At 70.8% G+C, this 55920-nt stretch carries 47 protein-coding genes (1 of these 47 only partly in view); 22 read left to right on the top strand and 25 right to left on the bottom strand.

The features are described from left to right. Both EOD42_RS24690 and purQ read left to right on the top strand, forming a co-directional pair. On the top strand, nucleotides 1–62 hold the end of the coding sequence (locus tag EOD42_RS24690) for a hypothetical protein (protein ID WP_127790274.1). 292 nt of this gene lie to the left of the window's left edge; 62 of the gene's 354 nt are visible here — the last part of the coding sequence; its start codon lies off the left edge, out of view; it ends in the stop codon at nucleotides 60–62. A gap of 5 nt (nucleotides 63–67) precedes the next feature. Further along, nucleotides 68–745: a phosphoribosylformylglycinamidine synthase subunit PurQ gene (gene purQ, locus EOD42_RS24685; protein ID WP_127790273.1), complete on the top strand. Its 678-nt coding sequence runs from the start codon at nucleotides 68–70 to the stop codon at nucleotides 743–745. Nucleotides 746–1009: 264 nt separating this feature from the next. Here the strand turns inward: purQ and ybaK are convergent, their stop codons facing one another. Continuing rightward, entirely contained in the window at nucleotides 1010–1483 is a 474-nt protein-coding gene (gene ybaK, locus EOD42_RS24680) for a Cys-tRNA(Pro) deacylase (protein ID WP_127790272.1), read from the bottom strand. 43 nt (nucleotides 1484–1526) lie between these two features. Between ybaK and EOD42_RS24675 the strand changes: the two genes are divergently transcribed. Together EOD42_RS24675 and EOD42_RS24670 are read left to right on the top strand one after the other, a co-directional pair. Further along, nucleotides 1527–2009 (top strand): MaoC family dehydratase, encoded by a 483-nt coding sequence (locus EOD42_RS24675; RefSeq protein ID WP_127790271.1) that lies wholly within the window; start codon nucleotides 1527–1529, stop codon nucleotides 2007–2009. Between the two features lie 31 nt (nucleotides 2010–2040). After that, a complete protein-coding gene (locus EOD42_RS24670; RefSeq protein ID WP_127790270.1) occupies nucleotides 2041–3846 on the top strand; it encodes an ABC-F family ATP-binding cassette domain-containing protein in 1806 nt (601 codons plus the stop codon). 12 nt (nucleotides 3847–3858) lie between these two features. On the opposite strand, the gene EOD42_RS24665 is transcribed toward EOD42_RS24670, so the two are convergent. Genes EOD42_RS24665 through ribA form a run of 6 tightly spaced genes read right to left on the bottom strand, consistent with a single transcriptional unit; the run spans nucleotide 3859 to nucleotide 8635 of the window. After that, nucleotides 3859–4230, bottom strand: a complete 372-nt coding sequence (locus tag EOD42_RS24665) for a hypothetical protein (RefSeq protein WP_127790269.1) — start codon at nucleotides 4228–4230, stop codon at nucleotides 3859–3861. A 44-nt stretch (nucleotides 4231–4274) separates the two neighbouring features. Next, complete coding sequence (gene truA / locus EOD42_RS24660) at nucleotides 4275–5036, bottom strand: tRNA pseudouridine(38-40) synthase TruA (RefSeq protein ID WP_127790268.1); 762 nt, start codon at nucleotides 5034–5036, stop codon at nucleotides 4275–4277. Further along, nucleotides 5036–5926: a methionyl-tRNA formyltransferase gene (gene fmt / locus EOD42_RS24655; RefSeq protein WP_127790267.1), complete on the bottom strand. Its 891-nt coding sequence runs from the start codon at nucleotides 5924–5926 to the stop codon at nucleotides 5036–5038. Before fmt ends, truA begins: the two co-directional genes overlap by 1 nt. A gap of 14 nt (nucleotides 5927–5940) precedes the next feature. Next, nucleotides 5941–6732, bottom strand: a complete 792-nt coding sequence (locus tag EOD42_RS24650) for an ABC transporter permease (protein ID WP_127790266.1) — start codon at nucleotides 6730–6732, stop codon at nucleotides 5941–5943. After that, a complete protein-coding gene (locus EOD42_RS24645) occupies nucleotides 6729–7463 on the bottom strand; it encodes an ABC transporter ATP-binding protein (protein WP_456308133.1) in 735 nt (244 codons plus the stop codon). Before EOD42_RS24645 ends, EOD42_RS24650 begins: the two co-directional genes overlap by 4 nt. Continuing rightward, entirely contained in the window at nucleotides 7460–8635 is a 1176-nt protein-coding gene (gene ribA, locus EOD42_RS24640; RefSeq protein WP_127790265.1) for a GTP cyclohydrolase II, read from the bottom strand. Before ribA ends, EOD42_RS24645 begins: the two co-directional genes overlap by 4 nt. Before the next feature lie 300 nt (nucleotides 8636–8935). Here ribA and EOD42_RS24635 point away from each other — a divergent pair, with 300 nt between their 5' ends. Then, nucleotides 8936–9652 (top strand): response regulator transcription factor, encoded by a 717-nt coding sequence (locus EOD42_RS24635; RefSeq protein ID WP_127790264.1) that lies wholly within the window; start codon nucleotides 8936–8938, stop codon nucleotides 9650–9652. Between the two features lie 30 nt (nucleotides 9653–9682). Here EOD42_RS24635 and EOD42_RS24630 read toward each other — a convergent pair whose 3' ends face one another. Together EOD42_RS24630 and EOD42_RS24625 are read right to left on the bottom strand one after the other, a co-directional pair. After that, nucleotides 9683–10681, bottom strand: a complete 999-nt coding sequence (locus tag EOD42_RS24630; protein ID WP_127790263.1) for a Bug family tripartite tricarboxylate transporter substrate binding protein — start codon at nucleotides 10679–10681, stop codon at nucleotides 9683–9685. 16 nt (nucleotides 10682–10697) lie between these two features. After that, nucleotides 10698–11717: a Bug family tripartite tricarboxylate transporter substrate binding protein gene (locus EOD42_RS24625; protein ID WP_127790262.1), complete on the bottom strand. Its 1020-nt coding sequence runs from the start codon at nucleotides 11715–11717 to the stop codon at nucleotides 10698–10700. A gap of 141 nt (nucleotides 11718–11858) precedes the next feature. Here EOD42_RS24625 and EOD42_RS24620 point away from each other — a divergent pair, with 141 nt between their 5' ends. Next, entirely contained in the window at nucleotides 11859–13628 is a 1770-nt protein-coding gene (locus EOD42_RS24620; protein WP_127790261.1) for a glucan ABC transporter ATP-binding protein/ permease, read from the top strand. A gap of 266 nt (nucleotides 13629–13894) precedes the next feature. Here EOD42_RS24620 and EOD42_RS24615 read toward each other — a convergent pair whose 3' ends face one another. Both EOD42_RS24615 and EOD42_RS24610 read right to left on the bottom strand, forming a co-directional pair. Further along, complete coding sequence (locus EOD42_RS24615) at nucleotides 13895–15262, bottom strand: amidohydrolase family protein (protein ID WP_127790260.1); 1368 nt, start codon at nucleotides 15260–15262, stop codon at nucleotides 13895–13897. 51 nt (nucleotides 15263–15313) lie between these two features. Next, the gene (locus EOD42_RS24610) at nucleotides 15314–16711 is read right to left on the bottom strand and encodes a malonyl-CoA decarboxylase (RefSeq protein ID WP_127790259.1); all 1398 of its coding nucleotides are present in this window, start codon (nucleotides 16709–16711) and stop codon (nucleotides 15314–15316) included. 119 nt (nucleotides 16712–16830) lie between these two features. Here EOD42_RS24610 and EOD42_RS24605 point away from each other — a divergent pair, with 119 nt between their 5' ends. The 3 genes from EOD42_RS24605 to parA are packed head-to-tail and all read left to right on the top strand — an operon-like array spanning nucleotide 16831 to nucleotide 19132. Further along, nucleotides 16831–18129 (top strand): sulfite oxidase, encoded by a 1299-nt coding sequence (locus EOD42_RS24605; protein ID WP_127790258.1) that lies wholly within the window; start codon nucleotides 16831–16833, stop codon nucleotides 18127–18129. A 23-nt stretch (nucleotides 18130–18152) separates the two neighbouring features. Beyond that, nucleotides 18153–18455, top strand: a complete 303-nt coding sequence (locus tag EOD42_RS24600; protein ID WP_127790257.1) for a hypothetical protein — start codon at nucleotides 18153–18155, stop codon at nucleotides 18453–18455. Between the two features lie 47 nt (nucleotides 18456–18502). Beyond that, the gene (gene parA, locus EOD42_RS24595; protein WP_127790256.1) at nucleotides 18503–19132 is read left to right on the top strand and encodes a ParA family partition ATPase; all 630 of its coding nucleotides are present in this window, start codon (nucleotides 18503–18505) and stop codon (nucleotides 19130–19132) included. Between the two features lie 7 nt (nucleotides 19133–19139). Here the strand turns inward: parA and EOD42_RS24590 are convergent, their stop codons facing one another. After that, nucleotides 19140–19877: a S1 family peptidase gene (locus tag EOD42_RS24590; protein ID WP_164868115.1), complete on the bottom strand. Its 738-nt coding sequence runs from the start codon at nucleotides 19875–19877 to the stop codon at nucleotides 19140–19142. Between the two features lie 136 nt (nucleotides 19878–20013). Between EOD42_RS24590 and EOD42_RS24585 the strand changes: the two genes are divergently transcribed. Together EOD42_RS24585 and EOD42_RS24580 are read left to right on the top strand one after the other, a co-directional pair. After that, nucleotides 20014–20748 (top strand): ImuA family protein, encoded by a 735-nt coding sequence (locus tag EOD42_RS24585; protein ID WP_127790254.1) that lies wholly within the window; start codon nucleotides 20014–20016, stop codon nucleotides 20746–20748. Continuing rightward, the gene (locus EOD42_RS24580; RefSeq protein WP_127790253.1) at nucleotides 20745–22040 is read left to right on the top strand and encodes a DNA polymerase Y subunit UmuC family protein; all 1296 of its coding nucleotides are present in this window, start codon (nucleotides 20745–20747) and stop codon (nucleotides 22038–22040) included. The genes EOD42_RS24585 and EOD42_RS24580 overlap by 4 nt, the downstream gene beginning before the upstream one ends. Nucleotide 22041: 1 nt before the next feature. Here the strand turns inward: EOD42_RS24580 and EOD42_RS24575 are convergent, their stop codons facing one another. From EOD42_RS24575 to ileS, 8 genes are all read right to left on the bottom strand, one after another. Continuing rightward, nucleotides 22042–25755: a translocation/assembly module TamB domain-containing protein gene (locus tag EOD42_RS24575; RefSeq protein ID WP_127790252.1), complete on the bottom strand. Its 3714-nt coding sequence runs from the start codon at nucleotides 25753–25755 to the stop codon at nucleotides 22042–22044. Beyond that, on the bottom strand, nucleotides 25755–27536 hold the full coding sequence (locus EOD42_RS24570) for an autotransporter assembly complex protein TamA (protein WP_127790251.1): 1782 nt from the start codon (nucleotides 27534–27536) through the stop codon (nucleotides 25755–25757). Before EOD42_RS24570 ends, EOD42_RS24575 begins: the two co-directional genes overlap by 1 nt. Further along, nucleotides 27533–29944 carry a PAS domain-containing protein gene (locus tag EOD42_RS24565; protein ID WP_127790250.1) on the bottom strand — a complete coding sequence of 804 codons (2412 nt, stop codon included), beginning with the start codon at nucleotides 29942–29944 and terminating at the stop codon, nucleotides 27533–27535. The genes EOD42_RS24570 and EOD42_RS24565 overlap by 4 nt, the downstream gene beginning before the upstream one ends. A gap of 125 nt (nucleotides 29945–30069) precedes the next feature. Continuing rightward, nucleotides 30070–30681 (bottom strand): fasciclin domain-containing protein, encoded by a 612-nt coding sequence (locus tag EOD42_RS24560; RefSeq protein ID WP_127790249.1) that lies wholly within the window; start codon nucleotides 30679–30681, stop codon nucleotides 30070–30072. A gap of 69 nt (nucleotides 30682–30750) precedes the next feature. Continuing rightward, a complete protein-coding gene (gene parE / locus EOD42_RS24555) occupies nucleotides 30751–32724 on the bottom strand; it encodes a DNA topoisomerase IV subunit B (protein WP_127790248.1) in 1974 nt (657 codons plus the stop codon). A gap of 125 nt (nucleotides 32725–32849) precedes the next feature. Beyond that, nucleotides 32850–33410: a DUF3035 domain-containing protein gene (locus EOD42_RS24550; RefSeq protein ID WP_127790247.1), complete on the bottom strand. Its 561-nt coding sequence runs from the start codon at nucleotides 33408–33410 to the stop codon at nucleotides 32850–32852. Continuing rightward, nucleotides 33407–33907, bottom strand: coding sequence for a signal peptidase II (gene lspA / locus EOD42_RS24545; RefSeq protein ID WP_127790246.1), 501 nt, complete (start codon nucleotides 33905–33907; stop codon nucleotides 33407–33409). The genes EOD42_RS24550 and lspA overlap by 4 nt, the downstream gene beginning before the upstream one ends. Beyond that, nucleotides 33904–36714 (bottom strand): isoleucine--tRNA ligase, encoded by a 2811-nt coding sequence (gene ileS, locus EOD42_RS24540; protein ID WP_127790245.1) that lies wholly within the window; start codon nucleotides 36712–36714, stop codon nucleotides 33904–33906. The genes lspA and ileS overlap by 4 nt, the downstream gene beginning before the upstream one ends. A gap of 235 nt (nucleotides 36715–36949) precedes the next feature. Between ileS and EOD42_RS24535 the strand changes: the two genes are divergently transcribed. The 5 genes from EOD42_RS24535 (at nucleotide 36950) to EOD42_RS24515 (ending at nucleotide 42492) form a co-directional block, all read left to right on the top strand. Further along, nucleotides 36950–37222, top strand: a complete 273-nt coding sequence (locus EOD42_RS24535; RefSeq protein WP_127790244.1) for a FeoA family protein — start codon at nucleotides 36950–36952, stop codon at nucleotides 37220–37222. Continuing rightward, nucleotides 37215–39122 (top strand): ferrous iron transport protein B, encoded by a 1908-nt coding sequence (feoB, locus tag EOD42_RS24530; protein ID WP_127790243.1) that lies wholly within the window; start codon nucleotides 37215–37217, stop codon nucleotides 39120–39122. The genes EOD42_RS24535 and feoB overlap by 8 nt, the downstream gene beginning before the upstream one ends. Nucleotides 39123–39213: 91 nt before the next feature. Then, on the top strand, nucleotides 39214–39990 hold the full coding sequence (locus EOD42_RS24525; RefSeq protein ID WP_127790242.1) for an IclR family transcriptional regulator: 777 nt from the start codon (nucleotides 39214–39216) through the stop codon (nucleotides 39988–39990). A 10-nt stretch (nucleotides 39991–40000) separates the two neighbouring features. Next, nucleotides 40001–41653 carry a thiamine pyrophosphate-binding protein gene (locus EOD42_RS24520; protein WP_127790241.1) on the top strand — a complete coding sequence of 551 codons (1653 nt, stop codon included), beginning with the start codon at nucleotides 40001–40003 and terminating at the stop codon, nucleotides 41651–41653. A gap of 44 nt (nucleotides 41654–41697) precedes the next feature. Then, nucleotides 41698–42492 (top strand): YoaK family protein, encoded by a 795-nt coding sequence (locus tag EOD42_RS24515; RefSeq protein WP_127790240.1) that lies wholly within the window; start codon nucleotides 41698–41700, stop codon nucleotides 42490–42492. Between the two features lie 6 nt (nucleotides 42493–42498). On the opposite strand, the gene infC is transcribed toward EOD42_RS24515, so the two are convergent. Both infC and thrS read right to left on the bottom strand, forming a co-directional pair. Then, entirely contained in the window at nucleotides 42499–43029 is a 531-nt protein-coding gene (infC, locus tag EOD42_RS24510) for a translation initiation factor IF-3 (protein ID WP_127790239.1), read from the bottom strand. Between the two features lie 130 nt (nucleotides 43030–43159). Continuing rightward, nucleotides 43160–45094 carry a threonine--tRNA ligase gene (gene thrS / locus EOD42_RS24505; protein WP_127790238.1) on the bottom strand — a complete coding sequence of 645 codons (1935 nt, stop codon included), beginning with the start codon at nucleotides 45092–45094 and terminating at the stop codon, nucleotides 43160–43162. A 95-nt stretch (nucleotides 45095–45189) separates the two neighbouring features. Between thrS and EOD42_RS24500 the strand changes: the two genes are divergently transcribed. Then, nucleotides 45190–45783: an NYN domain-containing protein gene (locus tag EOD42_RS24500; protein ID WP_127790237.1), complete on the top strand. Its 594-nt coding sequence runs from the start codon at nucleotides 45190–45192 to the stop codon at nucleotides 45781–45783. 255 nt (nucleotides 45784–46038) lie between these two features. Here the strand turns inward: EOD42_RS24500 and ggt are convergent, their stop codons facing one another. The 3 genes from ggt to tpiA are packed head-to-tail and all read right to left on the bottom strand — an operon-like array spanning nucleotide 46039 to nucleotide 48821. Further along, a complete protein-coding gene (gene ggt / locus EOD42_RS24495) occupies nucleotides 46039–47745 on the bottom strand; it encodes a gamma-glutamyltransferase (RefSeq protein ID WP_127790236.1) in 1707 nt (568 codons plus the stop codon). A gap of 2 nt (nucleotides 47746–47747) precedes the next feature. Further along, the gene (gene secG / locus EOD42_RS24490; protein WP_127790235.1) at nucleotides 47748–48065 is read right to left on the bottom strand and encodes a preprotein translocase subunit SecG; all 318 of its coding nucleotides are present in this window, start codon (nucleotides 48063–48065) and stop codon (nucleotides 47748–47750) included. A 9-nt stretch (nucleotides 48066–48074) separates the two neighbouring features. After that, nucleotides 48075–48821, bottom strand: coding sequence for a triose-phosphate isomerase (gene tpiA, locus EOD42_RS24485; protein WP_206020460.1), 747 nt, complete (start codon nucleotides 48819–48821; stop codon nucleotides 48075–48077). 132 nt (nucleotides 48822–48953) lie between these two features. Here tpiA and EOD42_RS24480 point away from each other — a divergent pair, with 132 nt between their 5' ends. The 5 genes from EOD42_RS24480 to EOD42_RS24460 all read left to right on the top strand — a co-directional run bounded on the left by EOD42_RS24480 (nucleotide 48954) and on the right by EOD42_RS24460 (nucleotide 55692). Further along, complete coding sequence (locus EOD42_RS24480; RefSeq protein WP_164868114.1) at nucleotides 48954–50870, top strand: peptidylprolyl isomerase; 1917 nt, start codon at nucleotides 48954–48956, stop codon at nucleotides 50868–50870. A 10-nt stretch (nucleotides 50871–50880) separates the two neighbouring features. Continuing rightward, on the top strand, nucleotides 50881–52362 hold the full coding sequence (trpE, locus tag EOD42_RS24475; RefSeq protein WP_127790232.1) for an anthranilate synthase component I: 1482 nt from the start codon (nucleotides 50881–50883) through the stop codon (nucleotides 52360–52362). 130 nt (nucleotides 52363–52492) lie between these two features. After that, entirely contained in the window at nucleotides 52493–53383 is an 891-nt protein-coding gene (locus EOD42_RS24470) for a DUF4189 domain-containing protein (RefSeq protein WP_127790231.1), read from the top strand. A 13-nt stretch (nucleotides 53384–53396) separates the two neighbouring features. Further along, the gene (locus tag EOD42_RS24465; protein WP_164868113.1) at nucleotides 53397–54446 is read left to right on the top strand and encodes a transporter substrate-binding domain-containing protein; all 1050 of its coding nucleotides are present in this window, start codon (nucleotides 53397–53399) and stop codon (nucleotides 54444–54446) included. Nucleotides 54447–54753: 307 nt separating this feature from the next. Further along, nucleotides 54754–55692: a tripartite tricarboxylate transporter substrate-binding protein gene (locus EOD42_RS24460; RefSeq protein WP_240655283.1), complete on the top strand. Its 939-nt coding sequence runs from the start codon at nucleotides 54754–54756 to the stop codon at nucleotides 55690–55692. The last annotated feature ends 228 nt before the right edge of the window (nucleotides 55693–55920 follow it).

The raw sequence follows: 55920 nt of genomic DNA, 5'->3' as shown, positions 1-55920 counted from the left end.
TCCGCCATCTGTTGCCGGGCCGCGAGGCCGGTCGCCCCACACTCCCAGCCGATCAGGAATAATCCCCATGAAGGCCGCCATCATCGTCTTCCCCGGCACCAACCGCGAGCGCGACATGGCGATCGCGCTGGAACGCGTGACCGGCCGCAAGCCCGCCATGCTGTGGCATCGCGACACCGCGCTGCCCCAGGGCCTGGACCTGGTGGTGCTGCCCGGCGGCTTCTCCTACGGCGACTATCTGCGCTGCGGCGCCATGGCCGCGCAGAGCCCGCTGATGGCCGAAGTGAAGGGTTTCGCCGCTCGCGGCGGGCATGTGCTGGGCGTGTGCAACGGCTTCCAGATGCTCTGCGAGGCCGGACTGCTGCCCGGCGCGCTGCTGAAGAACGCCTCGCTGCGCTTCCTGGCGATGGACTGCACGATGAAGGTCGAGCGCGCCGACACCGCCTATACCCGCGGCTACCAGCAGGGCCAGGAATTCCGCGCCACCATGGCCCACGGCGACGGCAACTACTTCTGCGACGACGAGACCCTGGCCCGCCTGGAAGGCGAACGCCTCGTCTCCCTGCGCTACACCGGCGAAAACCGGAACGGCAGCATCAACAGCATCGCCGGCATCCTGTCGCCCAACCTGCGCGTGATGGGCATGATGCCGCACCCGGAAAACTGCGTGGACCCGCTGGTCGGCGGCGAAGACGGGCTGCCGATGTTCCAGGGCCTGGCCGACAGCTTCCTGACGGCAGCCTGAGGGCGCGCTTCGGGGGCCTTGCCCCCGGACCCCCGCGCAGGGGCGCCGCCCCTGCACCCCGCCAGGAGCCTGTGGCCCCTGGACCCCCGTGAGTATTCTGAAAGTGTGAGGAAGAGGCTCGGAGCGCCCATCGGCTCGGCGCGACTACGCTGCCCCTTCCTCACACTTTCAGCCCCCGGTTTCCGAAGGCCTTTCGGCCTTTGGCGGGTTCCAAGGGCAGAGCCCTTGGTCAGGGTCCGGGGGTGAAGCCCCCGGGACGAGCCCTCACGCCACCAGCGGAACCGCCGCCGCGCCTGTGAGTGTCGCCGCGTCGTTTGGTGTCAGTTCCAGCAGCAGGCCGCGTTGGCCGCCGTTGATCAGCACGGTGGCGTGGGTCATGGCGCTGGCCTCGATGGCGGTGGGCACGCGTTTCTTCTGGCCGAAGGGGCTGATGCCCCCGACGACGAAGCCCGTCAGGCGTTCGGCCACGGGTGGTTTCATCATCTGGGCGGATTTGCCGCCGAAGGCCGCGGCGACGCGTTTCATCGACAGTTCCTGGTCTGAGGGGATGACGACGCAGCCCGGCTTGCCGTCGACTTCCACCATCAGGGTTTTCAGCACCCGGCGTGGGTCTTCGCCCAGCGCCTCGGCGGCCTGCAGCCCCACGCGCTCGGAACCGGGGTCATAGTCATAGGGGCGCAGGGTGAAGGCGATGCCGGCCTGGGCCAGCGCCTGGGTGGCGCGGGTGGTCTTTGACATGGGCGGAAGATAGCCTCGGCGAAACAACCGGGAAACGCCGCTGATGAGCAGTTTTGACCCTAGCCAGCACCGCATGGTGGCGCAGCAGCGCTGGTTTGAGGATTTCACGATGGGCGAGCGGTTTCCGCTGCCGAGCCGCACCATGACGGAGGCGATCTTCCTGGCCTTCCAGGCGGCCAGCGGCGACAACCATCCCGTGCATTATGACGTGGAATACTGCCGCCGCCACGGCATGCCGCACATGTTGGCGCATGGCTTCCAGGTGGCGATCCAGACGGCGGCGGGGGCCGGCATCTTTCCGCATCTGGTGGAGGATTCGCTGAAGGCGTTCCTGGAGCAGTCCAGCCGTTTCCTGGCGCCGGTCTTCGTGGGGGACACGCTGTACCCCTGCCTGACGGTGGATGAGCTGTCGCCCAACCGCAGTACCGGCGTGGTGGGGCTGGCCAGCACCATCCACAACCAGAAGGGCGAGCTGGTGCTGGAGGGGCGGCATCGCTACCTGATCCGGAAGCGCGCGGCGACTTGACGCGGGGCGCCGGGGGCGTCATCCGCGCCCCATGGCCGCTCCTCCGCTTCTCATCCTCGACAGCATCAGTTTCACGCTGGGCGGCGCGCCGCTGCTGAACGGGGCCTCGCTGTCGGTCTCACCTGGAGAGCGCCTGGCGCTGGTCGGGCGCAACGGCAGCGGCAAGTCCACGCTGCTGCGCATCGCGGCGGGCGAATTGCAGGCCGAGACCGGCACTCGCTTCCTGCAGCCCGGCGCAACCCTGCGCTATCTGCCGCAGGAGCCCGACCTGTCGGGCCATGCCACGGTGCTGGATTATGTGATGGCGGGCCTCGGCCCGGCAGATGAGCCCTATCGCGCCCGCAACCTGCTGGAGGGGCTGGGCCTGACGGGGGACGAGACGCCCGGCAACCTTTCGGGCGGTGAGACGCGACGTGCGGCATTGGCCCGGGCGCTGGCGCCCGCGCCCGACATCCTGCTGCTGGACGAACCCACCAACCACCTGGACCTGCCGGCCATCGAATGGCTTGAGGGCGAGCTGGCCTCCATGCGTGGCGCGCTGGTGCTCATCAGCCATGACAGGCGCTTTCTGTCCGGGCTTTCCAAGGCCACGCTGTGGCTCGACCGCGGCATCACGCGCCGGGCCGATCGCGGCTTCGGCGAGTTCGAGGCCTGGCGAGAGCAGGTGCTGGAGGAGGAGGAGCGCGAGGCCCACAAGCTGGACCGCCAGATCGTCCGCGAGGAGCACTGGATGCGCTATGGCGTGACGGCCCGGCGCAAGCGCAATGTCCGCCGCGTGGCGGAGCTTGCGGCACTGCGCGAGGCGCGCCGCAGCCGCGTGCGCCCCACGGGAACCGCCACCATGCAGGCCGCCGAGGCCACGGGTTCCGGCACGCTGGTGATCTCGGCCGAGGATGTGACCAAGGCCTGGGGCGAGCGCACGGTGGTGCGGGATTTCTCGACCCGGATCATCAAGGGCGACCGGGTCGGCATCGTGGGCGCCAATGGCGCGGGCAAGACCACGCTGCTGAACATCCTGACCGGGGCGCTGGCGCCGGACAGCGGCACCATCAAGCTCGGCACCAATCTGGAAATGGCCACGCTGGAGCAGATGCGCGGCAGCCTGGACCCTGACCGCAGCCTGGCCGACACGCTGACCGACGGGCGCGGCGACCAGGTCTGGGTCGGCGGGCAGCCGCGCCATGTGATGGGCTATATGCAGGACTTCCTGTTCCAGCCGCAGCAGGCGCGCACGCCGGTGGGCAAGCTCTCGGGCGGGGAGCGCGGGCGGCTGCTGCTGGCGCGCGCGCTCGCCATGCCCAGCAACCTGCTGGTGCTGGACGAGCCGACCAACGACCTGGACCTGGAGACGCTGGACCTGCTGCAGGACCTGCTGGCCGATTACGGCGGCACGGTGCTGCTGGTCAGCCATGACCGTGACTTCCTGGACCGCGTCTGCACCAGCGTGATCATGAGCGAGGGCGACGGGCGCTGGCAGGAATATGCCGGCGGCTATTCCGACATGCTGAACCAGCGCGGAGAGGGTGTGACGGCGCGCACGGTGGCGGCGCCCGTGAAGGCCAAGGCGGCCGCCGAGCCGCGCCCGGACAGCGCGCCCTCGAAGAAGATGTCCTTCAAGGACCAGCACGCGCTGGCCAGCCTGCCCGGCCAGATGGAGAAGCTGGGCCAGGAGATCGCGGTGCTGGAGAAGTGGCTCGCCGATCCGGGGCTGTTCTCCCGCGACCCCAAGGGTTTCCAGCAGCGCAGCGACGCCCTGGCCCAGCGCCAGCAGGCGCTGGCCGAGGCCGAAGAGGAGTGGCTGCGCCTGGAGATGCTGAAGGAGGAGCTGGGGGGCTGAGCCCCCCGGCCGTCACATCGCGACGATGCCGCTGTTGGTCACCCGGATCTCGGAGGCGCGGCACACATTCACCTGCCGGATCTCGGCGCTGCCGCCGCCCGCCCAGGTGATGCGGAAATCATAGGCACCAGGGTTGGCCGCCACGTAGTTGGCATAGCGGCCGGGCGGCAGCACGTTGGCGCCCAGCTGGTCCGCGCCCCAATTGGCCAGCGTGGAGTGGCTGAAGAACAGCTGCATCACGGTGCGCGAGGAAGCATTCACCACGCGGAAAGCGGTATTGCAGCCCTGCACGGGCACGGCCACCACGGTGGTGGGCTGGGGCGTGCAGCCGGCGGCGGCAAGGGCGAGCAGCGGCAGGGCTGCCAGGAGACGGCGGCGAAACATGGCCAATTCCTCAACTATTGGTAAGTTGAGAATAGATCGCAGAATCAGTGCCAGTCCAGCGCCTCGGGGTAATCCACCCGCATGAAGCACAGCCCGTCGGGCGGGGCGGTTTCACCTGCCTTGCGGCGGTCCTGGCCGTCCAGCACCTCGCGCGGCCAGCTTTCAGGGCGGCGGCCCAGCCCCACCGGCGCCAGCGTGCCGACCAGGTTGCGCACCTGATGGTGCAGGAAGCTGCGGGCCTCGGCCTCGATATGCACTTCCTCACCCACGCGGAACACGTCCAGCCGGTCCAGCGTGCGCAGCGGGGATTTCGCCTGGCAGGCAGCGGCGCGGAAGGCCGAGAAATCATGGCGGCCCAGCAGGGCCTGCGCGGCGCGGTGCATCGCCTTCTCATCCAGCGCGAAGGGCAGGTGCCACACCCGTCCCGCATCCAGCGCCGGGCGCGCCGGACGGTTCAGGATGCGGTAGCGATAGGCCCGGCGCAGCGCCGAGAAACGCGGCGACCAGCCCTCAGGCGCATAGGCCGCGGCGCGCACCACGACAGGGGCGGGCAGCATGTGGAAGTTCAGCGCAAGGCGCATCTTGTCGGGCCGCAGGTCGGTGCTGACCTCGACCTCCGCGACCTGGCCCAGCCCGTGTACGCCGGCATCCGTGCGGCCGGCGGCGACGGAGACCGGCACCACCCCGCCATTCAGCTTCGCGGCGGCTTCCTCCAGGCTCTGCTGGACGGAGGCACCATTGGGCTGGCGCTGCCAGCCATGGAAGGCGCTGCCGTCATATTCCAGCAGCAGCGCATAGCGCGGCACTACAGCCGCTCCGGCAGGGAGTAGCCGCGCAGCAGGGCGCCGGCCTCCATGGCCGCGCGACCGGGGCGTTGCAGGCGCCTGAGGCGCAGCGCGCCCTCGCCGCAGGCCACCAGGTCCGGCGCCAGCAGCCTGCCGGGCGTGCCTGAGCCGGCCTCCGCGATCGCGTCATGCACGCGGATGGTCTCCCCGCCCGCCTGGAAATAGGCACCGGGCCAGGGTGTCATGGCGCGCACGCGGCGTTCCAGCGCGGCGGCGGGCTCGGCCCAGTGCAACTCGCCGTCGGCCTTGGTCAGCTTGGCGGCATAGGTCGCACCTTCCTCGGGCTGCGGCACCTCGGGCGGGTTCTCGGCCAGCGCGCGCAGGATCATCCGCGCACCCATGGCCGACAGCGCGTCATGCAACTCGGGGGTGGTGATGCGCGGGTGCAGGGGCATCGCTTCCTTCAGCAGCATGGGGCCGGTGTCGAGCCCTTCCTCCATGCGCATGATGGTGATGCCGGATTCGGCGTCGCCCGCCAGCACGGCGGCATGGATGGGTGCCGCCCCGCGCCAGCGCGGCAGCAGCGAGGCATGGATGTTGAGGCACCCGCGCCGGGGCGCATCCAGCATCGGGCGCGGCAGGATCAGCCCATAGGCCGCCACCACCGCCACATCGGCATCCAGCGCGGCGAAGGCCTCATGCTCGGCCACATCCTTGCGGACGCGGCTGGGCGTGCGGACGGGAATGCCCAGCTCCAGCGCCGCCTGATGCACGGGGCAGGGGGTTTCCTTCTGGCCGCGATTGGCCGGGCGGGGCGGCTGGGCATAGACCGCCACCACCTCGTGCTCGGCGGCCAGGGCCCGCAGCGCGGGGACGGAGAAATCGGGGCTGCCCATGAAGACGATACGCATGGGCCGGGTTTTCCCTACTCGCCGATATTGAGCAAGGCCCCCCGGTCACGCGAGGCCTCCAGCTGGCTCAGGAACACCCATCCCATGAGCGCCAGCCAGGCGGCATCCAGCGCGAAGGCGGCCAGCATGTGCCCGGCGTCGAAGCGGTTTTCCAGCAGGGCGGCGCGCATGCCCTCGAACACATGCGACGCCGGCAGGGCATAGGCCACCGGCTGCAGCCAGGAAGGCAGCACCGACACCGGATAGAACACGGCGGCAAAGGGCGTGATGCCGAACAGCACCGACCAGGCCAGCGCCTCCGCCCCCTGGCCATAGCGCAGGATCAGCGAGGTGACGCCGAGCGCCACCGCCCAGCCCATGATGACCAGCGCCGCGAAGAAGCCCACCACGGCCGGCCCCAGCTTCAGGATGTTGAAACCGTAGAGGAAGAAGGCCAGCAGCATGGCCGGCAGCACCGCCACCAGCGTGCGCGCCAGCGCCAGCCCCATCAGCGCCAGCACCAATTCGCGCGGCCGCAGGGGCGAGACGAAGATATGCCCCAGGTTGCGGGACCACATCTCCTCCAGGAAGGACAGCGAGAACCCCATCTGGCTGCGCAGCGCCGCTTCCCACAGCAGCACGCCGCCCAGCAGAACACCCGCCGCCGCCGAGGCCACATTGTTCTGCACCCCCGCCAGATAGGCGGTGATGAAGCCCCAGACGACCATCTGCAGCACGGGCCAGTACATCAGCTCGATCAGGCGCGGGACGGAGCGGCGGTAGAGGGCCAGGTGCCGGTACATCAGCCCCCAGATGCGGCGCATCATGCGGGCGCCCTCGCGATGTCCAGGAACACTTCCTCCAGATTGCCGCGTCCATAGCGGGCGATCAGGTCATCCGGCGAACCCTGGTCCACCACCACGCCCTTGCGCAGCATCATCACATGGCCGCAGAGGCGCTCGACCTCCGCCATGTTGTGGCTGGCGAGCAGGATGGCGCAGCCGGTGGCCTCGCGATACCGCTCCAGCCAGGAACGGATCTGGTCGGCGGTGTCGGGGTCCAGGCTCGCGGTGGGTTCGTCCAGCAGCAGCAGCTCCGGCCGGTTGATCAGGGATTTCGCGAGCGCCACCCGCGTCTTCTGGCCGGCGGAAAGCTCCCCCGCCGGGCGGTCCAGCAGGTCCGCCAGGTGCAGTTCCTCGGCCAGTTCCCCGATACGTTCCTCCAGCCGCGCCACGCCGTAGAGGTGGCCGTAGACGCGCAGGTTTTCCGCCACCGACAGGCGATGCGGCAGCGCGATGTAGGGCGATGAGAAATTCATCCGCGCGAGGGCCGTGAAACGGTCGCGCTCCATGTCATGGCCCAGGGCCAGCACCTTGCCGGATGTGGGTTTCAGCAGGCCCAGCAGCATGGCGATGGTGGTGGTCTTGCCCGCGCCATTGCCGCCCAGCAGCCCCCAGGTGGCGCCGCGCGGCATGGTGAAGGTCAGGCCGTCCACCGCGGGCGGGCGGTCGGGCTTGTACCGCTTGACCAGCGCCTCGACTTCGAGCGCCGGCATCATTCCTTGATGCTGAGCAGATGCCCGAAGCGCGCGGCCTTGGTGGCCAGATAGGCATCGTTCACGCCATTGGCGGCGAACTGATGTTGCTCGCGCCCCACCACCTCGATGCCGCAGGCGGCCAGGCTCGCCATCTTGTCGGGGTTGTTGGTCAGCAGCCGCACGCGCGGGATCCCCAGCTGGCGCAGCATCTCGGCCGCGACCAGGAAGTTGCGCTCATCCGCGCCATAGCCCAGCGCGCGGTTGGCATCGAGCGTGTCGAGCCCCTGGTCCTGCAGGGTATAGGCGCGCAGCTTGTTCACCAGCCCGATGCCGCGCCCTTCCTGCGCCAGATACAGCAGCACGCCGTTGCCGACCTCCGCCATCTTGCGCAGCGCGCCGCGCAGCTGCGGGCCGCAGTCGCAGCGCAGGGACCCCAGAAGGTCGCCGGTGAAGCACTCACTGTGGGCACGCACCAGCGGCGCGCCGCCCTCGGCGGCCATCTGTTCCGGCTTGCCGACCAGGATGGCCAGATGCTCGATCCCGCCATCGGCCGCGCGGAAGGCGACGATGCGCGCCTCGGGCACATCCTCCAGCGGCACCCGGGCCTCGGCGACCGGGGCCAGGGTGGTGGCGGCGCTGGGCGGATAGGCGGCCAGGTCCTCGGCGTGCAGCACGGCGATACCCTGGCGGGCCGCGGCTTCCGCGTCATGTGCCGGGGCGGCGACCAGGGCCGGCAGCAGCCGCCCCAGCTTGGCCAGGGCCAGCGCCTGGGTCGCGAGCGCCGGCAGGGCCGCGCGTTCGGGCGATTCGGGCAGCAGCAGCTCGGCCGTCGGGTCCGCGAGGGCGCGCAGGCGTTCCGGCGCCAGCAGCGCTTCCGGCAGGCGGAGGGCGGCCGCGGCTTCCTCGGGGGCGGAGAGGGCGACGGGGCGGGCGAAGACGGCGGCCGCCCGCGTGGCGGCCAGCAGCAGCACGGGGGATGCGTCGCCCACGGCGCGCAGCTCCCGCAGGCCCTCGGCGCCCACCGTCTCGGCGGCCGCCACCACCAGGCAGCTGCCCGGCGCATGCAGCATCACGGGCGTGCCGCGCCGCAGGTCGGCCACCGCCCGATGCACCGCGCGCATGGCCAGCGCTTCCGGCGAGGGACGGCTGTCCGCCTCCGGTGCGTTGGGGTGGGCGGTACTGAAAAGCGACATGCGAGAGGGATCCATTCCAGAGAGCAAGGAAGCGCCTGGATTGTGGCGTGGCAAGGGCATGCTGGTCATGTAGTCACGAACCTCCCGGCTTCCATGGTTGGTTTTCTTAACGCGCTACCCTGTATGGTGGATGTGTGCGGCTGCGAAATCTCCTATTCGACGGATCAGACGATAGGTGCTAAGTCCGTGAGTGAGGGTTCTGGTCCGCGAGCGGGCGTGATCGGAATCCCCCTTCCGGGCGGGGTGAAAGCCGCGCCCGGGCTGCTTCGCCAACCCACCCGCCCGCGTCGAGGAACACCCATGGCCTCTCCCCGTTCGGTGCTGATCGTGGATGACGATCCCGCAGTCCGAGAGACCCTGATGGACCAGCTGGGGCTGGAGGGCGAATTCGCCCCGGCCGTGGCCTCCAGCGCCGCCGAGGCCGAAACCGCCCTGGCGGCGGAAGGTGCGCGATTCGATGCTATTCTGCTCGATATCGGCCTTCCTGACGGCGATGGTCGGGAATTTTGCGCCACTTTGCGCCAGAAGGGCATCGTAGTGCCCATCATCATGCTGACCGGTGCCGATGGCGAACAGGATGTCGTGCGCGGCCTGGACAGCGGCGCCAACGACTATATCGCCAAGCCGTTCCGCCTGAATGAGCTGCTGGCCCGTCTGCGCGCCCAGCTGCGCGTCTATGACAGCTCCGAGCATGCGGTGTTCACCATCGGGCCCTACACCTTCCGCCCGGCGATGAAGCAGCTGCTGGAAGCGCAGAAGAACAGGAAAATCCGCCTAACCGAGAAAGAGGCGGCGATCCTGAAATTCCTTTACCGCGCGGCCGGCAAGCCGGTGCCGCGCCAGACGCTGCTGAACGAGGTCTGGGGCTACAACAGCGCGGTCACGACCCACACGCTGGAAACCCACATCTACCGGCTGCGCCAGAAGATCGAGCCGGAGACCGGCGACAGCCGCCTGCTGCTGACCGAGGGTGGCGGCTATCGCCTGGCCACCCCGGCGGAACTGGCGCGCGCCTGATAAAAAGGAAGGGGCGCGCGCCCCTTCCCCTCAGCCTTCCAGCGTCACGCGGGCGCGGCGCACCACATCCGTCCACTTCTGCAGCTCCGCCGCCATATAGCGGGTGAAGCCTTCGGGGCTGGTGCCGCCATCGGGCGTCAGATCAGGCTTCATGCCGCCCAGATCGGCCAGCTTCGACCACACGCCGTTGTCCTTCACCGCCGCGTCGATCTCCGCCCCGTAACGCTGGACCGCGGCAGCGGGCATGCGCGCGGGGCCCTGCAGGCCGAACCAGGCCACCGCTTCCACGGCGGGGAAGCCGGCCTCGGCGGTGGTGGGCACATTCGGCAGGGCGGGGCTGCGGGTCGCGCTCGTGACCGCCAGCGGCCGCAGCCGGCCCTCGCGCAGGTGGTTCACGACGGAGGGCAGGTTGTCCACCGCCATCTGCACGCGCCCGGCCAGCACCTCCTGCAGCATGGGGCCCGACCCGCGGAACGGCACATGGGTGATGTCGATCTCCGCCACCATCTTCAGCAGCTCCGCCGTCATGTGCAGGGAGGTGCCGAGGCCCGAGGAACCGTAGTTGAGCTGGCCCGGACGGGCGCGCGCATAGGCCACCAGCTCCTGCAGGGAGTTCACCGGCAGGGACGGGTTCACGAAGATGGCGTTGGGCACCCGCAGCAGCAGGCCGAGCGCCACCAGATCCTCCGGCTTGATCGGCATGCGGTTGCCGTAGAGCGGGAAATTGATCGCGCCGCCGCCGATCGTCTGCATCAGCAGGGTATGGCCATCGGTCTCGCCCTTCGCCACCACCTCATTGGCGATGTTGCCGCCGGCGCCCGGGCGGTTCTCCACCACCACGGACTGGCCCAGCCTATGGCTCAGGAACTCGGCCAGGATGCGGGCCGCGATGTCGGTCGTGCCGCCCGGGGAGAAGCCCACGATGATCCGCACCGGGCGCGTCGGCGACCAGCGTTCCTGCGCGGATGCGGCAAAGGGGGTGGCGAGCAGGGCCGGGGCTGCCAGCAGCAGGCGACGAGTGGTGGTCATGTGGTATTCCTCCTGGTCAGTCGGCGGTGATCTGCGCCGCGTTCACGATCTCGCGCCACTGCGCGACCTCGGATTGGATGAAACGGGTGAAGTCCTCGGGCGTGCCGCCCATGGCGGAGACGCCCTGCGGCGCCAGGCGTGCCTGGACATCGGGCGCGGCCAGCATTGCGTTGCATTCGGCGTTGAGGCGCGCGATGGCGGCGGCCGGCGTGCCGCGCGGCACCTGCAGCCCGTACCAGGCTGTGCTGACCACGCCCGGCACGGTGGCCGCCATGGTGGGCACGCCGGGCAGCACGGGGCTCGGCTCCGCCCCGCTGACCGCCAGCGCCCGCAGCGTGCCGGAGCGCAGCAGCTCGATGGCCGTGGGAAGGTTACCGAAGGCGATGGAGATGCGCCCGGCCACCAGCTCGTTCAGCATCAGCCCGCCGCCGCGATAGGGAACGTGCAGGATGTCGATGCCGGCGCGATAGGCCAGCATGGCGCCGATGAGATGCAGGGTGGTGCCGGCGCCGCTGCTGCCATAGGTCAGCCGCCCGGGTGCCTCCCGCGCGGCGGCCACGAACTCACCCAGGCTGGCCCAGGGCGCGCCGGGCGGAACGCTCGCCACATTGGGCAGGGCATAGAGCGCGATCACCTCTGTCAGCAGATCCGCCGTGCGGGGCAGGTGCCGGTAGACAAGCTGGTTGGTGGCGGCCGTGCCGATGCTGGTGAAGAACAGGGTGTGCCCGTCCGGCTCCGCCTTGGTGGCCATGTCGGCGGCCAGGCTGCCGGCGGCGCCGCCGCGATTGTCCACCACCACCGGCTGGCCGAAGGCAGCGCCCAGGCGCTCCGCCGTGAGGCGCGCCATCAGGTCGGTGGTGCCCCCGGGCGGGAAGGGGACGATGAGCCGGAGCGAGCGCGTCGGCGCCCAGCCTGAACCGGTGCCGCCCTGGGCCAGGGCCGGCGCCGGAAGCAGCGCGGCCGCCATCAGCCCGCGGCGGCCGACGGCATGGAACGAATTCGCAACGATATCCGCCTGGCGTGTTCGCCCGGACATGAACGCTCCCTCATCTTATTTTTCTGCAACGAATGTGGCAAAGCGGGGCCCATGCTTCAAGCCACCGGATGTCTTGGCCCGGCGGTGAACCCACTTGCATCCTCAGGCGTTTCATTCCGAGACATCCGGCACGGAGGCAGAATGCAATTCATCAGGCTCTATGGCCGTGTGTTGGGGTTGCTGGCGGCGGACCGCTGGGTTGCCTGGGGGCTCGCGCTCTCGGCACTGGCGCTGGCCGGCCTGCAATTCCTGGAACCCGTGCTGTTCGGGCGGGTGGTGGACCTCCTCTCACGCTCCAGCAGCCTGGGTGAGCAGGCGCTTTGGGCAGAGGCCGCGACGCTTCTGCTGGTCTGGGGTTCCGTGGGGCTGGCCGGCATCGGCGCGAATGTGGCCGTCAGCCTGCTGGCGGACCGCATGGCGCACCGCAACCGGCTGCGGATGATGAACCGCTACTTCAGCCACGTCCTGTCGCTGCCGCTCGCCTTCCATGGCGACGTGCAGTCGGGGCGGTTGATGAAGGTGATGCTCGTCGGCTCCGACAACCTGTTCGGCATGTGGCTGTCCTTCTTCCGGGAGCACCTGATCACCTTCATCAGCGCGCTGGTGCTGCTGCCGCTGACGCTGGTGCTGAACTGGCGGCTGGGGCTGATCCTGATCGTGCTGGTGGTGGTGTTCACCCTCGTCACCGCCTTCGTCATCCGCAAGACGCAGGCCGCCCAGATGCAGGTGGAACGCTTCCACACGCGGCTGGCGGGCAATGCGCAGGATGCGCTGTCCAACGTGATGGTGGTGCAGAGCTTCACCCGGCTGCGCAGCGAGGCCAAGCAGTTCTCCGACATCATGCGCCAGGTGCTGGACCACCAGTTCCCGGTGCTGAACTGGTGGGCGGTGGTCAGCGTGATGACGCGCGCCTGCTCCACCCTGACCGTCATCGGCATCTTCGTGCTGGGCACCGTGCTGCATGTGCGCGGCCAGGCGACGGTCGGTGACATCGTCAGCTTCATGGGCTTCGCCACGCTGCTCATCTCCCGCATGGAGGGGGCGGTCGCCTTCATCTCGCACCTGCTGTTCCAGGCGCCGGCGCTGGAGGAATTCTTCCAGGTGATCGACACCCGCAGCACGGTCCCCGAGAAGCCCGACGCGCTGGACCTGCCGCGTTCCACCGGCCATGTGCGCTTCGACCATGTGGGCTTCGCCTATCCGGGCGGGTCGCGCATCCTGGCCGACATCGACTTCGACGCGCCCCCGGGCAGCACCATCGCGCTGGTCGGCCAGACCGGCGCCGGCAAATCCACCGCCATGTCCCTGCTGCAGCGCCTGTGGGACCCGGTGGAGGGTGCGGTCACGCTCGACGGCCACGACCTCCGGGACATCACCCTGGAAAGCCTGCGCCGCAACATCGGCGTGGTGTTCCAGGAAAGCATGCTGTTCAACCGCACCATCCGGGAAAACCTGCTGGTCGGCCGGCCGGAGGCGAGCCAGGAGGAAATCGAGCGCGCCTGCCGCCTGGCCGAGGCGCACGACTTCATCACCCGCCAGCCCCAGGGCTATGACACCATGGTGGGTGAGCGCGGCGCCTCGCTTTCCGGCGGTCAGCGCCAGCGCCTGGCCATCGCCCGCGCCCTGCTGAAGGACCCGCCGGTGCTGATCCTGGATGAGGCCACCAGCGCCCTCGACGCCGCGACAGAAGCGCGCGTACAGGTCGCACTGCGCAACCTGATGGAAGGCCGCACCACCTTCATCATCGCCCACCGCCTGTCCACGGTGCGCGAGGCCAACACCATCATGGTGTTCGAGAACGGCAAGGTGATGGAACGCGGCACCTTCGAGGAACTGGTCGCGGCCGACGGCCGCTTCGCGGCCCTGGTCAAGACCCAGCTGATGGGCGCCCAGGTGCCGGTGGCGGGGTAGGGCGCGCTCCGGGGGCCTTGCCCCCGATCCCCCAGCCAGGGGCTTTGCCCCCGGCACCCCCACCAAAGGCCGAAAGGCCTTTGGAAACCGGGAGCTGAAAGTGTGGGGAAGGGGCGCCGAGCGCGCTCCGGTCCCATGCGCGTTCTGAGCCCCTTCCCCACACTTTCAGATAACTCATGGGTTCCAAGGGTCGTTACGACCCTTGGCGGGTGTCCAGAGGGCGGAGCCCTTTGGTGGGGTCCGGGGCAAAGCCCCGGGGATCTCCCTTACCCCGCAAATGCCGCCTGTGCTTCCGGCAGGGCCCAGATCTTTTCCACGGCGGCGGCGCCGGCGCGGGTCAGGGCGGCTTCGTCGAAGCCTGGCAGGTTGCCGTTTTCCAGGATCATGCGGCCGTCGACCATCACCAGGTCGATGTTGGCGCGGTTGGCCAGCCACACCAGGGCGCGGCGCGGGTCGTGCATGGGTTGCAGGTGGGGGTGGGTCATGTCGACGGCGGTGATGTCGGCGAGCGCGCCGGGGACCAGACGGCCGAGGTCGGGGCGGTGGATGGCGTCGGCGGCGTGGCGGGTGATGGCGTCGATCAGTTCGGGCGCGGTGGCGACGGTGGCGCTGTGTTCCGTCACCTTGCTGATGATGGCGGCGGCGTTGATCTCGCCCAGCAGGTCCATGTTGTAGCCGTCGGTGCCGACCAGGGTGCGGATGCCGGCGCCGGCGAAGCGCGCGAAGCTGGCCGTGGTGCCGGAGCGCGCGAAGACGCGCGGGCAGTTCAGCACGACGGTGCCGCGCTCTGCCATCAGGGCCAGGTCGCTGTCGCTGCTGGAGACGGCATGCGCGGCCAGCAGCCCGGGCAGGATGCCGAGCCGGTCGAGGTATTCGGCGGGCGAGCAGCCATGGCGCGCCTGGATCGTCGCGACCTCGGAGGGGCTTTGGGCCAGATGGGTGGTGAAGGGCACGTTCAGCTCGCGGGCGCGGGCATGGGCGGCGCGCAGAAGTTCGGGGCCGCAGGTGTCGGTGGCGTGCGGGCTCATGGCCAGGCGGATGCGGTCGTTGCCGGCGCCTTCCCACTTCGCGTGCAGGGCGTTCCATTCGGCGAAGGCGCTCTCGCTGCTGTCGGCCATGCCGTAGTCCACGCTGCCGTCCGGGCGCGCCTTGGCGTCGACCGAGAAGATATAGGGCGCGCCGTAGAAGCGCAGGCCCATCTCCAGCGCGGCGTCGAACATCTCGGCCATGCCGGCGCGGAAGGGTTCCATGACCGTGGTGGCGCCGCCCTTCAGCAGCTGCAGCACGCCGAGGCGGGCCACGGCCATGCGCTCCTCGGCGCTCAGCAGTTCCGCGCCCCGCTTCGAGAGCGGCATGAGCACCGTATAGACGATGGACTGGTTGTTCTTGCGGCCGTTGCCGTCCTCGGTGTGGCTGCGGGCCACGGCCTCGCTGAAGCAGTGGTTGTGCAGGTTCATCAGCCCGGGCAGCAGGAAGCGGCCGGGGGCCTCGTAATGCGTGTCGGCGGCGGGGCGGCCGGGCTGAATGGCCGCGATGCGGTTGCCCTCGACCAGCACCCACTGGTCGCGCAGGACATGCTGCACGCCGTCGCGCTCGGTCAGGACATGGGAACCGAAAAGGGCGATGCGGGACATGGCGGGCTCCGGGACTGAGTGCCCCGGTATGGCCCGCCATGCGGCGCGTGACTATGCCTTCAGCAGCTTCTTCACCGGCGTGCTGGCGGCGCGCTTGCCCTCGCCGGCATAGGCCTCGTGCTGGTCCTCGATCTTCGCCAGATCGTACAGGTAGTTGACCATCAGCCCCGCGCTCTCGGCGAAGCCCTTGGGCGAGGTATCGGCCAGCCAGTTGATGCGTTCCACCCGCGCGCCGTTCGACAGGTGGAAATGCCCCACCGGGTCGCGCGCGCGCTTGGGGTTGCGGCCGGCCTCATTCACTAGGTAGCGGGCGCAGAGGCGCGTCAGCACCGGCTCCAGCACCGCGACCATGGCGGCATCGCGCGGCCAACTCTTGCGCTTCAGCAGCGTGCAGAGCGCGGTGGTGGGGTGCACGTCCTCGGCGGCCTCAGCCGCCTGGCGGATGGCCAGCGCCTCGGCTTCGGTCAGCAGGGCGTCGTCGGCTTCCTTCTCGCGCTCGGCCAGCCAGCGGGTGAAGCCGGGGATGGGCGAGAGGGTGGCGAAGTTCTTCAGCGAGCGCAGTTCGCCGCCCAGCACCTCGACCACGCGCTTGATCAGGAAGTTGCCGAAGGCGATGCCGTCCAGGCCGCGCTGGCAGTTGTTGATGGAGTAGAAGATGGCCGTGTCGGCCTCCTTCGGGTCCAGCACGGGGGCCTTTTCGTCCAGCAGCTTCTGCACGCTGCCCGACAGGCCCTGCACCAGCGCGACCTCGACGAAGATCAGCGGCTCACTGGGCATGCGCGGGTGGAAATAGGCGTAGCAGCGGCGGTCGCTGTCCAGGCGGTTCTTCAGGTCGCGCCAGGTGCGGATGCGGTGCACGGCCTCATAGGCGACCAGCTTTTCCAGCAGGGCGGCGGGGCTGTTCCAGTCGATGCGGCGCAGTTCCAGGAAGCCCAGGTCGAACCAGGAGACGAACAGGTTGCGCAGGTCGGCCTCCAGGGCCGAGAGCAGGGCATCGCCGTTCTTCAGGCCGAGCAGTTCCGCCCGCATGTCCACCAGCAGCTTCACGCCGTCGGGGATGGCGGCCAGCTGGTGCAGCAGCTTGAGGCGGGGCGGCTCCAGCGCCTGGCGCAGGCCGACCTTGGCGGCGGCGCGGCCTTCGGCGTCGGTCGCCTTGGCCAGGGCCTCAACCGCGCGGGTCACTCGTTCCACGTCGGAATCGAACCCGGCCAGGGTGCGCAGGAAGTGGCGGCGGCCTGGAATGTCGGCTTCCAGATAGGTGTGGGCGAGGGAGGCGGCGCGGGCCCGGGCGGAAACCTCACCACCGCGGGCATCCAGGCAGGCCTGCATGCGCTGGGTCAGATCGGTTTCTGGTTCGCCCTGTCCGGGGGAGACGCGCTCCCTCCAGAGGGCCGTGACGCGCTTCAGGGCGCGATCGATGAGGCTTTCGCCAGAGAGGACTTCCGACATGGCACCATGCTAGCACGAAATATGGGGAAACAAAGCGCGAGATGAGCTTCTCGCTTTCGCATGCCAGCATGTGGGGCATCGCTGCAGCAAGAAAAGACAGCGCGTTACGGAGGAATTGCATGCGCCCGATCACCCGCAGCCTGCAGGAACTGCAGGAAGACCCCGTGCGCCTGGACGCGCTGGCCTGGAACCGGCGCGGCGCGCTGAAGGGCGCGGCTCTGGCGGCCATGGGCACGGCGTTGGGGGCGGCCATTCCCTTCGGTCGCCACATGCCGGCGGGGCTGCTGCCGGCGGCGCTGGCCCAGGGGGCGGGCGCGCCACCCGTGCTGCGCATGGACGGCAAAGCGCCGCTGCTGATCCTGGGCGAACGCCCGCTGGTGGCCGAAACGCCGGAGAACCTGCTGGATGAGCCCGTCACCAGCGCCGCGAACTTCTTCATCCGCATGAACGGCCAGCTGCCCGACCCGGTCGCCGATGCCGATGGCTGGGTGCTGACCATCGATGGCGAGGTGAACACGCCCCTGCGCCTGACGGTGGGTGAGCTGCGCTCCCGCTTTCCGAACGTGACGATGCAGCTGCAGATGGAGTGCGGCGGCAATGGCCGCAGCCAGTTCTCGCCTGCCACGCGCGGCAACCAGTGGGGCAACGGCGCCATCAGCAACGCGGCCTGGACTGGCGTGCGGCTGAAGGACGTGCTGGCTGCGGCCGGGCTCAAGCCCTCGGCGCGCTTTACCGGGCATTTCGGCGCGGACCCGCATCTGTCGGGCGCCACCGACCGTGACGCCATCAGCCGCGGCATGCGCATCGAGAAGGCGATGGATGAGGACACGCTGCTGTGCTTCGCGATGAACGGCGCGCCCATCCCGAACGTGCATGGCGCGCCGCTGCGGATGGTGGTCCCGGGCTGGCCCGGCAGCCTCAGCCAGAAATGGCTGAAGCGCATCACCCTGCTGGCACAGCCCCATACGGGGGCGGGCATGGGCGGCACCAGCTATCGCACGCCGGTGCGCCCCATCATCCCCGGCAGCAACGACAACGGCGCCTCCTTCGCGGATATGGAGAGCATGCCCGTGCGCTCCATCCTCAGCAGCCACGCCAACGGGACACGGCTGCCGGCGGGCAGCCGGGCCATGGCGCTGCGCGGCGCCGCCTGGGCGGGTGACGACACGGTGCGGACGCAGCATGTCAGCGTGGATTTCGGCGCCACCTGGCAGGAAATGACGCTTGCCGCCCCCGCCAACCGCCATGCCTGGCAGCGCTGGCAGGGCAATGTCGCGCTGCCGTCTGACGGGTATTTCGAGATCTGGTACCGCGCCACCGACAGCAAGGGCCGCATGCAGCCGCACGCGGCCCCCAACTGGAACCCGCAGGGCTATGGCGCCAATGCCATCGGCCGCATCGCGGTGCTGGTGGGTTGATGCGGCGGCTGATGCTCGCGGCGGTGCTTGTCGCAGCCCCCGCTTTCGCCCAGACGCCCGACGGGCAGGAGGAGATCTCCGTCCTGCCCGAGGGGCCGGGACAGGAGGAAGTGTTCTACGGCTGCTCCGCCTGCCACAACACGGCGGTGATCCGCCGCTCCCGCCTCAGCCGCGAGCAATGGGACGGGCTGATGGACTGGATGGTGGAGAAGCACGGCATGACGCCGCTGGAGCCCGCCGACCGCCAGGTGATCGTGGATTACCTGGCCCGGCATTTCGGCCCGTCGCAGCAAAGGCCCGGCTGGCGCAACCCGTTCCTCAACTGATGCGCCCGATCGTGTAAGCTGGCCGCGAATCGCGCGGAGCAACGGTCATGGCCTTCATCATCGCGGTGGCGCAGCAGAAGGGCGGCGCGGGGAAATCCACGGTCGCCGCCAATCTGGCCGCCGCCCTGGCCGCGACGCGGCGCGTGGCCCTGCTGGATACCGACCCGCAGGCCACGCTGTCCCGCTGGGCGGCGCTGCGTGCCGAGAACCCGGCGGCCAGCCCGCTGGGCTTCGAGGCCGTCTCCGGCTGGCGGGTGCCGGCCGCTATCGACAAGCTCTCCCGCGATCATGACGTGGTGGTGCTGGACACCGCCCCCCATGCCGAGACCGACAGCAAGGTGGCGATCCGCGCCGCCAGCCTGGTGGTGGTGCCCATGCAGCCCGCGGGGCCGGACCTGTGGGCCAGCGAGGCGACGCTGAAGCTGGCCGAGGGCGAGAAGCGCCCGGCCCTGGTGCTGCTGAACCGCGTGCCGGCACAGGGCAAGCTGAAGGAGCAGATCGCGGCCGAGCTGGCGGGGCGCAAGCTGGCCACGCTGGGCCCGGGCTGGGGCAACCGCACGGGCTTCGCCACGGCCTTCATGGCGGGTCTGGGCGTGACGGAGGCCGCCCCGCGCAGCAGCGCGGCCGATGAAGTGGCGCAGACCGTGGCCGCGTTGACCAGCCTGATGAAGAAATAGGGCAGCCTTACCGCGCGGCCATCCGGGCGCCGGTGGCCGACAGGCGCCGTGCCTCGGCCAGCGCCTCCTGGATCGACAGCACGAAGACTTCGCGCTCGTCGCCCGCGAGCCCTTCCAGATCCATGCCGGTCAGGGCGCCCAGCGTGGTCCGGGCAGCGTCGGACATGGCGGTGGTCAGGCCCAGCACCCGGCCATCCCGCCCCACCACCGGCCCGCCGGAGAAGCCCCGAAGCGCCCCCAGCCGCGCGGTGAAGCCCGGCCCCAGATGCCGCAGGCGCAGTTGCGCGCGTTCCACCTCCCCCACGGCCAGGGCGCGCCCCAGCCCCTGCGGCCCCACCGCCCAGACGGCGGCGCCCGTGCGGGGCGCGCCGCCGGCATCGGCGGGGCGCGCCTCGGGCGGCAGGCTCAGCACGGCCAGGTCCATCCGGGCCGAGGTCGCGAGGATCCGGGCGGGGCCCAGTTCCTGCCCGTCGGCGCCATGGGCGGTCATGTCTGTGCCGCCCTGCCGCACGACATGGGCGTTGGTGAGGGCGAGGACCGCGCCTGTCGCCGGGTCCCGCACCACGACGGCCGCGCCCACCGTCGCGCCATGGGCGCGCAGGCTCAACAGGCTGTCGCGCGCCACATGCTCGGCGGGGGTGCCCCGCGCCTGGTCTGCCGGCATCCCGGCGCAGGCCTGCAGGAACAGGGCCATGAGCAGCCCGGATACCGGCTGGAACCATCGGGTCAGGGGATTTCGCGGCATGCCCGATACTGTCTCCATGGCTGAAATTCTCAGTGAAATCAGAATGATATTCTGATGAAGGCAGGAGGGCGGCCACGGCCACGCCTGCGCGACGGGCTTGACTCCTAGCGGCAAAAACAGAACATATTATGAACAAATGTCCTCTGACCTCGCCCCCCCGACAGAGATGCAGACCGACCGCGCCGCCCTGCTGGCCGGGCTGAAGGCGCGGCTGGCGCGAACCGAGCTGGCCTCGGGCCGCCCGCGCCTGTCCCTGTGCCCCGAGATCGACGAGGCCCTGCCCGAGGGCGGCCTGCCCACCGCCTGCCTGCATGAGATCCTGGCCGCCGAGCCGGGCGCCGCCACCGCCTTCGCCACCCTGTTGCTGGCCCGCGCCCAGGCCGTCAGTGAGACAGGCAGCGTGCTCTGGATCAGCCATGAGCCGGATGCCTGCCCGCAGGGGCTGGCGCGGATGGGGCTGGCGCCGCGGCACCTGGTGCTGGTGCGCGCGCCCCGCGCGCAGGATGCCCTCTGGGCCACCGAGGAAGCCGCCCGCTGCCCCGCCGTGGCCGCCACGCTGCTGCATGCCCCCAGCCGCGAGGGTCCGGACATGACCGCGCTGCGCCGCCTGCAGCTGGCGGCCGAGACCGGCGGCGGCATCACCCTGCTGCTGGGTGCCGACACCGACACGCCCCCGCCATCCCCCGCCCGCAGCCGCTGGCGGGTGCGCGCCACCGCCGAGGGCGCGGGCCACGGCGCCCCCGCCTGGGAGCTGGAATTGCTGATGCAGCGCGGTGGCCGTCCCAACCGCTGGCACTGCAGCTGGAACCCCGCGCAGGACCGGCTGACGGTGCTGGAATCCACCCCCGCGCCGCGCCGGCGCCGGGGATGAGGGATCTCTTTGCCGCACCTGTCGTCACGGCGCGCCATCTGGTGCTGCTGGTGCCCGATGCCGCGCGCTGGGCCCCTTGGGCGCGCCGCTTCTCGCCGCTGGTGGGCGTGGTGGCCGAGGACGCGCTGGCCATGGAGGTGACGGGCGTCACCCATCTCTCGGGCGGGGAGGAGAGTTTCCTGGCCGAGGTGAAGCAGGGGTTTTCCCGCGCGGGGCAGGAGGTTCCGGCCCTGCTCGGCGGCGCCTGGCCCGCCCTGCTGGCCCTGCTGCGCGGCGGGTGGCGGGACCGGGTGCTGAACCCCGAGCAACAGGCCGCCGCCTGGCCCACCCTGCACCCGCGCACCCTGCCGCTGCCGAAGCGCGACATCGTCACCCTGCATCGCGTCGGGCTGCGCCAGCTGGGCCAGATCCGCCAGCAGCACCGCGCCGTCGTCACCTATCGCATGCTGGACGGGCTGCTGAAGGTGCTGGACCAGGTGGCGGGCGATGCCCCGGCCCCCATCACCCCGGTGCGGGAGCCGCCCACCCGCTCGGTGTCGGAGAACTACACCGCGCCCCTCATCACCCGCCCCGCGCTGGATGCGGCGCTGGACCGGCTGCTGGGCAAGCTGTGCGCGCATCTGGCCGAGGCCGGGCTCGGCGCGCGGCGCATGGTCCTGACCGGCTGGCGGATGGCCGGCAGCTGGCAGGAGGTGGCGGCCGGCAGCGGCCAGGCCTCATCCCAGCCGGCGAAATGGGCCATGCTGTTCCGCGAGCCCCTGGGCCGGCTGCGGCCGGAGCTGGGCTTCGAGCGCTTCACCCTGGCGACCGGGCATGTGGACGAGATGCGCGCCAGCCAGCCCGGGCTGGACGCCAGCACCCCGCCGGAGGTGCTGGGCAGGCTGCTGGACCGCCTGGCCCAGCGGGTGGAGCTGTGGCGCCTGCAACCGCGCCAGAGCTTCTGGCCCGAGCGCAGCACCCGCCGCATCCCCGCGCATGAGGCGGTGGCGGAGGAATGGCTGACCCCCGTGCCGCGCCCCGTGCGCATGCTGCGCAGGCCGCGGGAGCTGCGCGTGCTGCCCGATGAGGAAGGCGTGCTGGCGACGCTGGAACTGGATGGGCGCACCCATCGCATCCTGCATGCCTGGGGGCCCGAACGGCTGCTGCCGGAATGGTGGGACAACCCGAAGCAGGCCCGCCCGCGTGACTATTACGCCTTGCAGCTGGCCGAGGGGCCCCGGTGGTGGGTGTGCCGCACGGGCGCCGAGGGCGATGCGGACCCGCGCTGGTATCTGCACGGGCTGATGGGGTGAATCAGTACTCCATCTCCCAGCTCAGCCCCAGCCTGTCGCCGGCCGGGCCGGTCTGGGTCTCGCCCTCCAGCCGCAGCCGGGGCGCGATCTCCCACTGCACGCCCACGCCCGGCGTACCCCCGGACGTGCCCTGCCGCACCCCCACATATACGCCCGGCGCGACATAGCGCCCGGCCTCCACCGTGGCCCCGGTCGCGCCGTTGCCGGCCACGCCCAGCCGGTCGAGCCCCGCCGCGCTGCGCAGCTGGTCCAGCACGCCGCCGCCCGGCGGCGTGAGGCCCGCCAGCTGCGCCACGGCCGAAGCCAGGCTCGCCGCCTCGAAGGGCGACAGCCGCGTCACCTCCCGGTCGAACAGCAGCCGGGCCAGCGCCTCGTCCTGCGGCAGGTCGGGAACGGCGCCCACCTTGATCTCGGGCGAGGTGGGGCTGCCCTTGATGGTCAGGGTGATGGTGTGGCTGCGGCTGGTGGCCGTGGCCAGGAAGTCCAGCGTGGGCAGGAAGCTGTTGCCGTCCAGCGTGGCCACGCCCCGCGTGAAGGTCAGGTTGCGGCCGGCCAGGTCGAAGGTGCCGCGCCGCATGCGGAACTCGCCCAGCGGCTGCGGGTTGGCCACGGTGCCGGTGATGCGGATGTCCCCGCCCAGCTCCGCCTCCATGCCGCGGCCGCGGAAGAAGACGGCGCGCGGCGCCGAGAGCGTGACATCGAGCGCGAGCGGCAGCGGCGGGCGCGGTGGCGGGCCGGGGCGGGGCGGGGGCACCACGACGGGGCGGGGGCGGCCCGGGGGCGTCTGCCCCACCTCCCGCACCACGCCCAGGCTGGCGGCGGTGCCGCCGGTCTGCTCGGGGATGCGCAGCTCCGCCCGGCGGATGGTGATGTCGCCCGCCAGACGCCCGCCATCCATGACGGGTCCGCTCGCGGTCAGGTTCGCGTCGAAGGTCGCATCGGCGAAGCCGCCGCGCACCGGGCGCAGCCTGTCGGCGGTCACGCGCAGCTCCACCGGGATGCCGGCGCCCAGCGGCTCGATCCAGCCCGAGAGGTTGGCGCGCCCCCCTGCGTCGCTGCGCAGGGAAAGCCCGGGAATGACCAGCCTTTCGCCCTGTGCATCGATCCGCCCGGCCAGGCCCGAAAGCCGCACCCCGGTGACGGGGTTGCTGTAGGCGCCGTTGGCCAGGGTGACGCCGCCCGACAGGCGTGGCGCGGTGGCGGTGCCTGAGACGCCGAGGTCGATCTGCGCCTGGCCCGTGAAGCGGTCCGCCCCCCCGGCCAGGAAGGGGCGCGCCGCCTGGCCCAGATCCAGCGGGCCGGTGATGCGGGCCTCGATCGGGAATTGCGGGCCGAGGCCGCGCGGCTGGCTGAGCGTGGCCGAGAGCCGCGCCATGGTGCCCGCCGTGATGCGCATGTCGGCCTGGATGGAGGTGGCCGTGGCCTCGGCATTCAGCACCAGCTCGGCCGCCGGCAGGGCGGAGGCCGGCGCCTGCATGGCGCGCAGCCCGGTGCCGCGCATCGCGATGGAGGCGCGCGGGGCAGCGGCATTGCCCGTCACCCGCACCCGGCCCGTCACGCTGCCCTGGGCCATGCCGGCCGAGAAGGGCGCGAGCGGCACGGCATTGGCATCCACATCGAGGGCCAGCGCCGCCTGGCTGGCCGTGCCCTGGATGTTCAGCGTGCCGCCGCGACGGCTGGCGAAGCGGGCGGGGGCGATGGTCAGCTTGCCGGTCTGATCGGCGGTCAGGCGCGTGGGGGCGGTCAGGCGCAGGCTGTCCTCGGCATAGCCGAGGTCGAGGCGGCTCAACGCCAGCTCCGCCGTCTCATCCGCCCGCAGCCGGCCGGCGAGCGCCACGGTGGCGCCCACGCCGCGCGCGTCCAGCGTGATGTCCAGCGCCTCCAGATTGCCGCGCGCGGTCAGGGTGGCGTCGCCCCGCGCGGCGGCGGTGCCGGCGCCGGTCGCCTGCAGGCGCAGGTCCAGCCCCTGGGCGGCGGAGCCGGTGGCGCCCGGAATGGCGCGGGCCTGGGCCGAGAACTCCAGCCGCCCCGCGAGCCCGAGCCCCGTCACCGACAGGTCCTGCGCGCGGAGCGCCACATTGCCGGTGAAGGGGCCGCGGGGCAGGGCGCCCGATCCCTCGCCCTCAAGCTCCAGCCCCTTCCAGCTGCCGGAAAGGCCGGACAGGCGGATCGCCTCGCCCTCCTGCGCGACTTCCAGCCTGAGGTTCAGCGGCGCGCCGTCCAGCCCGCCGCGTGCCGCCACCCGCGCCCCGCCGGCCAGCGAGGCATCGGCATCGAGGGTGAAATCGGTCAGGCGATGGCCGTTGCTGGCGAAATTCGCGGTGGTGACGCGCGCCTGGATGCGCGGCCCGGCATAGGGGCCGGTGATGCTGCCCTCGGCGGCCAGCTTGCCCTCGCCGCCCGGCGGGTCGCGCATCTCCGCGGTGAAGGCCAGGTCCAGCGGTTCCGCCACGATACCCGACAGCGTGGCATCCACCTTGGCCGTGGCCAGGCGGACGGAAACGCGGCGGTCCGGCATCACCGCCTCGACATCCAGCACGGCGCGGTCGCCGATCAGCGTATCGGCCTCGGCGGTGCCGGTGCGCGGCATCTCTGCGGTGACGGTGGCGGCCAGGCGCGGGGCCTCCGGCGTGCCGGTCACCCGGCCCTCGGCCGACACCCGTGTCCAGGTGACGCCGGCGGGCAGCCAGGGGGCGAAGGGCTCGGGCGCCAGGGGCGAGAGGCGCCAGCGCAGGTCCAGCGCATTGGCGGCGGTCAGCGTGCCCTCTGCCTCGGCCCGGGCGTCGGGGGTGACGACGACCAGCTTCTCCACCGCCATGGCGCCGTCGGCGGCGCGGCGGGCCGCGAGGTCCAGGTCGATGCGCGGCACCAGCGGCGCGAATTCGGGGGGCGCCAGCGGGCCGGGCACGACCTGCCCCGCCAGCGTCACGCGCATGCCGTCGCCATCCTGCGCCACATCGCCGGAAAGCCGGGCGCCAGCGGTGCCCAGCGTGCCGTCCAGCCCCCAGCGCGCGCCCTGCCACGGGCCTTGCAGCGTCAGGTTCAGGTCGAGCGGCGCGTCGTTCAGCGCCAGCATGCCCGCGACGATGCCGCCCGGCGGTTCCTGGGCCGCGACGCGGGCATCGAGCCCCGCATCGTCGATGCGGGCATTGATCGACAGGCTGCCCGGCGCATCCAGCCGCCTGGCGTCCAGCGCGGTATCCAGCCGCCCCTGCGCCAGCCCGGCACGCCCGGCGAGCGACAGCGCCGCCTCGCGACCGGCCAGCGCCTCGCCCAGTTCGATGCGCGGGATGGAAATCCGATCGAGCTGCACCGCCACCGGCAGGGTCGGCACGATACCGCCGGAGGAGGAACTGGTGTCGGTGGAGGCCGTTTCGCCGGAGGCCGGCAGCCGCGCGACGCGCAGCAGGTCCGCCGAGAGCAGGCGCACATGCAGCTGCTTGTCCAGCAGCGCGCGCCACTGCCAGTCCAGGCGCAGGTTTTCGATGCGCAGCCATTCGCCGGCATCGTCGCTCATCGCGACCTCACGCACCGTGATGCCGCCCAGGATGCTGCCCTCGGCGCCCGACAGGCGCAGGCCGGGCACGAAGCCCGGCGCGTATTTCTCGGCCAGGTGCAGGCCGGTGGGGGTGGCCAGCAGCACGGCCGCCCCGCCGCCCACGGCGCCCAGCAGGATCAGGGGCGGCAAGCCGAGCCAGAGCAGCTTCCGGCGCATCAGAAGGAATGCCCCAGGCCGAGATAGACCCCGAAGCCGGAACTGCCCTGCTGGCGGATCAGCGGCATGGCCACATCGGCGCGCACCGGCCCGATGGCGGTGTAGTAGCGCACGCCCACGCCCGCACCCACGCGGATCTCGTCGGTCGGCGCGAAGGAACGGTCGCCCACCGCACCCGCATCCACGAAGACCACGGCGCCGAAGCTGTCCAGGAAACGCTGGCGGAACTCGATCGAGGCCTCCAGCAGGCTGGCGCCGCCGGCGGGCTTGTTCAGCGCGTCGCGCGGGCCGATCGACTGGTAGCTGTAGCCGCGCACGGACCCGCCGCCGCCGGCATAGAAGCGCTGGTTGAACGGCACGTCGCCCGGCCGCGCGTTCAGCAGCGAACCGAGCGCCGCGCGCATCGCGAGAATGCTGCGCCCGTTGCCCGACAGGTCGATGTAGGTCGAGGCGGAGGCCCGGAGCTGCAGATAGGGCGTGGCCTGCACGAAGGCGTAGCTGGGCGTCAGCCGGCCATCCAGGCGCCAGCCCCGGCGCGGGTCCAGCGCGCTGTCCGTGCTGTCGTAGCGGGCCTGCATCTGGAAGCCCGCGATCTGATAGCCGACCATTCGCAGGCCCGAGGGGCCGGTGCGGCCGATATCGGCCACGGGGCCCGCATTCACCGTCCAGCGATCGGTCAGGCGGCGCTCATACAACACGCTGAGCGTCACGGCGTCGCGGTCGTAGCTGTCCAGGCGTTCGCGCAGGAAGGACAGGTTGGTCAGCAGGCTGCCGTCGTACCCCAGCGGCAGCGGGTTGCGGTAGGTGAAGGACAGCCGGCCGTTGGTGCGGTCGAACTCGTTGCCGAGGCGCGAGACCTCCGCCTCCACCCGGAAGTTCTCCGCGCCCCCGAACAGGTTCCGGTGCTCCCACGCGCCGCGCACCGAGGCGCCGTAATTGGTCTCATACGCGACGGAGGCCGAGAGGGCGCGGAAGGGGCGTTCCTGCACGCGCACCGTCACGGGCAGCCGGCCCTCGGCGTCCAGCGCCTCGCCTTCCTCGATCCGGGCGGAGCCGAAGGGGCCGAGCGCCATCACGTCCGCCCGCGCGCCCACCGTGCGCGCCGGGGAATACAGCCGGCCCGCCAGCCGGGCATCGGCCACGCGGCGCACCACCTCGGGGTCTACCCGCACCGTGCCGTCGACCACGGCGGGGGCGAAATTGGCGGTGGCGCCCGGCGTGGAGACGAAGGCCACGTCCATCGCCCGCGCGTCGTGGTCCACCGTCACCTGGCGCTCCAGCCGGGCGAGGGGGCGGCCCGCGGCGCGCATGGCGGTCAGCGCCGTGGCCTGGGCGGCGAGAACCACCTCGGCCCGCGCGGGTCCGCCGGGTTCGAGCGGGACGGGCGGGCCGCCGCGCGTCTCGACATGGCGCAGGGTGTAGCGCGGGCCGGTCTCGACGCGGATCTCGATCTTGAGCGGCTGTTCGGCGCCGTTCTGCGGCTGGCCTTCGGGCACCACCTGAACCTGGGCGGCATAGAAGCCCTCGGCATCCAGCAGCGGGCGCAGGCGCGTGGGCTCGGCGTCCATGCGGGAACGCACGCCGTCGGCATCGGTGGGGGCGCGGGTCTGCTGGCTGATTAGCAGGGACTGGGCGGCCAGCAGCCGGTCCAGGTTCGAATCGCCCGTCGGCCTAACCACGGCCTCATAGGGGGCGATGGGGCCGGCGGCCTCTTCCTCCTGCGCCATGACCGCGCAGGGTACGACAGCAATGATGGCGGCGACCGGGAGGACCCCCCTCATGCCGCCTGCGCCATCAGGGCGCGTGGCCCGATATGCAGCACGCAGAGCAGGCCGTCGCGCTGCCAGTGCCGCTCGATATGGCCGTCCAGCGGCAGGCCGGCATTGGCGTCGATCAGCTCCGTGCCGAAGCCGCTGCTGGGCGGCGGGCCCATGACGGGCGGGCCGCCATGTTCCTTCCAGTACAGGGCCAGGCCCTCGCCCTCATGTTCCCAGCGCAGTTCCACCCAGCCGTCCGGCTCGGAGAGCGCGCCGTATTTCAGCGCGTTGGTCGCCAGCTCATGCAAGACCAGGGCCAGGGGCTGCGCGGTGGCGGCTGAGAGCCTGACATGCGGGCCGCTGGCCTTCAGGCGCTCGTCATGGGCGGAGAGCTCCTCCTCCACCACCTCGGCCAGCGGGGCGCCGGCCCAATGTTCACGCGAGAGCAACGTGTGCACACGCGCGAGCGCGGCGATGCGGCTTTCCAGCACTTCCACCAGCTGGTCGCTGTCGTACTTCGCCTCGGCGGCGGAAACGCGCACCAGGCCGCGCACCACGGCCAGCACGTTGCGCGCGCGGTGGTCGACCTCGCGCGCCAGCAGGTGCTGCGCCTCCTCGGCCAGCTTGCGGGCGGTGATGTCGAGCATGGAGAGGGAAACCCCGGCCCCGCCCTGCAACGGATGGAAGGAACACAGCCACACCCGGCGGTCATTCGCCTGGTCGGTCGCCTCGATCTCGACGCTCTCCTCGGCGCGGCCGCTTTCGAGCGCCAGCCGCAGATGCGGCACGAGGCGGGAGGCGAGGGCAGGGCTGCTCATCTGCTCCACCCGGCGGCCCAGATGGTCCTCCGGCGCGGCGCCGTTCACCTCGGACAGCGCCTGGTTGACGGCCAGGTACTCCAGGCGCGGGTTCAGCAGGCACATGCCGACGGAGGCGTTGCGATAGGTGACTTCCAGGCGCTCGGCCTGTTCCGCGGCCTCATCCTGGGCCGCGCGCAGGTCGTGATAGTCGAGCGCGACGCCCACCCAGGCCAGCAGCGTGCCGTCGGAGTCGCGGATGGGCGCGCCACGGCAGACGAACCAGCGCCAGCTCTCGTCGCTGGCGCGGCGCACCCGCAGCTCGACATTGAATTCCGGGGCCAGGCCGCGCCCGGCCTCAACCAGGGCTTCCTGCCAGGCGCGCATGGTGGGCAGGCGGTCATCGGGATGGACGGCGCGCAGCCAGCCGCGGCCCAGCCCATCCTGCGGGCGCTGGCCGGTCAGGCGGTGCCAGAACTCATTGAGGCCGTCGACCTGGCCCTGGGCATCGGCCGTGAACACCACCTGGGGGCTGACCTCGAGCAGCGCGCGCATGCGCACGGCGCCGCGCAGCCGGTCCTGCTCCGCCTTCTCGACCTCGGCCGCCATCGCATCGAAGGCGGCGGCCAGGCGCTCGAATTCGCGCCCGCCGCCGATCCGGCCGATGCGCTGGCTCCATTCGCGGCGCGACCAGGAATGGGCCGCCGCCAGCAGCCGGTTGACCGGGCGCTCCACGCCCAGATGGAAGATGGCCGCGGCCAGAACCAGCGTGAGCAGCAGCGAACCCACGACCAGCACCGCCGTGCGGCGTTCCCGCGCGATCTCGGATTCGATGACCACGTTGGTGGACATGCCGAGAACGATGGCCAGCCCGCGCGGGGGGGCGACGATGGGGATGTAGGCGCCGATGCGCGACGCGCCGTCGACCTGGTAGCTCTCGATGAGGCCGGCGCGCTCTGCCGTGATGTAGGGCATCAGGTCGGCCTGGAGCTGCTGGCCCACGTAACGATCCGGCTCTGATGAGCGGGCGATGATGACGCCGTTCTGGTCGATGATCGCGGCCGCGCTGCCGGCCGAGAGCGGGATGTTGCGCAGATCCTCGATGAGCCATTCCAGCGAGAGCGCCACCACGACCACGCCGCCGATCGTGCCGTCATCCAGGCGCAGCGGCGCGGCGAGGTGCAGGGAACGCTGCCCGGTGTTCCGGCCGATGGCGTATTCGCCCACCGTGAAGGCGCCGGTTCGCATCACTTCCTGGAAGTATGGCCGGTTGGCGACCGAGAAGGCCCGCACTTCCGGCTGCGCGGAGCAGAGCGTGTTGCCCTGCGCGTCGAACAGCGTGGCGGTGTGATAGCGCGGATAGCTGCGGACCAGCCGGACCAGGAAGGCATTGCATGCCGGGCTTGGCTGCAGGTCCCGCAGGGCATCATGGGCCGCCATCGCGGCCAGGATCTGCTGGGCGCCCTCGATGTTGCGTATCTGCTGTTCCGCGATGAGGCGGACGAGGCGCATCGCTTCCTCGCCGACCTGCACGCGGCGTTCGATCCGCATGTCCTGTTCCAGGAATCCCTGAACGAGCGCGGCTGGGATCAGCGCGATCAGAACACCGAACAGGGCACGCAGCGCGATGGGCAAGATGAGTGATCCGGACCGTGCAGTGTGGTGGCCCACACCGTATCATTAAACTCTGTGTAATGCATGCAACCCGGCCCGGCGAAGGCCGGACCGGGTAACTTGATACCGCAGGGGCGGCAGGCTGATCAAACCAGCATGGCGTTGTCGATGGGAAACACCATCCCATTGGCCGCCTGGATGATCGGCAGAAGGATGTTGGCGTTGCGGCTGGCGTTCAGGCCGCCGGCGCTGAAGCCCGGGCCATCCTGCGCCGTCAGCACCAGCGTGGACTGCGGGGTGGGCTGCACCAGCAGGTTGGCGCCGTTGCGGCTGCGCATCAGCGTTTCCTTGCCGGCGAGGCCGGGCAGCGTCTCCAGCCCATCCACGATGTGCAGATTGACGAAGGCGGGCAGGCGGACGACGTCGCGCTGCATGCCGGGCGTGCCCAGCAGCTGGTCGCGCAGGCTGGCGGGCAGGCGTTCCATCGCGATGTCGGTCGGCGCGAAGACGGTCACCACATTGGCGGCCCGCAGCTGCTCCACCGCGCCGGACTGGCGGGCGAACTCGATGAAGCGGGTGAAGCGGCCATCGGCGGCCATCGCGTCGATCACGGAGGTGTTGGTGACGACGGGCGGCTGCATCGGCGTGCCGGCGGGCGGGATGATGGTGGCCTGGGCCATGGCGGCCATGGGCATCATGGCAGGGACCATCGCCGCGCCGGCGGCAGCAAGGCCCAGAAACTTACGGCGGTTGTTCATGACGGCAGTCTCCGTTGAGGATGTTCTGCCGGAATGAACGCGACCGGGACGCTCGGGTTTCAGGAGCTTTCAGGCATCCAACGCCTCGACGTCCAGTGTCGCCGCATTGTCCTGGATGAAGCGGAAGCGCAGCTCGGGCTTGCGGCCCATCAGCGCCTCGATCAGGTCCGCGGTCCTGGCGCGTTCCTCGGTGGGCAGAACCACGCGCAGCAGGTTGCGCCGCTTCGGGTCCATCGTGGTCTCCTTCAGCAGCGCGGGCGGCATTTCGCCCAGCCCCTTGAAGCGGCTGACCTCGACCTTCTGGCTCGGCTTGAACTCGCGCTTCATCAGGCGGTCCTTGTCGGCATCGTCCATGGCGTAGATGGATTTGCCGTTGGCCTGCAGCCGGTACAGCGGCGGCTGGGCGAGGTGCACCCGCCCGTCGCGCACCAGCTGCGGCAGTTCCTTGTAGAAGAAGGTCATCAGCAGGGCCGCGATATGCGCGCCGTCCACATCGGCGTCCGTCATGATCACGACGCGGCCATAGCGCAGGCGGTTCGCGTCGAAGCGGTCGCCCACGCCGCAGCCCAGCGCCTCGATCAGGTCCTTCAGCTCCTGGTTCGCGCGCAGCTTGTCGGCCGAAGCGGAAGCGACGTTCAGGATCTTGCCGCGCAGCGGCAGCACGGCCTGGGTCTCACGGTTGCGGGCCTGCTTGGCGGAGCCGCCGGCGCTGTCGCCCTCGACCAGGAACAGCTCGGTGCCTTCCACGCCTTCCTTCGCGCAATCCGCCAGCTTGCCGGGCAGGCGCAGCTTGCGGGTGGCGGATTTGCGCGGGGTTTCCTTCTGCTCGCGCCGGCGCAGGCGTTCCTCCGCGCGCTCGATGCAGAAGGCCAGCAGGTTGTCGGCCATGCCCGGATCGCCGGCCAGCCAGTGATCCAGCTGGTTGCGCATGGCGTTCTCGACCAGGCGCTGCGCCTCCGGGCTCGTCAGCTTGTCCTTGGTCTGGCCCTGGAACTGCGGCTCGCGGATGAAGACCGACAGCATGCCGGCCATGCCGGCCAGCACGTCCTCGGCCGTGATCTTCTCGGCGCGCTTTTCCTTCTTCAGCTCACCAAAGGCGCGCAGCCCCTTCACCAGCGCGTTGCGCAGCCCCGCCTCATGCGTGCCGCCGAGCGGGGTGGGGATGGTGTTGGCGTAGGTCGAGAGGAAGCCGTCCCCGTCCTCCAGCCAAGTGACGGCCCATTCGAGCCGCCCGGCCTCCTCGGGGAAATTGGCCTCGCCCGCCCAGGGGGCCGGGATGACCTGGGATTTCTTCTCGATCGCGGTGGCCAGGAAGTCCCCCAGCCCGCCCGGGAAATGCAGCACCGTCTGGGCCGGGGTCTCGGCGCCTTCGCGGATCAGCGACGGGTCGCAGGACCAGCGGATCTCGACGCCGCGGTACAGATAGGCCTTGGAGCGGCAGAAGCGGAACAGGCGCTCGGGCTTGAACTCCAGCTTGCCGAAGATCTCGGGGTCGGGGCGGAAGCGGATCTGGGTGCCGCGGCGGTTCTGCACCGCCCCCGCATTCACCAGCTTGGTGACCGGCTTGCCCTGCTCATAGGCCTGGGTGAACAGCTGGCGGTCGCGCGCGACCTCCACCTCCATCCGCGCGGCCAGGGCGTTCACCACGGAACTGCCCACGCCGTGCAAACCGCCCGAGGTGGCGTAGGCCTTGCCCGAGAACTTGCCGCCCGAATGCAGGGTGGTGAAGATCACCTCCAGCGCGGACTGCTTCGGGAATTTCGGGTGCGGGTCCACCGGAATGCCGCGGCCGTTGTCGCGCACGGCCAGCCAGTTGCCGGGCTCCAGCCACACCTCGATACGGTCGGCATGGCCGGCCACGGCCTCGTCCATCGCGTTGTCGATGATCTCGGCGGCGAGGTGGTGCAGCGCGTTCTCGTCCGTGCCGCCGATATACATGCCGGGGCGCTTGCGGACGGGCTCCAGCCCTTCCAGCACCTCGATGTCGGCGGCGGAGTAGGAGGCGCCGGGCTTGGGGGCCTGACCGCCGAAGAGATCGCTCATCTGGTGTTCACGCTGCGTTCCGGTTGCGGGCACACCTTATAGGCGCGTGCGATTCCCGCGCAACCTTCGCAGCGCGCCGATTGCCGCGCTGCGGTATGGCGGGGAGGTGGGCCCCCCGCCGGATGTCAGAACAGGCGCAGGCCGCCCAGGAAGGTGCCGCTGCGCGGGCGCTGGATGATCGGCGTCTCGCCATCGGTGGTGGGACGGCCGAGCGCCGCGTTCTCACGCAGGCGCTGCTGTTCGCGGGTGGTGTCCACGGCGGTGCCGGAGGTGTCCGGGTCGCGCCAGAACATCAGGCGCTCCGTCAGGGTGCGGTCCTCGGAGTTCAGGCGCAGGGATTCGCTGTCGACCTGGCTGCGGATATCGGCGGGGGCCGGGGCGCCGCCGGCGGCGGAGAGCAGGGCGCTCTCACCACGGGAGGCCTGTGCCGAGCCTTCACGGCCGAGAGCAGCGCCGGGGGCCAGAACGGCCTCGGCCTGGGCGCGCGGGGAGATTTCCTGCGGGCGGGCGGCGCCGGGCGCCGGGCGCGGCAGGTTGCCCAGCGATGGCGGCATGGAGAGCGGCGCGCGCGTCGTCACCTGGAACTCATCTGGCGCATCGCGCGTGAAGCCGAGGGTGCGCGCGGTGTCTCCGCCGCAGGCGGAGAGCAGGAGGAGGGCCGGGACAGCGAGGAAGCGGATGCTCATGCCGACTGCCTAGCCCCGCCTTGCGGCCGAAACAAGGCGTCTAAGACGAGGACGAGCACGCCGCAGACGATTCCCGCATCCGCGACGTTGAAGACGTACCAGTGCCATCCCCAGGCGTGGGTATCGATGAAGTCCACCACGGCGCCGAAACGAAGCCGGTCGATGACATTTCCGATCGCGCCGCCGATGATGGAGCCCAGCGCGAGGGTCACGGGCGTGGTCTCGGCCTTCCACAGCCAGCGCAGCAGCACCACGGCGATCACGGCCGAGACGCCGGCCAGCGCCAGGTGGTTCCAGGACCCTTCGCCCGAGAACATCCCGAAGGTGACGCCCCGGTTCCAGACCATGGTGAGGTCAAGCCCGAAGGGGCCGACCAGCAGCACCGGCACCGTCCGCAGCTCAGGCAGGTTCAGCCCGAACAGGATCCAGTGCTTGCTGATCTGGTCCGCCACCAGCAGCACGGCGGCGAACAGCAATCCGGGCAGGAGGCGCTTCATGCGGTCTTTTCCCCATTGGCCACGACCGTTTCGCAGCGCAGGCAGAGGGTGGGGTGGGCGTGGCTGGCGCCGACCTCGGTCAGCACGCGCCAGCAACGGTCGCACTTCTCGCCCGGGGCCTTGGCGAATTCGACCGCCATGGCATCGCCGGTCTTCACCGTCAGCTCCGACGTGATGGCCAGTTCGGCCCAGGCCGCGGCCGGCAGCAGGCCGGCCTGGGCTTCGGGGAGGGTCAGAACCGGGGCGGCCGCCAGGGAGGAGCCGATCTCGCCGCTCGCGCGGGCCTGCTCCAGCACGCCGGTGATGGCGCGGCGAATCGAACGGATCTCATCCCACTTCGCCGCCAGCGCCGGGTCGTTCCATTCCGCCGGAATGGTCGGCCACAGCTGCAGATGCACCGAGCTGTCCTCACCCGGGAAGCGCGCCAGCCAGGCTTCCTCGGCCGTGAAGCACAGCACCGGGGCCAGCCAGGTGGTCAGGCAGCGGTGCAGGTGGTCCAGCACGGTGCGGGCCGCGCGGCGGCGCGCGGCGGAGGGCGCGTCGCAGTACAGCGCGTCCTTGCGGATGTCGAAGTAGAAGGCCGACAGCTCCGAATTGCAGAAGCCGTGCAGGTCCGGCACCACGCCGGCCCAGTCATGGGTCTTCTGGGCGGCGCGCATGCGGGCGTCCAGCTCCGACAGGCGGTGCAGGATCCAGCGCTCCAGCTCCGGCAGTTCCGCGTAGGGAACGGTCTCGGCCTCGGAGTAGCCGTCCAGCGCGCCCAACACCCAGCGCAGCGTGTTGCGGATGCGGCGATAGATGTCGGCCTGCTGGGCCAGGATGTTCTTGCCGATGCGCAGGTCGGCCGTGGTGTCCGAATTCATGACCCACAGGCGCAGGATGTCGGCGCCGAAATCGCGGGTGACTTCCTGCGGCGCGGTCACGTTGCCCTTGGACTTGGACATCTTCTCGCCCTTCTCATCCAGGACGAAGCCGTGGGTGAGGATGGACTTGAAGGGGGCCACCCCGCGCGTGCCGATGGATTCGAGCAGCGAGGAATGGAACCAGCCGCGATGCTGGTCGCTGCCTTCGAGATAGAGGTCGGCCGGGAAGGGCAGGCCGCGCGGCCCGAGGACGAAGGCGTGGGTCGAGCCGCTCTCGAACCACACATCCACGATGTCCATCACCTGCTCGTAATCGGCCGGGTTGCGGTCATTGCCCAGGAAGCGGGCGGCGGCGCCGGGCTTGTACCAGGCATCGGCCCCTTCCTCGGTGAAGGCCGCGCAGATGCGGTCCATCACGGACTGGTCGCGCAGCACCTCGCCCGACTTCTTCTCGACGAAGACGGCGATGGGCACGCCCCAGGCGCGCTGGCGGCTGATGCACCAGTCCGGCCGGGCGGCGACCATGCCGCCGATGCGGTTGCGGCCGATGTCGGGCACGAAATGGGTGGCGGCGATCGCGTCCAGCGCCTTCTGGCGGATCTGGTTGGCGTCATCCATCGCGATGAACCACTGCGGCGTCGCGCGGTAGATCACGGGCTTCTTGGAGCGCCAGCTGTGCGGGTAGCTGTGGGTGATGAAGCCCTTGCCCGCCAGCGTGCCGAGCGCGGTCAGCGCGGCCCACACCGCCTCATGCGCCTTGAAGACATGGATGCCCTCGAAGCCCGGCGCCTGGATGGTGTAGGTGCCGTCATCGGCCACGCATTCCGGCACGGCGATGCCGTGGGCGCGGGCAAGGTGGAAGTCCTCCTCGCCATGGGCGGGGGCGATGTGGACGATGCCGGTGCCGGCGTCGTCGGTCACATAGTCGCCGTCCAGCAGCGGGGCCTCATACATGTACTGGCCGGCATGGCCGCGCAGCGGAGAGGCGCAGACGGCCTCGGCCAGCTCGGTGCCGGGGAACACCCGGATCACGCTGTGCGCGCCGAGGTTGCAGGCCTTCACCACGTCGGGCAGCAGCTTCAGGGCCACGATGATCTTCTGGCCCGGCGCCATCAGCGCGTCTTCCTCGACCTCCGCGACATGCACCAGCGCGTATTCGATGTCGCCCTTGTAGGCGAGCGCGCGGTTGGCCGGGATGGTCCAGGGGGTCGTCGTCCAGATCACGACATTCGCGCCCACCAGATCCGGGGCGGCCGGGGCCTTCAGCACCGGGAACAGCGCGTACAGGATGGCGGACTTATGGTCGTGGTATTCGACCTCGGCCTCGGCCAGCGCGGTCTTCTCGACCGGGCTCCACATCACCGGGCGCAGGCCGCGATACAGGCTGCCGTTCATCAGGAACTTGCCGATCTCGCCGGCGATCATCGCCTCGGAGGGCAGGTCCATGGTGGCGTAGCGGCCTTCCCAGTCGCCCTCGACGCCCAGGCGCTTGAATTCCTCGCGCTGGAAATCCAGCCATTTGGCGGCATAGGCCCGGCATTCGGCGCGGAACTCCAGCACCGGCACCTGGTCCTTGTCCTGCTTGCGGGCGCGGTATTCTTCCTCGACCTTCCACTCGATCGGCAGGCCGTGGCAGTCCCAGCCGGGAATATAGCCGGCGTCGAAGCCCGCCATCTGCGCCGCGCGGTTGATCACGTCCTTCAGGATCTTGTTCAGCGCGTGGCCGATGTGCAGCGGGCCGTTCGCATAGGGCGGGCCGTCATGCAGGACGAACTTCTCGCGCCCCGCGGCATCGGCGCGCAGGCGCTCATACATGCCCATCTTCTGCCAGCGCTCGAGCATCGCGGGCTCGCGCTTCGGCAGGTCGCCGCGCATGGGAAAGGGCGTGGCGGGCAGGAAGACCGTGCTGCGATAGTCACGGGCGGGCGTGGTGGTGTCGGTCATGTGGGAACCTGTGGCCCTGTGTCAGGGCAAAATGGATGGCGCGCGAGGATCGGTCCCGGCCCTCAGATGAGGACCGGGCGAAGAATTCGCATCGGACGGCGGCGCGCGGGCATGGGGGGGATATGCGGAGTCGGAAGGCCAGAGGTCAAGAGATGGCGGGAAATCCCGTCCGGTGCGGGTTTGCAATTGCAAGCCACTCGCACTTAATATCGGGGGCACCAGACTAGAGTCTCCGATGAGCAAATCCTCTCCCGACACATTGGGTTCAGCCGCGCGCGGCTTCCGCGGCCGTATCCGGGGCCTGCGCCCGTTCTCCATCGGCGGCTTCCCCGCCGAGGAACTGGAGCGCCGCCTGCTGGAGCTGGGCTTCATCGAGGGTGCGCCGGTGGAAATCGTCCATCAGGGCCTGTTCGGCCGCGACCCCATCGCGGTCAGGGTGCAGACCGCCACCATCGCGCTGCGCCGGCGCGAGGCCGACGCGATCCTGGTCGACGCCATCCATGCCTGATACCGCGCTGGAGGGGGCGGTCGCGCAGCGTTCGCTGCGCGTGGCGCTGCTCGGCAATCCGAATTGCGGCAAGACCGCGCTGTTCAACGCGCTTACCGGCAGCCGGCAGCGCGCGGCCAACTATCCGGGTGTCACGGTGGAGCGCAAGGAAGGCGCCTTCACCACCCCCGACGGCCGCGCCGCCCGCGTGCTGGACCTGCCGGGCACCTATTCCCTGCGCGCCCGCAGCCCCGATGAGGTGATCACGCGCGACGTGGTGCTGGGGCGGCTGAACGGGGTGCAGGCGCCCGACCTGTTGGTCTGCGTGGCCGACGCCACCAACCTGCGCATCGCCATGCGCCTGGTGCTGGAGGCCAAGCAGGTCGGCCGGCCGCTGCTGCTGGTGCTGAACATGATGGACCTGGCGCGGCATCGCGGCATTTCCATCGATATCGACGCGCTCTCGGCCGAACTGGGCGTGCCGGTGGTGATGAGTGCCGCCGTGCGCCGCGGCGGCACCGCGGAGCTGCTGGCCGCCATCGACCGCATGGCCCCCACCCTGGCCCCGGCAGGCGAGCAGGCATGGGCCGCGCCCGACGCCGCGGCCCTGCGCGCCGCCCAGCGGGAGGCGGACCGTATCGTGGCCGCCACCGTTGTGGTGCCCGACCGGCGCGACCCGCTGACCCGGCGCCTGGATTCGGTGCTGCTGCACCCGGTGGCCGGGCTGCTTATCCTGCTGGTGCTGCTGTTCCTGATGTTCCAGGCCGTGTTCGCCTGGGCCGCGCCGGTGATGGACCTGATCGACGGGGGCTTCACCGCCCTGGGCGCGCTGGTGGGCGATGCCATCCCGGATGAGGGGGCGCTCGGCCTGCTGCGCAGCTTCCTGCAGGACGGCGTGATCGCGGGTGTGGGCAGCGTGCTGGTCTTCCTGCCGCAGATCGCGATCCTGTTCCTGTTCATCCTGCTGCTGGAGGATCTGGGCTACATGGCCCGGGCCGCCTTCCTGATGGACCGCATCATGGGCGGCGCAGGCCTGCATGGGCGCGCCTTCATCCCGCTGCTGTCCAGCTTCGCCTGCGCCATCCCCGGCATCATGGCCACCCGCGTGATCGACAGCAGGCGGGACCGGCTGGCCACCATCCTGGTGGCGCCGCTGATGACCTGCTCGGCCCGCATCCCGGTCTACACGCTGATCATCGGCGCCTTCATCCCCGATCGCCCGGTCTGGGGCTGGATCGGGCTGCAGGGGCTGGTGATGTTCGGCCTCTATGCGGCGGGTATCGTCAGCGCGCTGCTGATGTCCTTCGTGTTCAAGCGGCTGATCTGGCGCGGGTCCCCCAACGAGCCCTTCATGCTGGAACTGCCCGACTACAAGCTGCCGCGCCTGCGTGACGTCGGCATCGCGCTGTGGCTGCGGGTGAAGGCCTTCCTGCGCCGCGCCGGCACCGTCATCTTCGCGATGATGGTGGTGATCTGGTTCCTGTCCTCCGTGCCGCGCCCGCCCGAGGGCGCGACCGAGCCTGCCATCGAGTACAGCCTGGCCTATGGCATCGGAAACGCCGTGGAACCCGTGCTGCGCCCGATCGGCTTCAACTGGCAGATCGGCGTCGCGCTGATCCCGGGCATGGCGGCGCGGGAGGTGGCGGTGGCCTCCCTCGGCACCGTCTATGCCATCGAGAACGCGGATGAGGACGCGACGCAGCTGGGCCAGGCGCTGGCCGGGAAATGGTCGCTGGCGACGGCGCTGGCCTTCCTGGCCTGGTACATCTTCGCGCCCCAATGCGCGGCGACCCTGGCCGTGATCCGGCGCGAGACCGGCAGCCGGAAATGGGCCTTCTTCACCTTCGGCTACATGCTGGCGCTGGCCTATCTGGCGGCCTTCGCCACTTTCCAGATCGCGAGCGCGCTGGGGGCAGGGTAGGGGGCTCCGGCCCCCCCCAGCCCTGCTGATTGCCGGGCCCGTCTCCTGCTCCTATAATGAACGTCAAGTTCATAAATGAACAGGAAAAGCCATGAGCGAGGCGGAGGACCCCTATCTCTCCCCCCCGGTGCAGCGGGCCGCGCGGCTGCTGCGCCACATCGCGGGCGGCGATGCCGTGACCAACATGGCCGCCACCGCGCGCGCGCTGGACATCAACCGCACCACCCTGCTGCGCCTGCTGCACACGCTGCAGGCCGAGGGCTTCATCGAGCCGCGCGGCGGCGGCAAGCCCGGCTGGCGGGTGGGGCTGGCCCTGTTCGGCCTGGTGGCGCGCGCCTTCGCCTCCGAGGATCTGGCCGAGATCGCGACGCCCCGCCTGGATGCGATGGCGCATGAGCTCGGCTTCTCCACCCATCTGGGCGTGCTGGACGGGCGGGAGGTGGTCTATCTGATCCGACGCACGCCCGATCATTCCTTCGTCTCCAACATCCGCGTCGGGTCGCGCCTGCCGGCGCATGCGGCCAATATGGGCCGCGCCATCCTGGCCCATTGGCCGCCGGAGCAGGTGCGCCAGCTGTTCGCGGATGCACCCATGCAGGCCGTGACGGCCCAGACCCCCACCAGCCTGCCCGCTCTGATGGCACAGCTGGCCGCCGACCGCGCCGAGGGCCTGGCCTGGAGCGAGGGTTTCTACGAGGCCGGCATCGCCTCCGTCGCGGCGGCGGTGTTCGACGCCACGGGGCGGCCGGTGGCGGCCATCAACCTCTCGGGCGGGGCAGCGGAGTTCGCCGCCGCCCGCCCGCGCATCGACCAGGCCATGCGCCGCGCGGCGGAGGACATCTCCCGCCGCCTGGGCTGGACCGGCTGAAGGAAACATCATGGACAGCACCGAGACCGTCGGCGAGGCCATCGCCCGTACCCTGGCCGAGATCGGCGTGACGCATGCCTTCGGCGTCATCTCCATCCACAACATGCCCATCCTGGACGCGATCGCGCGGCAGGGGCGCATCCGCTTCATCCCCGCGCGCGGCGAGGCGGGGGCCATGAACATGGCCGACGCCCATGCGCGGGTGACGCGCTCGCTCGGCGTGTGCATCACCTCCACCGGCACGGCGGCTGGCAATGCGGCGGGGTCGCAGGTGGAGGCGCTGACGGCGGGTTCCCCCGTGCTGCACATCACCACCCAGGTGGACCGGCCCTTCATGGACCGCGACCGCGCGGCCATCCATGACGTGCCGCGCCAGCCGGACATGCTGCGCGCCATCTCCAAGCAGTATCTGCGCGCCTGGGAGGCGGCGAACGCCACCGACACGCTGCTGGCCGCCGCCCGCGCCGCGCTGGCCGCCCCTTCCGGGCCCGTGACCTATGAGATCCCGGTGGATGTGCAGCGCGCGCAGGTGCCGCTGCGGGCGGTGGCGGGGCGGCCCGGGCATCGCGGGGCGGGGCCTGACGACGCGGCGCTGGATGCGCTGGCCGCCATGATCCTGCGCGCCCGCCGGCCCATGCTGTGGCTGGGCGGTGGCGCGCGCGGCGCGTCGGCCGCGGCCACGGCGCTGCTGGAACGCGGCTTCGCCGCCGTCACCTCCACCAACGGCCGCGCCGTGGTGCCGGAGGCGCACCCCCGCAGCCTGGGCGCCTTCAACATGACGCCGGAGGCCCAGGCGCTGTATGCCCAGGCCGACCTGATGCTGGTCGTGGGTTCCCGCCTGCGCGGGAACGAGACGCGCAACAACGCCATGACGCTGCCCCCTCTGGCGCAGATCGACGCCGAGGGCAGCCAGGCCGGCCGCAACTATCCGGTGGGGCTGTTCGTCGAGGGCGATGCGCGCCTGGCGCTGGAGGGGCTGCTGGCCCGCCTGCCCGCGGCGCTCGACACCGACCCTGCCTTCCTGGCCGCCATCGCCCCGGCCCGCGCCGCCGCCGAGGCCGCGCTGCGCCGCGCGCTCGGCCCCTATGCCGCGGTGGCCGATGCGCTGGATGCCCGGGTGCTGGCCGGGGCGCTGCCCTGGGTGCGGGACGTGACCATCAGCAACAGCACCTTCGGCAACCGCTATGTGAAGATCGCGGCCCCGCATCTGGGCGTGCATGCGCTGGGCGGCGGCATCGGGCAGGGCATCGCCATGGGGATCGGCGCCGGGCTGGCGGGCATGGGCAAGGCCGTGACGCTGCTGGGCGACGGCGGCGCGCAGCTGATGCTGGGCGAGCTGGCCACCGCCGTGGACGCCGCCGCCGAGACCGTGTTCGTGCTGATGAACGACCGCGGCTATGGCGTCATCCGCAACATCCAGGATGCGCAATATGGCGGCCGCCATGTCTACGCGGACATCCTCACGCCGGATTTCGCGCTGGTCTGCGCCTCGATCGGCCTGCCGCATGCGCGGGTGGAGGCGGTGGCGGACTTTCCGGCCGTGCTGGACCGTGCCCTGACGGCCCCCGGCCCCGCCATGATCGAGATCGACATGACCGCGATCGGCCCCTTCGCCGAGAGCTTCGCGGGCCCGCCCGCCGGTGCGGCCGGCAGCGTGCGCTAAGGGCTGGCGCACGCCCGCATGGCGGCGCCTATAATGGCCCCGTCATGCGCCTCCTCCTCCGCCCCCTCCGCAAGCTCGTCGCCGTCGAGCGGACGGAAAGGCGCGACCATCGCCTGGCGCTGATGCTGACCTTCGTGGCGGGGGCGGCCAATGCCGGCGGGCTGGTCGCGGTGGGGCAATATACCTCGCATATGTCGGGCATCATCTCCGCCATGGCGGACCAGCTGGCGCTGGGCGCCTGGCTGCTGGTGGGGGGCGGGCTGGTGGCGCTGGCCTCCTTCATGGCGGGGGCCGGGGTTTCGGCCGTGCTGATCAACTGGGCACGCCGCAACCGGGTGCGGGCGCAGTATTCCCTGCCCGTGCTGCTGGAGGCGGCGCTGCTGGCCTCCTTCGGCACGCTGGGCATGCTGCTGGCCGGCACGGCGGGTTTCTATGCCATGGCCGTGCCGCTGCTCTGCTTCATCATGGGGCTGCAGAACGCGACCATCACCAAGGTCTCGGGCGCGCGCATCCGCACCACGCACATGACCGGCATCGTGACCGATATCGGCATCGAGCTGGGCAAACTGTTCTACTGGAACCACCGCCCCGGCACGCAAGTGCGCGCGGACCGCACCAAGCTGAAACTGCTGGGCGGGCTGCTGGGCTGCTTCTTCGGGGGTGGGCTGTTCGGCGCCTGGGGCTTCGCCCTACTGGGCTTCGCGGCCGCGCTGCCGATGGCGCTTGTTCTGGCCAGCGTCGGCATGGCGCCGGTGCTGGAGGCCTGGCTGATCAGGACACGCCGGGTGGCCGGGCGCGGCACCCCAGGGCGAGAAACCTTAGGGGCGCCGCGTCCTTGAGCCCGGTTACTTCGGTGCGAGCACCATGATCATCTGGCGGTTTTCCAGACGGGGCATGGATTCCACCTTCACGACCTCGACCAGCTCCGTGCGGATGCGCTCCAGCACCTTGGCGCCGAGTTCCTGGTGGGCCATCTCACGGCCGCGGAAGCGCAGCGTCACCTTGACCTTGTCGCCGTCCTCGATGAAGCCCTTCATCTGCTTCATCTTGGTCTCGTAGTCATGGTCGTCGATGTTGGGACGGACCTTGATCTCCTTGATCTCGACCGTCTTCTGCTTCTTGCGGGCCTCGTTGGCCTTCTTGGCGGCCTCGTACTTGTACTTGCCGTAATCCGTGATCTTGCACACGGGCGGCACGGCGTTCGGGCTGATTTCCAGCAGGTCGAGGCCGACGGAATAGGCGCGCTGCATGGCATCGCGCGTGGACATCACGCCGATCATCTCGCCATCCTGGTCGATCAGGCGAACCTGAGGCACGCGGATGTCTTCGTTGACGCGGGGGCCTTCGCGGCTCGGGGGCTGCTGGCCGGAAGGCAGTGGGCTACGGGGTATGGCCGGGACTCCTAGGGTGTTACGGGCGATTGTATGGCGATTCGCCGCGCGACCTGCAACGGGTTGTAACGCGGATCACCCTTGAAACCGTTGCGGCACTGCGGAAAACCTGCCTTCACCGCGCCAGGTCCGGGGGTGTGGCCTCCGCCGCCAGGCGCGCGATCGCCTCCTCCAGCGGCAGGGTTTCCTGCTCGCGGCCAGGCAGGCGGCGCAGCACGATGGTGCGCTCCTCCGCCTCACGCCGGCCGGCCACCGCCAGGATGGGGATGCGCGCGTCGATGTGATCCACCACCTTGCGGTTGATCTTCTCGTTGCGCGTGTCGGCCTCGGCACGCAGCCCGTGCTTGCGCATCAGCTCCGCCACCTCGGCCGCATAGGGGGAGGCATCGTCCACGATGCTGGCCACCGCGACCTGGCGCGGGGCCAGCCACAGCGGGAAGCGGCCGGCATACTGCTCGATCAGGATGCCGATGAAGCGTTCGAAGGAACCGAGGATGGCACGGTGCAGCATCACCGGGCGGCGGCGGGCGCCGTCCTCGGCGGTGTATTCGGCGTCCAGCCGCTGCGGCAGCACGAAATCCACCTGCAGCGTGCCGCACTGCCAGTCACGGCCGATGGCGTCGCGCAGCACGAATTCCAGCTTCGGGCCATAGAAGGCGCCTTCGCCCGGGTTCAGCTCGAACTCCACGCCCGCCTCGGCGCAGGCGTCCTTCAGCGCGCCCTCGGCACGGTCCCAGGTCTCGTCGTCGCCGGCGCGGGTCTCGGGGCGGTCGCTGAACTTCACCCGGAACTCGGGGAAGCCCAGATCCTGGTAGATGCTGCTCAGCAGGGCCACGAACTTCACCGTCTCGGCGGCGATCTGGTCTTCCTCACAGAAGATATGCGCGTCGTCCTGGGTGAAGGCGCGCACGCGCATGATGCCGTGCAGCGCGCCCGAGGGCTCATAACGGTGGCAGGCGCCGAATTCGGCCATGCGCAGCGGCAGCTCGCGATAGGAGCGGATGCCCTGGTTGAAGATCTGCACATGGCAGGGGCAGTTCATCGGCTTCAGCGCGCTGACGCGCCCGGCCTCCTCCTTATCCTCGACGGAGGCGATGAACATGTTCTGCCGGAACTTCTCCCAGTGGCCCGAGGCCTCCCACAGGCGGCGGTCCACCAGCTGCGGGGTCTTCACCTCCTGGTAGCCCGAGGCATCCAGGCGCCGGCGCATGTAGTCTTCCAGCACGCGGTACAGCTTCCAGCCTGAAGGGTGCCAGAAGACGTTGCCGACCGCCTCTTCCTGCATGTGGAACAGGTGCATCTCGCGGCCGATCTTGCGATGGTCGCGCTTCTCCGCTTCCTCCAGCTGCAGCAGATAGGCGTCCAGCTCCTTCTGGTCGCGCCACGCCGTGCCGTAGATGCGGCTGAGCATGGGGTTGCGGTGATCGCCGCGCCAATAGGCCCCGGCCACCTTCATCAGCTTGAAGGCGCTGCCGATATTGCCGGTGCCGGGCATGTGCGGGCCGCGGCACAGGTCGGTCCATTCGCCCTGCGAATACAGGGAGATTTCCTGGTCTTCCGGCAGGTCGCGGATAAGCTCGACCTTGAAGCGCTCGCCCTTCGCCTCGAACAGGGCGATGGCGTCCTCGCGGCTGACGACCTGGCGCTTGAACGGGGCATTGCGCGCGATGATCTCGCGCATCTTGGCCTCGATCGCGGGGAAGTCCTCCGGCTTGAAGGGCTCATTGCGGGCGAAGTCGTAGTAGAAGCCGTTCTCGATCGACGGGCCGATCGTGACCTGGGTGCCGGGGAACAGCTCCTGCACGGCCTCGGCCAGCACATGGGCGGTGTCGTGGCGGATGAAGTCCAGCGCCTCCGGGTCCTTGCGCGTGATGAAGCGCAGGGCGGCGTCGGCCGCGATCTCCTCCGACAGGTCCTTCTGCTTGCCGTCCACCACCATCGCCAGCGCGGCCTTGGCCAGGCCCGGGCCGATGGAGGCCGCCACGGTAGTGCCCGTCACCGGCGCATCGAAGTGGCGCACGGAACCGTCGGGCAGGGTGATGGCGGGCATCAGGGTCCTCACAGCAGATCAAAAGGTGTCAAAACGGCCCGGACCATGCTTGCCGGGGCTTGAAGGGTCAAGGGTAAGGGCGCAATTGCCTGCGCATGCCAGCCACCCAGACCCGCGAGGAGCCGCTGCGGGCGGCCCTCTTTCTCGATTTCGACAATGTGGTCTCGGGCCTCGTGCAAGGTGCGGGTGCCGAAACCGCGCTGCGCTTCGCCAGCGACCCGGATGCCTGGATGCCCTGGCTGGCGGGCGACCAGCCGCGCCGATGGCTGGTCCGCCGCTGCTACATGAACCCGGCCGGCTATATCGAGGACGCGAACGGCTACAAGCATTACTACAGCCGCTTCCGCCCGCGCCTGATGGGCGCCGGATTCGAGGTGCAGGACTGCCCGCGCCTGACCCGCTTCAAGAACGCGGCCGACCTGCGCATCGTGATCGACGCGATGGACCTGCTGTCCAGCCCCGTCTTCTACGAGGAATTCACCCTCATCTCCTCCGACTCCGACTTCGTGCCGCTGCTGCTGCGCCTGCGCGCGGCCGACCGCCGCACCCGCCTGCTGGCCCACCCGGCCGTGGGCCGCGCCGTGCGGGGCGCCACCGACTCCGTGCTCGGCCTCGACGAACTGGCACAGACGCTGGGCTGGCTGGAACGCGACGGGTTCGGGGCAGGAGAGGATGACGCCGAGGGGTGAGAGGCGGGGGCCTTGCCCCCGGACCCCCGCGCAGGGGCTCTGCCCCTGCACCCCGCCAAAGGCCGAAAGGCCTTTGGAAACCGGGAGCTGAAAGTGCGGGGAAGGGGCACCGAGCGCGCTCTGACCCCGCGTTCGTTTTCAGCCCCTTCCCCAAACTTTCAGAAGACTCAAGTGGGTCCAGGGGCCACAGGCTCCTGGCGGGGGTGCCGGGGGCAGCGCCCCTGGCTGGGGGACCGGGGGCGACGCCCCCGCCCCTCACTCCACCAGCGCCACGCCTTCCCGCCTCGGATCCGCCCCGCCCAGCACGCGCACGGTCTCGCCGTCGCGGCGCACGCGCAGCAGGTTGAGGCCGGAGGGCATGCCGGTCACCCGCACGGGCAGGCCGCGCGCGGTCAGGGTGGGCGCTAGCCCCGCGATGGCGCTGCCCTGTTCCAGCTCGACCTGGGTGGTGGCCGGCCCAACATGGGGCAGGGAGGCCGCGACGGCGGGGTCCAGGTTCCAGTCCAGCATCGCGACCAGTGCCTGCGCGACATAGCCGATGATGCGCGAACCGCCGGGGGAGCCCGCGACGGCCACCAGCCTTCCCTCGGCGTCGAACACCAGCGTGGGCGACATGGAGGAGCGCGGCCGCTTGCCGCCGGCGACCCGGTTGGCCACGGGCAGGTTGTCGATCTCGGGCCGGAAGGAGAAATCCGTCAGCTCGTTGTTCAGCACGAAGCCGCCGACGGAGATATGCGCGCCGAAGGGGCCTTCCACCGTGGTGGTCATCGACACGGCATTGCCCTCGCCGTCGATGATGGACAGGTGGGCGGTGCCGGCCTCTGGCTGTGGCGGCTGCGGGGCGGCGGGCACGCCGAAGCGCGGGTTGCCGTGGCGCGGGTGGGCGATGGCCCGCAGCGGGTCCAGCGCCTGGGCGCGCGCGGTGATGTAGGCGGGCTCCAGCAGGCCCTGCGCCGGCACGGGCAGGTCGGCGGGGTCGGCCAGCCAGCGGTTGCGGTCGGCGAAGGCCAGCCGCCCGGCGTCGGCCAGCAGCATGGTGGCCTCGGCACCCGTGGGCGAGAGCTGGTCGAGCGGCGTGTGTTCCAGCAGCGCCAGGATCTGCAGCACCACCAGCCCGCCCGAGGGCGGCGGCGGCACGCAGACGCGGTATTCGCGATAGGGCCGGCACAGCGCCTCTGCCCGGCGCGGTGCGTAGCCGGCCAGGTCGTCGCCATTCATCATGCCGGGATTGGCATGGCCGCGCACCACGCGGGCGATCTCGGCGGCGATGGGGCCGCGATGCAGGGCGTCGGCGCCCTGTTCGGCCACCGCCCGCAGCGTGGCGGCCAGGGCGGGGTTCTTCAGCACGGCGCCCTCCGCCAGGGGCGTGCGGTCGCGGTTGAACAGCAGGCCGGCCAGGCCGGGGTCCTGCCGCAGGGCGTCGGCTTCCTCGGCGATGGCCTGGGACAGGCGGGCGGAGACGGGGAAGCCTTCCTCGGCCCGCTGGATGGCGGGGGCGAACAGCTGTGCCCAGGGCAGGCGGCCGCCGGCGCGGTGCGCAGCCTCCAGCATGCGCATCACGCCGGGCACGCCCACGCTGCGGCCGCCGATCACGGCCTGGCGGAAGGGCATGGGCTCGCCATTCACCAGGAACAGGTCGCCGCGCGCGGCGGCGGGCGCCGTCTCACGCCCGTCCCAGGCGGTGGTGGCGCGGGTGGCGGCGTTGAAATGCAGCAGGAAGGCGCCGCCGCCGATGCCGGAGGATTGCGGCTCCACCAGTGTCAGCATGGCCTGGACGGCGACCGCCGCGTCGATGGCGTTGCCGCCGGCGCGCAGGATGGCCATGCCGGCCTCGGCCGCCAGCGGGTGCGGGGCCGCGATCGCGCGCGGTGTGTCCTGCGCCGCGGCCGGCAGGCTGAACAGAAAACCCAGCACCACCACAGCGCGCCGGAGAGGGAACCGGCGCGGGTGGGGCAGGGGCATGCTCAGTTGGTCGCGGGGGCCGGGACGGCGGGCGCCGCCGGGGCGGCCGGTGCCGCGGGGGCCGGGGTGTCGAGGATGGAGGTGCCACGGCCCGTGCCGCGGTCCAGCACGGCCAGCGCCAGGGCCAGCACGAAGAACAGCGTGCCCAGGATCGCGGTCGCGCGCGTCAGCAGGTTGGCCGTGCCGCGCCCGCCCATGAAGGCGCCCATCCCCTGGGAGGAGCCGATGCCGAGGCCGCCACCCTCACTGCGCTGGATCAGCACGAGGCCGATGAGCGCAATGGTGACGAAGATGTGCAGAACGAGCAGAACGGTGGACATGGCCCGCCTTTACTCTTGCGGGACGGCGCGGGCAATGGCCAGGAAATCGGCCGCGACCAGAGAAGCGCCGCCGACCAGCGCGCCATCCACATTCGACAGCGCCAGGATGGCCGTCGCATTGGAGGGCTTGACCGACCCGCCATACAGCAACCGGGTGACGGATGCGGTGGGGCCCCAGCTGTTCACCAGCTCACGCCGCATGAAGTCATGCATGGCCGCGATGTCGTCCTCGGTGGGGGTGCGGCCGGTGCCGATCGCCCACACCGGCTCATAGGCGACGATGCCGCCCGAGGTGATGAAACCCAGCGGGATGCTTTGTTCGAGCTGGGCGCCGACGACGGCCTCATGCTCGCCGGCCACGCGCTGGGCCTCGGTCTCACCCACGCAGATCACGGGCGTGAGGCCGGCGGCCAGCGCCGCCTCGGCCTTCTCCATCACCTGGGCGCTGGTTTCGCCATGGTCGGCCCGGCGCTCGGAATGGCCCAGGATGACATGGGTGGCGCCGGCATCGCGCAGCATGGGGGCGGAGATGTCGCCGGTATGCGCGCCGGAGACCTTGGCGTGGCAATCCTGCCCGCCCACCGCGACGGAGGTGCCGAGCAGCGCGCTCGCGACCAGGCTCACATGCAGGAAGGGCGGGCACACCAGCAGCGAGGCATCGAGGCTGGGGCCGGCGGCGCGCAGGGCCTCCGCCAGCTCATGCGCGCTGCGCGCGTTGCCGTTCATCTTCCAGTTGCCCGCGATCAGCGGCCGGATGCCTGGCGTCATCTCTATCCCTCCTGGCGCCCGTCGGGCGCGTGGCCTTCACTACTCACCACCCCTGCGCTGCTATTCGGGCCAGATGCCCGGTTTGGCAAGCGGCTTCAGCCGGGCTATGCGGTGCGGATCATGCTGACCGCTCTCCGGGCCTTCGCCGGCACCTGGTTCGCCAAGGTGCTCTTCATCCTCCTCATCGCGTCCTTCGGCGCCTGGGGTATCGCCGACATGCTGCGCAGCATGGGCACCGATACCGCCGTGGCGCGCGTGGACGGCCAGACGGTGGAGTTCACCGAGGCGCAGGATGCCGCGCGGCGAGAGCTGCAGCGCCTGGTGCGCATCACCGAGGGCCGGCTGCAGCCCGATGCCCGGGTGCGCACCGCCGTCGCCCAGCAGGCCGTCGAGTCCCTGGTCAACGACCGGGTGCTGTCGCGTGAGATCGGACGCATGCATGTGGCCGTTCCCGATGCCGCCGCGCGCGAATACGTGTTCGGCATCCCGGCCTTCCAGGGCACGGATGGCCGCTTTTCCCGCATCCAGTTCGACAGCTTCCTGTCCGGCAACGGCCTGACCGAAGGCCAGTTCCTGGAACTGCTGCGCCGCGACCTGGCCCGCCAGCAGATCGTGAACGCGGTGCGCGCGGGCGCCGCCGCGCCGTCCTTCCTGGCGGAGCGCCTGCTGGCCTGGCAGCGTGAGCAGCGCAGCGTGCGGCTGGTGGAGCTGCGCGTGGCCGATGCGCCCGAGCCCGAGGCGCCGACCGACGCCCAGCTGGAGCGCTTCCACGAGAACAACGCCGACCGTTTCAGCGCCCCGGAATACCGCCAGGTGGCGCTCGGCCTGCTGAACGCCGCCATCCTGACCCCGCAGATGCAGGTGACCGACGCCGAGCTGGAGGAGGCCTATGCCGCCCACCGCGCGCGGTTCGAGACGCCGGAGAAGCGCGAGATCCAGCAGGCCCTGTTCCAGGATGAGGCCGCGGCCCGTGCCTTCGCCGCCACCTGGCGCGCCAATAATGAGGGTGCCGCCGCCGCCGCGGAGGCCGCCCACGGCATCTTCAGCGACCTGGGCGAGGTGGAGCGCAGCGGCCTGCCGGTGCCGGAACTGGCGACCACCGCCTTCTCCCTGGCCGACAACGCGGTGTCCGACCCGGTGCAGACGCCCTTCGGCTGGCATGTGCTGCGCGCCCACATCACCCAGGCGGCCGAAACCCGCAGCCTGGACCAGGTGCGCGACGAGCTGCGCACCGAGGTCGCCTCCGAGAAGGCGGCCGACGAGGCGCTGCGCCGCACGAATGCCGTGCAGGACGGGCTGGCCGGCGGCGAGAGCGTGGAGGAGACCTCCCGCGCGCATAATCTCCAGTATGTCGCCGTGGAGCTGGACGCCCAGGGCAAGGGCCGCGACGGCCGCGATGTGGCGCTGCCCATCCCCTCCACCGCCCGCGCCGCGCTGCTGCGCGAGATCTTCGGCACCGAGCGCGGCGCCGCCCCGCATCTGGCCGAGGGCGACTATGGCTTCGCCGCGATCGAGGTGAAGGAAGTGACCCCCGCCGCCCTGCGCCCGCTGGCCGAGGTGCGCGATGCCGTGCTGCGCGCCTATGTGCAGGACGCCCGCCGCCGCCATCAGGAAGGCCGTGCCGCGGCCCTGATCGCCGCCACCCGTGCCGGCAAGTCGCTGGAGGAAGCGGCCCGCGAGGCCGATATCCCGGTGGAGGAGCAGGGGCCCTTCCCGCGTGAGGCGGGGGCGACCAACCCCATCCCGCGCGAATACCTGGGCCCGATCTTCGAGCTTCGCATGAACGAGGTGACGATGATCCCGAGCCCGGTGGCCTTCGCCGTGGTGCAGCTGACGGGCGTGACCCACCCGGCCGTGCAGCCCCCGGCGGCCCCGGCTGAGGGCGAGGAAGCCCCGGCCGATCCGCTCGCCACCATCAAGCGCGAGACCGATACCGCCATCGCCGAGGATATCGAGGCGCAGTTCATGGCCGCCATCCGCGCCCGCGCGGATGTGCGGATCAACCAGCGGCTGCTGAACCAGCTGGCCGCCGAGTAAAGCAAAGGACATGACCGTGACCCAGACCGCCACCCTGCCGCCCGCCACCCGCGCCGCCGCGCGGGTGCTGTGGCGTGAGAGGGTGAGCGATCTCGAAACCCCGGTCGGTGCCTTCCTCAAGCTCGCCGAGGGCAAGCCCAACTCCTTCCTGCTGGAAAGCGTCGAGGGCGGGGCCGCGCGCGGCCGGTTCTCGGCCATCGGCATGGCGCCCGACCTTATCTGGCGCTGCCGGGAAGGCCGGGCCGAGGTGAACCGCCACGCCCTGTCGGCCCCGCACGCCTTCGTGGCGGATGAACGCTCGCCGCTCGACAGCCTGGACGCGCTGATCCAGGAAGGCCGGATGGAGGTGCCAGCCGGGCTGCCCGCCATCTGCGCCGGGCTGTTCGGCTATCTGGGCTACGACATGGTGCGCCAGATGGAGCGCCTGCCGGCCAAGAACCCCGACGTGCTGGGCATTCCGGAGGCGGTGATGATCCGCCCCACGCTGATGGCCGTGTTCGACCATGTGCGGGATGTGCTGATCCTGGCCACCATCTGCTGGCCGCATGAGAGCGAGGCCGATGCCGAGGCCCGGCTGGACGCGGCCGAGGAGGCGCTCGACCGCCCGCTGCCCCGCCCGGCGCCCGCCGCGAAGCTGCCCGCCCCGGGCGAGCCCAGCAGCAACTTCACCAAGGAAGGCTTCATCGCCGCGGTGGAGCGCGCGAAGGAATACATCCGCGCCGGCGACGTGTTCCAGGTGGTGCCCAGCCAGCGATTCTCGGTGCCCTTCGCCCTGCCGCCCTTCGCGCTGTACCGCGCGCTGCGGCGGATCAACCCGGCGCCCTACTTGTTCCACTTCGATTTCGGCGGCTTCGCGGCCGTGGGCGCCAGCCCCGAGATCCTGGTGCAGCTGAAGGACGGCGACGTGACCATCCGCCCCCTGGCCGGCACACGCCGCCGGGGTGCGACGCCCGAGGAGGACCAGGCGCTGGAGGTCGAGCTGCTGGCCGACCCGAAGGAGCGCGCGGAGCACCTCATGCTGCTGGACCTCGGCCGCAACGATGTGGGGCGCGTGGCTGCCCCGCGCAGCGTCAAGGTTACGGCGCAGTTCCGAATCGAGCGCTACAGCCAGGTCATGCACATCGCCTCCGAGGTGCAGGGCCGCATCGCCGAGGGCAAGTCTGCGCTGGACGCGCTGGCGGCGGGCTTCCCCGCCGGCACGCTGACCGGCGCGCCCAAGGTGCGCGCGATGGAGATCATCGAGGAGCTGGAGCCTTCCCGGCGCGGCATCTACGCCGGCGGCTTCGGATATTTCGGGGCGGACGGGAACATGGATACCTGCATCGGCCTGCGCACGGCGCTGGTGAAGGATGGCGTGCTCTATGCCCAGGCCGGCGCCGGCGTGGTGGCCGACAGCGACCCGGTGGCGGAATATGAGGAAACCCGCGCCAAGGCCCGCGCCCTGTTCCGCGCTGCCGAGGAAGCGGTGCGCTTCGCGGCGGGCCGCCGCTGAGGCCGATTGCACAAGGATAAGGCGGGGGTTCCCCGCCTTATCCCCATGAACGTTTTGTTGACCAACTAAGTTCTGTTGCGCAACTTAAGCGCGTGTTGATACTCCTGATCACGTATTCGGGAGACATAAGGTGCGCATCAGGATCGGCCTGCTCGTGCTGATTTCCGCCCTGTTCATGGCGGCGCCAGGCCAGGCGCAAACCGGCAACCCCCTTCACGACGCATTGTCCGCCAGCCCGCCGGCCCAGCAGCGCAGCCAGCTGCTGCGCCTGGTGCAGGCCGATGGCCAGCTGCGCTGCAGCGACGTGATCAGTGATTTTTCCGCGGGCCTCGACCAGCACCGCACCGCCTATTGGGATCTGCGTTGCCGCGAGGGCACGATGATCCGCGTGGCGCTGCCTTCCGTGCGCTGGGCGCGGCCCAGCATGCTGCTGTGCGGGGCCCAGGCCGAGCCGCCGGCGGGCGGGCCCTGCTTCCGCCCGGTCGCGAGCGCCATGGCGCAGAGCGCGCCCCCGGCGCCCGATGCCGCGGTGCGCCAGCAGTGCCAGGCCACCTGCACGGCTTCCCAGCCGGGCGCGCTGGTGCAGGCCTGCACCCAGCGCTGCATCGTGGGCGGCGGCGTGGAGGTCGGGCCCCAGGTCGCGGCCACGCTGCCCGCTAATTCGCGCTTCGGCGTGGTGTATTCCACCGATGCGCCGCTGGCGGCGCTCGGCTTCGGCAATGGCAACATCGACCGCCTGGCGGTGAACCTGGCCGCCGCCCGCGCCTGCCAGGGCCAGGCCGGCCGCACGCCCTGCAAGTTCCGCGCTGAGCTGGTGAACGCCTGCGGCGCGGTGGCCATGGCCATCAGCCGCCATCCGAGCGCGATGGTGATGACCAGTGATCTGACCACCCAGGTTCTGAACCGGCTGGAAGTCGGCACCGGCGCCACCCGCGCCGCCGCCGAGGAGGCCGCCATGGCCGCCTGCCGTGTCGCTGAACAGCCTGGCGTGCAATGCCGTATCGCGGCCTCGGGCTGCTGAGGGAATGACTCCGATGATGAAGAACCTGATCCAGACCCTGGGTGCGGCGGCGATCGCGCTGCTGCCGGCCGCCACGATGGCCCAGACGGCAGCCCAGGGGGCTGATACGCTGGCTGCCGTGCGCGGCCGCGGCCATCTGCTGTGCGGCGTGGCGGGCGACCTGCCCGGCTTCTCCGCCGCAGGCCCCGACCAGTCCATGCGCGGCCTGGATGCCGACTACTGCCGCGCCGTGGCGGCGGCCGTCTTCGGCAATGCCCAGGCGGTGCGCTTCGTGCCGCAGTCGAGCGTGGAGACGGGCATCGCGGCCCTGGGCTCCGGCGCCGTGGACATCCTGGCCCGCAACGCCACCGCGACCTTCGGGCGCGACACGGCCGGCAATGTCCAGCCCGTGGGCGTCCTCTACTATGACGGCCAGGGGCTGCTCGCGCGCGGGAATGCCGGGGTGAACTCCCTGACGGACCTGGCGGGCAAGAAGATCTGCGTCGGCACCGGTGGCGGCCTGCAGGCCCCGGCGATCCTGGAGCGCCTGGCGCGCGAGCGGAACATCACCTTCACCCAGGTGCCCGCTGCCAGCTCCGCCGCTGCCTTCGATGCCTTCCTGGCCGGCCAGTGCGATGTCGTGACGGGTGACCGCAGCGCGCTCGCCGCACGCCGGGCGGTGTCGCTGCCCGCGCCGGATGCGGCCGTGCTGCTGCCCGAGACGATCAGCCGTGAGCCGCTGTCGCCCATGGTGCGTGAGGGCGACGCCCGCTGGCGCCAGATCGCCGACTGGGTGCTGCAGGCGCTGCTGGTGGCCGAGGAGCTGGGCGTGAACAGCACGAACCTGGCCCAGTCGGTCCAGGTCGATGACCCGGAGATCCGCCTGCTGCTGGGCGTGGACAGCGCGACCGCCGCGCAGCTGGGCCTGCCGGCCGAGTGGGCGGTGCATGCGCTGAGCGCGGTCGGCAACTACGGCGAGATGTTCGAGCGTAACCTCGGCACCGCTTCCGGCATCGGTCTGGATCGTGGCCTGAACGACCTGTGGCGTCGGGGCGGGCTGCATTTCCCGCTGCCGCTGCGCTGATACTGGGGACGGGGGCCCAGGCCCCCGTCATCCGACCGGCCGATGGCCGGTCCATGGGCGAATCCGACGCGCCCCGGCGGGAAATCCCGCCTGCATTGCCTTCGGCGGCCGCTGTGCGGGCCCTGCCGCTTCGAATTTCCCCCGACCATGAGAGCAAGCGCAGCATAGGCTGCGTGGAATGCCATTTCTGATCTTGCGCGTGGCCCTGGGGGCGGGCCAGATGCTGTCACGAAAAGAAATGGAGGACTGCGTCATGGCGATGAGCCTGCCGGGGCGGCGCGCCCTGATTCTGGGAAGTGGTGGACTGATGATGCCGGCCCTGCTGGGGCTGCGGCCGACATTCGGGCAGGGTTTTCCTGATCGGCCCATCCGGCTGATCGTGCCCTGGCCGCCGGGTGGTTCCACCGACACCGTCGCGCGCATCTTCGCGCCCAAGCTGTCGGAAGTGCTGGGCCGTGCGGTCGTGATCGAGAACAGGGGAGGGGCCTCAGGCGCCACCGGCGCGATCGAGGCATCGCGCGCGGCACCCGACGGCAGCACCTGGATGCTGGTCTATGACACGCAGGCGACCAACGAGACGGTGATGCGCCTGCCGTTCCGCACGCTGGAGGCATTCGTGCCCGTGACGCTGGTCGCCAAGGGGCCGCTGGCCATGGTGGCGCACCAGAGCACCCCGTATCGCAGCTTCGAGGATGTCGTGGCCGCGGCCAAGGCGGCGCCGGATACGCTCAACTACGCGACCTCGGGCGTGGGCGGGCTCGCGCATGTGTCCACGACGCTGCTGCAGCAGCAGCGGGACTTCAAGATCGTCCATGTCCCGTATCGCGGCGGCGGTCCGGCCGTGCAGGACGCGGTGGCGGGGCACGTGCCGCTCTTCATGAGCAACGTCGTCATCATCAGCCAGCATATCCGCGCCGGCGTGCTGCGCCCGCTGGGCGTGACCACGGCGGGCGAGACGCGCCATGTGCCGGGTGTGCGCAGCTTTGCCCAGCAGGGCTTCGCGAACTTCGAGGCACCGACTTGGTGGGCGCTGCTTGGCCGCCACGGGGTGGCGCCGACGCTGGTCGAGCAGATGCACGGCGCGATGCGCCAGGTGCTGCGGGATCCGGCCGTGAAGGGGCGCATCGAGGAGCAGGGGGCGGATATCGAGGCCGCCGGCCCTGAACAATGCGGTGCCTTCCTGAGCTCTGAGATCGAGAAGTGGGGGCGGGTCATCCGCGAGAACGACATCCGCGCGGATAGCTGACATCTAAGTATCTGTTTTTTCATGTTGTTGGCGCGGCGGGGCGAGAATCTTCGCCCGCCGTGCAGTTTTTTCGGGGGAAGCGTTTGACAGTTCCCGGCGTCCCCCGTAAAAGCCCGTTCACCGCAGCGAGGGCAGCTGAGGTGGTTGACACGGGGCGCTGAGTTCTGTATCTTCCACGGCCTGCCTGAGGGGCGGAAAATCCTGGAACTCCGGAAGGGGTGCTCGGGT

Source organism: Rhodovarius crocodyli (assembly GCF_004005855.1).
Taxonomy (GTDB): Bacteria; Pseudomonadota; Alphaproteobacteria; order Acetobacterales; family Acetobacteraceae; genus Rhodovarius; species Rhodovarius crocodyli.
This window is presented reverse-complemented; position numbering and strand designations above follow the sequence as displayed.

What these genes read in the sequence shown, in the direction of transcription:
- EOD42_RS24670 (WP_127790270.1), top strand. Translation starts at nt 2,041, where the DNA reads ATGGCCGCTCCTCCGCTTCTCATCCTCGACAGCATCAGTTTCACGCTG.
- secG (WP_127790235.1), bottom strand. Translation starts at nt 48,065, where the DNA reads ATGTCCACCGTTCTGCTCGTTCTGCACATCTTCGTCACCATTGCGCTC.
- EOD42_RS24630 (WP_127790263.1), bottom strand. Translation starts at nt 10,681, where the DNA reads ATGACCACCACTCGTCGCCTGCTGCTGGCAGCCCCGGCCCTGCTCGCC.
- EOD42_RS24515 (WP_127790240.1), top strand. Translation starts at nt 41,698, where the DNA reads ATGCGCCTCCTCCTCCGCCCCCTCCGCAAGCTCGTCGCCGTCGAGCGG.
- EOD42_RS24650 (WP_127790266.1), bottom strand. Translation starts at nt 6,732, where the DNA reads ATGATGCGCCGCATCTGGGGGCTGATGTACCGGCACCTGGCCCTCTAC.
- EOD42_RS24615 (WP_127790260.1), bottom strand. Translation starts at nt 15,262, where the DNA reads ATGTCCCGCATCGCCCTTTTCGGTTCCCATGTCCTGACCGAGCGCGAC.
- trpE (WP_127790232.1), top strand. Translation starts at nt 50,881, where the DNA reads ATGACCGTGACCCAGACCGCCACCCTGCCGCCCGCCACCCGCGCCGCC.
- EOD42_RS24535 (WP_127790244.1), top strand. Translation starts at nt 36,950, where the DNA reads ATGAGCAAATCCTCTCCCGACACATTGGGTTCAGCCGCGCGCGGCTTC.
- EOD42_RS24520 (WP_127790241.1), top strand. Translation starts at nt 40,001, where the DNA reads ATGGACAGCACCGAGACCGTCGGCGAGGCCATCGCCCGTACCCTGGCC.
- EOD42_RS24675 (WP_127790271.1), top strand. Translation starts at nt 1,527, where the DNA reads ATGAGCAGTTTTGACCCTAGCCAGCACCGCATGGTGGCGCAGCAGCGC.
- ribA (WP_127790265.1), bottom strand. Translation starts at nt 8,635, where the DNA reads ATGTCGCTTTTCAGTACCGCCCACCCCAACGCACCGGAGGCGGACAGC.
- thrS (WP_127790238.1), bottom strand. Translation starts at nt 45,094, where the DNA reads ATGCCCGCCATCACCCTGCCCGACGGTTCCGTGCGCCACTTCGATGCG.
- feoB (WP_127790243.1), top strand. Translation starts at nt 37,215, where the DNA reads ATGCCTGATACCGCGCTGGAGGGGGCGGTCGCGCAGCGTTCGCTGCGC.
- EOD42_RS24610 (WP_127790259.1), bottom strand. Translation starts at nt 16,711, where the DNA reads ATGTCGGAAGTCCTCTCTGGCGAAAGCCTCATCGATCGCGCCCTGAAG.
- fmt (WP_127790267.1), bottom strand. Translation starts at nt 5,926, where the DNA reads ATGCGTATCGTCTTCATGGGCAGCCCCGATTTCTCCGTCCCCGCGCTG.
- EOD42_RS24620 (WP_127790261.1), top strand. Translation starts at nt 11,859, where the DNA reads ATGCAATTCATCAGGCTCTATGGCCGTGTGTTGGGGTTGCTGGCGGCG.
- ileS (WP_127790245.1), bottom strand. Translation starts at nt 36,714, where the DNA reads ATGACCGACACCACCACGCCCGCCCGTGACTATCGCAGCACGGTCTTC.
- EOD42_RS24480 (WP_164868114.1), top strand. Translation starts at nt 48,954, where the DNA reads ATGCTGACCGCTCTCCGGGCCTTCGCCGGCACCTGGTTCGCCAAGGTG.
- EOD42_RS24560 (WP_127790249.1), bottom strand. Translation starts at nt 30,681, where the DNA reads ATGAACAACCGCCGTAAGTTTCTGGGCCTTGCTGCCGCCGGCGCGGCG.
- EOD42_RS24500 (WP_127790237.1), top strand. Translation starts at nt 45,190, where the DNA reads ATGCCAGCCACCCAGACCCGCGAGGAGCCGCTGCGGGCGGCCCTCTTT.
- EOD42_RS24460 (WP_240655283.1), top strand. Translation starts at nt 54,754, where the DNA reads ATGATGCCGGCCCTGCTGGGGCTGCGGCCGACATTCGGGCAGGGTTTT.
- EOD42_RS24570 (WP_127790251.1), bottom strand. Translation starts at nt 27,536, where the DNA reads ATGAGGGGGGTCCTCCCGGTCGCCGCCATCATTGCTGTCGTACCCTGC.
- lspA (WP_127790246.1), bottom strand. Translation starts at nt 33,907, where the DNA reads ATGAAGCGCCTCCTGCCCGGATTGCTGTTCGCCGCCGTGCTGCTGGTG.
- parA (WP_127790256.1), top strand. Translation starts at nt 18,503, where the DNA reads ATGGCCTTCATCATCGCGGTGGCGCAGCAGAAGGGCGGCGCGGGGAAA.
- EOD42_RS24665 (WP_127790269.1), bottom strand. Translation starts at nt 4,230, where the DNA reads ATGTTTCGCCGCCGTCTCCTGGCAGCCCTGCCGCTGCTCGCCCTTGCC.
- EOD42_RS24635 (WP_127790264.1), top strand. Translation starts at nt 8,936, where the DNA reads ATGGCCTCTCCCCGTTCGGTGCTGATCGTGGATGACGATCCCGCAGTC.
- purQ (WP_127790273.1), top strand. Translation starts at nt 68, where the DNA reads ATGAAGGCCGCCATCATCGTCTTCCCCGGCACCAACCGCGAGCGCGAC.
- EOD42_RS24605 (WP_127790258.1), top strand. Translation starts at nt 16,831, where the DNA reads ATGCGCCCGATCACCCGCAGCCTGCAGGAACTGCAGGAAGACCCCGTG.
- ggt (WP_127790236.1), bottom strand. Translation starts at nt 47,745, where the DNA reads ATGCCCCTGCCCCACCCGCGCCGGTTCCCTCTCCGGCGCGCTGTGGTG.
- EOD42_RS24645 (WP_456308133.1), bottom strand. Translation starts at nt 7,463, where the DNA reads ATGATGCCGGCGCTCGAAGTCGAGGCGCTGGTCAAGCGGTACAAGCCC.
- ybaK (WP_127790272.1), bottom strand. Translation starts at nt 1,483, where the DNA reads ATGTCAAAGACCACCCGCGCCACCCAGGCGCTGGCCCAGGCCGGCATC.
- EOD42_RS24575 (WP_127790252.1), bottom strand. Translation starts at nt 25,755, where the DNA reads ATGCGCCGGAAGCTGCTCTGGCTCGGCTTGCCGCCCCTGATCCTGCTG.
- EOD42_RS24550 (WP_127790247.1), bottom strand. Translation starts at nt 33,410, where the DNA reads ATGAGCATCCGCTTCCTCGCTGTCCCGGCCCTCCTCCTGCTCTCCGCC.
- EOD42_RS24625 (WP_127790262.1), bottom strand. Translation starts at nt 11,717, where the DNA reads ATGTCCGGGCGAACACGCCAGGCGGATATCGTTGCGAATTCGTTCCAT.
- EOD42_RS24580 (WP_127790253.1), top strand. Translation starts at nt 20,745, where the DNA reads ATGAGGGATCTCTTTGCCGCACCTGTCGTCACGGCGCGCCATCTGGTG.
- parE (WP_127790248.1), bottom strand. Translation starts at nt 32,724, where the DNA reads ATGAGCGATCTCTTCGGCGGTCAGGCCCCCAAGCCCGGCGCCTCCTAC.
- EOD42_RS24525 (WP_127790242.1), top strand. Translation starts at nt 39,214, where the DNA reads ATGAGCGAGGCGGAGGACCCCTATCTCTCCCCCCCGGTGCAGCGGGCC.
- EOD42_RS24590 (WP_164868115.1), bottom strand. Translation starts at nt 19,877, where the DNA reads ATGCCGCGAAATCCCCTGACCCGATGGTTCCAGCCGGTATCCGGGCTG.
- EOD42_RS24465 (WP_164868113.1), top strand. Translation starts at nt 53,397, where the DNA reads ATGATGAAGAACCTGATCCAGACCCTGGGTGCGGCGGCGATCGCGCTG.
- EOD42_RS24585 (WP_127790254.1), top strand. Translation starts at nt 20,014, where the DNA reads ATGTCCTCTGACCTCGCCCCCCCGACAGAGATGCAGACCGACCGCGCC.